48 protein-coding genes, 1 tRNA gene, 1 pseudogene and 1 riboswitch (1 of these 51 running past the window's edge) are annotated in these 57,671 nt (G+C 46.5%); of the genes and pseudogenes, 29 read left to right on the forward strand and 21 right to left on the reverse strand.

Going from position 1 to position 57,671, the window contains the following annotated elements:
• A pseudogene (locus H6G46_RS16925) lies at positions 1-271 on the forward strand (IS701 family transposase); the annotation flags it as partial.
• Between the two features lie 488 nt (positions 272-759).
• Here the strand turns inward: H6G46_RS16925 and H6G46_RS16930 are convergent.
• Positions 760-2,283, reverse strand: coding sequence for an ammonium transporter (locus tag H6G46_RS16930; protein WP_010873859.1), 1,524 nt, complete (start codon positions 2,281-2,283; stop codon positions 760-762).
• Positions 2,284-2,557: 274 nt separating this feature from the next.
• Entirely contained in the window at positions 2,558-3,250 is a 693-nt protein-coding gene (locus H6G46_RS16935) for a bifunctional 4-hydroxy-2-oxoglutarate aldolase/2-dehydro-3-deoxy-phosphogluconate aldolase (RefSeq protein ID WP_020862025.1), read from the reverse strand.
• 47 nt (positions 3,251-3,297) lie between these two features.
• On the opposite strand from H6G46_RS16935, the gene H6G46_RS16940 reads away from it, so the two are divergent.
• Together H6G46_RS16940 and H6G46_RS16945 are read left to right on the forward strand one after the other, a co-directional pair.
• Complete coding sequence (locus H6G46_RS16940; RefSeq protein WP_010873861.1) at positions 3,298-4,305, forward strand: hypothetical protein; 1,008 nt, start codon at positions 3,298-3,300, stop codon at positions 4,303-4,305.
• A 45-nt stretch (positions 4,306-4,350) separates the two neighbouring features.
• Entirely contained in the window at positions 4,351-6,786 is a 2,436-nt protein-coding gene (locus H6G46_RS16945; RefSeq protein WP_010873862.1) for an HD family phosphohydrolase, read from the forward strand.
• A gap of 37 nt (positions 6,787-6,823) precedes the next feature.
• Here H6G46_RS16945 and H6G46_RS16950 read toward each other — a convergent pair whose 3' ends face one another.
• Positions 6,824-8,086, reverse strand: coding sequence for a VWA domain-containing protein (locus tag H6G46_RS16950; protein WP_010873863.1), 1,263 nt, complete (start codon positions 8,084-8,086; stop codon positions 6,824-6,826).
• An 82-nt stretch (positions 8,087-8,168) separates the two neighbouring features.
• Positions 8,169-9,245 (reverse strand): RuBisCO accumulation factor 1, encoded by a 1,077-nt coding sequence (locus tag H6G46_RS16955; RefSeq protein WP_010873864.1) that lies wholly within the window; start codon positions 9,243-9,245, stop codon positions 8,169-8,171.
• 345 nt (positions 9,246-9,590) lie between these two features.
• On the opposite strand from H6G46_RS16955, the gene H6G46_RS16960 reads away from it, so the two are divergent.
• Both H6G46_RS16960 and H6G46_RS16965 read left to right on the forward strand, forming a co-directional pair.
• Entirely contained in the window at positions 9,591-10,979 is a 1,389-nt protein-coding gene (locus H6G46_RS16960; protein ID WP_010873865.1) for a ParA family protein, read from the forward strand.
• Positions 10,979-11,683, forward strand: a complete 705-nt coding sequence (locus H6G46_RS16965) for a Rho termination factor N-terminal domain-containing protein (protein ID WP_010873866.1) — start codon at positions 10,979-10,981, stop codon at positions 11,681-11,683. The genes H6G46_RS16960 and H6G46_RS16965 overlap by 1 nt, the downstream gene beginning before the upstream one ends.
• Before the next feature lie 58 nt (positions 11,684-11,741).
• On the opposite strand, the gene H6G46_RS16970 is transcribed toward H6G46_RS16965, so the two are convergent.
• The 4 genes from H6G46_RS16970 to rlmN all read right to left on the reverse strand — a co-directional run bounded on the left by H6G46_RS16970 (position 11,742) and on the right by rlmN (position 15,830).
• The gene (locus tag H6G46_RS16970; protein ID WP_010873867.1) at positions 11,742-12,050 is read right to left on the reverse strand and encodes a hypothetical protein; all 309 of its coding nucleotides are present in this window, start codon (positions 12,048-12,050) and stop codon (positions 11,742-11,744) included.
• Positions 12,051-12,091: 41 nt separating this feature from the next.
• Positions 12,092-13,273, reverse strand: coding sequence for a M20 family metallopeptidase (locus H6G46_RS16975; RefSeq protein ID WP_010873868.1), 1,182 nt, complete (start codon positions 13,271-13,273; stop codon positions 12,092-12,094).
• Positions 13,274-13,371: 98 nt separating this feature from the next.
• Positions 13,372-14,649 carry a bifunctional cobalt-precorrin-7 (C(5))-methyltransferase/cobalt-precorrin-6B (C(15))-methyltransferase gene (locus tag H6G46_RS16980; RefSeq protein ID WP_010873869.1) on the reverse strand — a complete coding sequence of 426 codons (1,278 nt, stop codon included), beginning with the start codon at positions 14,647-14,649 and terminating at the stop codon, positions 13,372-13,374.
• 128 nt (positions 14,650-14,777) lie between these two features.
• Positions 14,778-15,830 (reverse strand): 23S rRNA (adenine(2503)-C(2))-methyltransferase RlmN, encoded by a 1,053-nt coding sequence (rlmN, locus tag H6G46_RS16985; protein ID WP_010873870.1) that lies wholly within the window; start codon positions 15,828-15,830, stop codon positions 14,778-14,780.
• A 126-nt stretch (positions 15,831-15,956) separates the two neighbouring features.
• On the opposite strand from rlmN, the gene H6G46_RS16990 reads away from it, so the two are divergent.
• The 3 genes from H6G46_RS16990 (at position 15,957) to H6G46_RS17000 (ending at position 18,277) form a co-directional block, all read left to right on the forward strand.
• Positions 15,957-16,028: transfer RNA gene (locus H6G46_RS16990), tRNA-Gly, on the forward strand.
• Between the two features lie 45 nt (positions 16,029-16,073).
• Entirely contained in the window at positions 16,074-17,324 is a 1,251-nt protein-coding gene (locus tag H6G46_RS16995; RefSeq protein ID WP_223211298.1) for an AsnC family protein, read from the forward strand.
• Entirely contained in the window at positions 17,321-18,277 is a 957-nt protein-coding gene (locus H6G46_RS17000; RefSeq protein ID WP_010873872.1) for a mechanosensitive ion channel family protein, read from the forward strand. The genes H6G46_RS16995 and H6G46_RS17000 overlap by 4 nt, the downstream gene beginning before the upstream one ends.
• 68 nt (positions 18,278-18,345) lie before the next feature.
• Here the strand turns inward: H6G46_RS17000 and H6G46_RS18545 are convergent, their stop codons facing one another.
• The 3 genes from H6G46_RS18545 to H6G46_RS17015 all read right to left on the reverse strand — a co-directional run bounded on the left by H6G46_RS18545 (position 18,346) and on the right by H6G46_RS17015 (position 22,981).
• Positions 18,346-19,692, reverse strand: coding sequence for a CIA30 family protein (locus H6G46_RS18545; RefSeq protein WP_010873873.1), 1,347 nt, complete (start codon positions 19,690-19,692; stop codon positions 18,346-18,348).
• Positions 19,693-19,889: 197 nt separating this feature from the next.
• On the reverse strand, positions 19,890-21,593 hold the full coding sequence (locus H6G46_RS17010) for an AarF/ABC1/UbiB kinase family protein (protein ID WP_010873874.1): 1,704 nt from the start codon (positions 21,591-21,593) through the stop codon (positions 19,890-19,892).
• A gap of 14 nt (positions 21,594-21,607) precedes the next feature.
• Complete coding sequence (locus H6G46_RS17015) at positions 21,608-22,981, reverse strand: HAMP domain-containing sensor histidine kinase (protein ID WP_010873875.1); 1,374 nt, start codon at positions 22,979-22,981, stop codon at positions 21,608-21,610.
• Positions 22,982-23,137: 156 nt separating this feature from the next.
• On the opposite strand from H6G46_RS17015, the gene H6G46_RS17020 reads away from it, so the two are divergent.
• The 6 genes from H6G46_RS17020 (at position 23,138) to H6G46_RS17045 (ending at position 28,524) form a co-directional block, all read left to right on the forward strand.
• Positions 23,138-23,773 (forward strand): ParA family protein, encoded by a 636-nt coding sequence (locus tag H6G46_RS17020; RefSeq protein ID WP_010873876.1) that lies wholly within the window; start codon positions 23,138-23,140, stop codon positions 23,771-23,773.
• Between the two features lie 111 nt (positions 23,774-23,884).
• Positions 23,885-24,406, forward strand: coding sequence for a hypothetical protein (locus H6G46_RS17025; RefSeq protein WP_010873877.1), 522 nt, complete (start codon positions 23,885-23,887; stop codon positions 24,404-24,406).
• A gap of 187 nt (positions 24,407-24,593) precedes the next feature.
• Positions 24,594-25,145, forward strand: a complete 552-nt coding sequence (locus tag H6G46_RS17030) for a hypothetical protein (RefSeq protein WP_199303575.1) — start codon at positions 24,594-24,596, stop codon at positions 25,143-25,145.
• Between the two features lie 125 nt (positions 25,146-25,270).
• Positions 25,271-26,800 carry a PP2C family protein-serine/threonine phosphatase gene (locus tag H6G46_RS17035; protein ID WP_020862019.1) on the forward strand — a complete coding sequence of 510 codons (1,530 nt, stop codon included), beginning with the start codon at positions 25,271-25,273 and terminating at the stop codon, positions 26,798-26,800.
• Between the two features lie 190 nt (positions 26,801-26,990).
• A complete protein-coding gene (rpaA, locus tag H6G46_RS17040) occupies positions 26,991-27,716 on the forward strand; it encodes a two component system response regulator RpaA (RefSeq protein WP_010873880.1) in 726 nt (241 codons plus the stop codon).
• A gap of 61 nt (positions 27,717-27,777) precedes the next feature.
• Entirely contained in the window at positions 27,778-28,524 is a 747-nt protein-coding gene (locus tag H6G46_RS17045; RefSeq protein ID WP_010873881.1) for a phycocyanobilin:ferredoxin oxidoreductase, read from the forward strand.
• 369 nt (positions 28,525-28,893) lie between these two features.
• Here the strand turns inward: H6G46_RS17045 and H6G46_RS18555 are convergent, their stop codons facing one another.
• Positions 28,894-29,163, reverse strand: coding sequence for a transposase (locus tag H6G46_RS18555; RefSeq protein ID WP_010873882.1), 270 nt, complete (start codon positions 29,161-29,163; stop codon positions 28,894-28,896).
• Positions 29,164-29,321: 158 nt separating this feature from the next.
• Entirely contained in the window at positions 29,322-30,008 is a 687-nt protein-coding gene (locus H6G46_RS18560) for an IS701 family transposase (RefSeq protein ID WP_010873883.1), read from the reverse strand.
• A 152-nt stretch (positions 30,009-30,160) separates the two neighbouring features.
• A riboswitch (TPP riboswitch) is annotated at positions 30,161-30,256 on the forward strand.
• 7 nt (positions 30,257-30,263) lie between these two features.
• Between H6G46_RS18560 and thiC the strand changes: the two genes are divergently transcribed.
• From thiC to H6G46_RS17070, 4 genes are all read left to right on the forward strand, one after another.
• Positions 30,264-31,643: a phosphomethylpyrimidine synthase gene (gene thiC / locus H6G46_RS17055; RefSeq protein ID WP_010873884.1), complete on the forward strand. Its 1,380-nt coding sequence runs from the start codon at positions 30,264-30,266 to the stop codon at positions 31,641-31,643.
• Between the two features lie 225 nt (positions 31,644-31,868).
• Positions 31,869-32,825 carry a YihY/virulence factor BrkB family protein gene (locus H6G46_RS17060; RefSeq protein WP_010873885.1) on the forward strand — a complete coding sequence of 319 codons (957 nt, stop codon included), beginning with the start codon at positions 31,869-31,871 and terminating at the stop codon, positions 32,823-32,825.
• Between the two features lie 308 nt (positions 32,826-33,133).
• Positions 33,134-33,880, forward strand: coding sequence for a TrmJ/YjtD family RNA methyltransferase (locus H6G46_RS17065; protein ID WP_020862017.1), 747 nt, complete (start codon positions 33,134-33,136; stop codon positions 33,878-33,880).
• Between the two features lie 168 nt (positions 33,881-34,048).
• Positions 34,049-35,536, forward strand: a complete 1,488-nt coding sequence (locus H6G46_RS17070) for a class A beta-lactamase (RefSeq protein WP_010873887.1) — start codon at positions 34,049-34,051, stop codon at positions 35,534-35,536.
• On the opposite strand, the gene ppk1 is transcribed toward H6G46_RS17070, so the two are convergent.
• Positions 35,537-37,723, reverse strand: coding sequence for a polyphosphate kinase 1 (gene ppk1 / locus H6G46_RS17075; protein WP_010873888.1), 2,187 nt, complete (start codon positions 37,721-37,723; stop codon positions 35,537-35,539).
• 168 nt (positions 37,724-37,891) lie between these two features.
• Here ppk1 and H6G46_RS17080 point away from each other — a divergent pair, with 168 nt between their 5' ends.
• Complete coding sequence (locus H6G46_RS17080; protein ID WP_020862016.1) at positions 37,892-38,086, forward strand: hypothetical protein; 195 nt, start codon at positions 37,892-37,894, stop codon at positions 38,084-38,086.
• Positions 38,087-38,131: 45 nt separating this feature from the next.
• On the opposite strand, the gene H6G46_RS17085 is transcribed toward H6G46_RS17080, so the two are convergent.
• From H6G46_RS17085 to minC, 4 genes are all read right to left on the reverse strand, one after another.
• Positions 38,132-38,353 (reverse strand): hypothetical protein, encoded by a 222-nt coding sequence (locus H6G46_RS17085; RefSeq protein WP_020862015.1) that lies wholly within the window; start codon positions 38,351-38,353, stop codon positions 38,132-38,134.
• A 9-nt stretch (positions 38,354-38,362) separates the two neighbouring features.
• Positions 38,363-38,656 carry a cell division topological specificity factor MinE gene (gene minE / locus H6G46_RS17090; RefSeq protein ID WP_010873889.1) on the reverse strand — a complete coding sequence of 98 codons (294 nt, stop codon included), beginning with the start codon at positions 38,654-38,656 and terminating at the stop codon, positions 38,363-38,365.
• 57 nt (positions 38,657-38,713) lie between these two features.
• The gene (gene minD, locus H6G46_RS17095; protein WP_010873890.1) at positions 38,714-39,514 is read right to left on the reverse strand and encodes a septum site-determining protein MinD; all 801 of its coding nucleotides are present in this window, start codon (positions 39,512-39,514) and stop codon (positions 38,714-38,716) included.
• 76 nt (positions 39,515-39,590) lie between these two features.
• Positions 39,591-40,334: a septum site-determining protein MinC gene (gene minC / locus H6G46_RS17100; RefSeq protein WP_010873891.1), complete on the reverse strand. Its 744-nt coding sequence runs from the start codon at positions 40,332-40,334 to the stop codon at positions 39,591-39,593.
• 211 nt (positions 40,335-40,545) lie between these two features.
• Here minC and H6G46_RS17105 point away from each other — a divergent pair, with 211 nt between their 5' ends.
• From H6G46_RS17105 to H6G46_RS17145, 9 genes are all read left to right on the forward strand, one after another.
• Complete coding sequence (locus tag H6G46_RS17105; RefSeq protein ID WP_010873892.1) at positions 40,546-41,178, forward strand: FHA domain-containing protein; 633 nt, start codon at positions 40,546-40,548, stop codon at positions 41,176-41,178.
• Positions 41,179-41,239: 61 nt separating this feature from the next.
• On the forward strand, positions 41,240-41,947 hold the full coding sequence (locus tag H6G46_RS17110; RefSeq protein WP_010873893.1) for a CatA-like O-acetyltransferase: 708 nt from the start codon (positions 41,240-41,242) through the stop codon (positions 41,945-41,947).
• The gene (locus tag H6G46_RS17115; RefSeq protein WP_010873894.1) at positions 41,923-42,507 is read left to right on the forward strand and encodes a Uma2 family endonuclease; all 585 of its coding nucleotides are present in this window, start codon (positions 41,923-41,925) and stop codon (positions 42,505-42,507) included. The genes H6G46_RS17110 and H6G46_RS17115 overlap by 25 nt, the downstream gene beginning before the upstream one ends.
• 247 nt (positions 42,508-42,754) lie before the next feature.
• Entirely contained in the window at positions 42,755-45,211 is a 2,457-nt protein-coding gene (gene ppsA / locus H6G46_RS17120) for a pyruvate, water dikinase (RefSeq protein WP_010873895.1), read from the forward strand.
• A 261-nt stretch (positions 45,212-45,472) separates the two neighbouring features.
• Positions 45,473-47,779: a diguanylate cyclase gene (locus H6G46_RS17125; RefSeq protein WP_010873896.1), complete on the forward strand. Its 2,307-nt coding sequence runs from the start codon at positions 45,473-45,475 to the stop codon at positions 47,777-47,779.
• A gap of 486 nt (positions 47,780-48,265) precedes the next feature.
• Positions 48,266-49,234, forward strand: a complete 969-nt coding sequence (arsM, locus tag H6G46_RS17130; RefSeq protein WP_010873897.1) for an arsenosugar biosynthesis arsenite methyltransferase ArsM — start codon at positions 48,266-48,268, stop codon at positions 49,232-49,234.
• 52 nt (positions 49,235-49,286) lie between these two features.
• Entirely contained in the window at positions 49,287-50,297 is a 1,011-nt protein-coding gene (arsS, locus tag H6G46_RS17135) for an arsenosugar biosynthesis radical SAM (seleno)protein ArsS (protein WP_010873898.1), read from the forward strand.
• 46 nt (positions 50,298-50,343) lie between these two features.
• The gene (locus tag H6G46_RS17140) at positions 50,344-50,973 is read left to right on the forward strand and encodes a TVP38/TMEM64 family protein (protein WP_010873899.1); all 630 of its coding nucleotides are present in this window, start codon (positions 50,344-50,346) and stop codon (positions 50,971-50,973) included.
• Between the two features lie 410 nt (positions 50,974-51,383).
• Positions 51,384-52,904 (forward strand): bifunctional metallophosphatase/5'-nucleotidase, encoded by a 1,521-nt coding sequence (locus H6G46_RS17145; RefSeq protein WP_010873900.1) that lies wholly within the window; start codon positions 51,384-51,386, stop codon positions 52,902-52,904.
• Positions 52,905-52,975: 71 nt separating this feature from the next.
• On the opposite strand, the gene H6G46_RS17150 is transcribed toward H6G46_RS17145, so the two are convergent.
• The 3 genes from H6G46_RS17150 to H6G46_RS17160 all read right to left on the reverse strand — a co-directional run bounded on the left by H6G46_RS17150 (position 52,976) and on the right by H6G46_RS17160 (position 56,829).
• A complete protein-coding gene (locus H6G46_RS17150; RefSeq protein ID WP_010873901.1) occupies positions 52,976-53,491 on the reverse strand; it encodes a GNAT family N-acetyltransferase in 516 nt (171 codons plus the stop codon).
• Positions 53,492-53,614: 123 nt separating this feature from the next.
• Complete coding sequence (locus H6G46_RS17155; protein WP_010873902.1) at positions 53,615-55,354, reverse strand: ATP-binding protein; 1,740 nt, start codon at positions 55,352-55,354, stop codon at positions 53,615-53,617.
• A gap of 236 nt (positions 55,355-55,590) precedes the next feature.
• Complete coding sequence (locus H6G46_RS17160) at positions 55,591-56,829, reverse strand: hypothetical protein (protein WP_010873903.1); 1,239 nt, start codon at positions 56,827-56,829, stop codon at positions 55,591-55,593.
• 489 nt (positions 56,830-57,318) lie between these two features.
• Between H6G46_RS17160 and H6G46_RS17165 the strand changes: the two genes are divergently transcribed.
• Positions 57,319-57,671, forward strand: partial view of a radical SAM protein gene (locus tag H6G46_RS17165; protein ID WP_010873904.1) — the beginning only. It continues 1,069 nt past the right edge of the window; 353 of the gene's 1,422 nt are visible here — the first part of the coding sequence; the start codon lies at positions 57,319-57,321; the stop codon falls past the right edge of the window.

Consider the following 57,671-nt stretch of genomic DNA (forward strand, 5'->3'; position numbering starts at 1 on the left):
AACGTATTGTATTATGACAAAAGTATCAGAAATAAAATATAAAGAAGTGGGTAACTTATATGGAGCAAGGAACTGGATAGAGTATGGATTAAAGCAAATAAAGAATGAACTGGGGTGGGCAGATTTTAGAATAATGGACTATTCCAGAATAGAAAAATGGCGGGAAATAGTGATGAGCGTATATTTAATGGTAAGTCTTCAGATAGAAAATTTGCCTCCGCATGATAACTCCTTAAACAAATCAAAAAAATGGATGGAAAAACATACTTAACAACATGAAATTAATAATTCAGCCATTATGTTACTTTAATTTATTAAAGCCGTGGATGACGGTGATTTATACACCTCAGTTATTGAGAAACTTCCATTGCTTATTTGACAAATTGAAGAAGGCAGTAATGGCTTTAGGAGACCTTATTATTGCTCCAATTATTTTACCTTCCCACCTACACTGATAGAAGAGCGATAGGTTTTCGACAGGCTTATTTGGTGGCTTTTTTGAATTTGGGATTCTTCCCCAGGTGAGCCATGGGGATTCTAATTCGCCCTGGCTGTTTATGGTGATAGTAGAATCGGCCCTCGGCATTCCCTAACATGTAAACTTTTTCCACTAACCATCTGTTGCTCCTAACAAACAACAAAAGGGGAGCGGAAAAACCGACCCCCTTGAAGATAGTTACTATTTTTTGCCAGTTTGATGACAATTAATTTGCCTGCAGTCGGTGAAAGGATAAATTTTATCCTTCCAGCCCAGACGAATTATTCAGGGACAGTGGCACCGGAGACAGCACTACCAAAGGAATCAGTTTCCTTAACAAAGCCAGTGTAAGCTTCCATGCCATGCTCGCCGATGTCCAAACCGATCATTTCTTCTTCGCCGGACACCCGGATGCCCATAGTTTGCTTGAGGATAGCCCAAACAACGAAGCTGAAGATAGCGGTGAAAGCACCGATCGCCAGAATACCAACGATTTGAATGATTAACTGGTTGATGCCGCCGCCGTAAAACAAGCCCTTCTCCATGTTGAAGAAGCCCACTGCCAGGGTTCCCCAAACACCGTTGACCAAGTGAACAGAAATGGCACCCACGGGGTCATCAATTTTAATTTTGTCGAAGAAGGCAACGGAGTAGACCACCAAAATTCCAGCGATACCACCAATGATGACAGACCCCCAGTAGGATACTCCAGCACAACCAGCGGTAATACCCACCAGTCCAGCCAGTACACCGTTGATTACCATGGTCAAATCAGGCTTACCATCTTTGAGCCAGGAGGTAAAAGTAGCGGTGAGACCACCAGCAGAGGCAGCAAGGTTAGTGGTAACGGCAATGTAGGCACAGGCTTGATCGGCGGCTAATTGGGAACCGGGGTTAAAACCGAACCAGCCGATCCAGAGAATTAGACAACCAAGCATGGCAAAACCCATGTTGTGGCCGGGGATAGCGCCGGGTCGGCCATCAACAAATTTACCTAAGCGGGGACCGAGAAGGAAAGCTCCAGCCAAAGCAGCCCAACCACCAACGGAGTGAACCACAGTGGAACCGGCAAAGTCCATAAAGCCCATGGTGTAAAGCCAGCCGCCGGCATCCCAAACCCAGTGACCAGTGATGGGATAGGCAATACCAACCAACAGAACACTGAAGATCAAAAACTCATTAAACTTGATCCGCTCAGCTACAGCACCGGAAACAATGGTGGCGGCGGTAGCAGAGAACGCAACCTGGAACAAGAAGAATACTGCTACGGGCAATCCTTCTGGAAATGGGCTTAATCCATAGTTGGTGTGGTCGCCGCTCAGGAAAAATCCCCCGAAACCGACGAAGGGATTGCCACTGCTGCCGAACATCAAGGAAAAACCGATCGCCCAGTAAGCTATGGTGGCCAAGGCGAAAACGATCAGGTTTTTGGTCAGGATGTTAACGGCATTTTTTTGCCGGCAAAGGCCGGTTTCCAACATCCCGAAACCAGCGTTCATGAAGATAACCAGAATGGCGGCTATCAAAATCCAGATGGCATTAAGGGTTCCCTGGAGAGTGGCAACATTTTCGTTAACGGTTTCAACGGTGATGTTGACAATTTCTGTGTCTTGGGCGATCGCCGCGGCGTTCCAGATTGCCACAATCAGGGCTGTTAAGGGAACACAGGCCAACCAGGGAGAATTAATTTTACGGCGTACAAAGCGAAAAAGGGATGACTTTTCTGCCTCCGTACGCGAGGAATGTGTCCGATTAACAGGACTCCTCTCACCCACATTTAGTTTAGACAATATCGAATTAGACATTTTGTACTTTAATCTACATTGTTCTACGAAAGTCCGCCCCCACCCATTTCTCCCAAATTATTAAGCCAGCTCTGTGATAGTGCCCTGCCATAGATTTGGTCGAAGAATAGAAGAAACTAGACTTTTTCGGACATCAAACCATTAGAGTATTCAATTTTTACATGATTGTTTTCTGTATGATTTACTACTTTTCAAATGGAAAATTCGGTGTAAACCTGTGAACTTTAGTGGCTCCCCTGCTTTTACCCATGGGGTTAATCGTCTTTTTGTACTATCAGCCCCTTGGTGTCTGGATTTCTTTCAACAAAGTACGGATTAGATCGCCAATTTCTCTCCAGGCTTTGATTGCTACTAAATTGGGGGGGAATAGCTGTCCAGATAGGCCAACGGCGATCGCTCCGGCCGCTAGGAAAGCTTGGGCATTTGCCAAAGTTACCCCTCCGGTGGGAATAAGGGGAATTTGGCCGAGGGGACCTTGGAGAGCTTGAATGTAGTCCACTCCTCCCAAGGTTTTAATGGGAAAAACTTTGACGGCGGTGGCTCCCCTCTGCCAGGCTTGGACAATCTCCGTAGGGGAAAAGGCACCGGGAATAATGGGGATGCCATGGGCCACGGCGCTGGTAATTAATTCTGGCTCACTGTGGGGGGTAAAGCAAAATTGGGCTCCACTGGCAACGGCCTGGAGCAAATCCTCCTGAGAGAGGACTGTACCCGTACCAATGGCACAATGGGGAAATTGATGACGCAGGTGAGCAATGGTTTCCCCCGGCTGGTCACTGTTCCAGGTAATTTCCACTAGCCCCATGCCTGCTTCGATGGCCACCTTAGCCAATTGCAGACTTAGGTCGATGGAATCAGTGCGAATAACGGCGATCGCCCGGTGCTGTCGCAACATTTTTAACCATGGCGATCGGAGGGCGGAGATAGCTGACTCCTGGGGGCAACCAAAATCATCAATGATGGACAAATTCCAAACTTCCTACATTCAACACTGTTCCAGATTACCGCTCCACCATGGCCCTTTCTCCCCTCTCCCGCTTTCAAGCTTCCTTACTCCTGGCCTTGGGGGGAAAAGACTGGGATGAAAACCATCAGAATCAAGCTAATTGCCTCCGATGGGGCCAACCCTGGCAGTACATATTATCCGAGCCTTACCAAACTCCTTTGCCGGAAAGATTTTGGCAAAATGCTTTGTCCCAACAGCCAGCCTTAACTACGGCAGAGTTAGTTAATTGGTTAATTGTTTTAGCTCTTTACCATTACGAAAATCCCTTCGGCTTTAGGCAGGATCTATCCCACTGGTTCCATCTTTGTCAGAATCATTGCCCTGCATGGGTCGGTGGTGACCAGGCCGAGCCCGCCTTATTACTATGGCAAAGACTACTGACCCTTATCCTGTCGGAAAGATTTGCCATTCACCAGTTGCCAGCCCTACTGAGAGCACCAGCGCAATGGTGGCCAGTTACTCCGGCCCCGGCATTTTCCCCAGAGTTACGCCAGGGCCTAACGGCGATCGCCGCATGTTTAGAAAATTATGTTTCCCCCAGAACCACGGGCCAAACTGCCGATCCCTGGATCCATATGGTTAGCACCGCCATTTATCTCTGGGGTCAAAACCCCGCTCAACCCCGGTTAATTCTTCGCCAACTAGGAATGGCAGAACAATCTGCATCAAAGGCGATCGCCCTTTCACCCCCGAGGAAAAATCAAGTGAATCACCCTGGCCAGAATCCTTATCCGGGGATTTTGTCCCCCTTAACCCTCGCCCTCGTGGGAGCTTATAATGGTATGCAGATTAGCCAACAAGCTCTAATAACAGACCATCGCTCCACAGTGCGCGCCAACTTTTTGCCCTTAGGACAACAACTTTGGCGGAGATGGTCCGGTCGTCTTAGTGTTGGTTCCGGCCAGGAAAACCCCGCCTTGGCTGTAGCTCCCCCGTTGGGAATGCAACGTCGATCTAGTTTAAAATTGGTCTCTCAACAGGAATATGCACAGATCCTCCCCACCCATGGCAATTAACTGGACAGCCCAACATTTTCCAGCCGTTGCCCACCCATTGGTGCTATGAAAGCAATTTTTGCCCTCCGCCAAGCAGTGGCGTCCCAACTAAAAAAGTCCACTGCCTCTAGCCATCCTCTCCCCAGGACCACGGCCTCCACTTCCCAAGATGAAACCATTTGGCAAAAAATCCACCGCTCCAGGTTTGTACGCATTGCCCACCCACCAGTGATGTTGGGTATTACAGTGGTGTCCCTCACCGGGGTAGTGGGTTACCGTTTCTATAACCAGCCCCAGCTCAGCGTTGGCACCGAATCTCCCTACACCATTTACGCCCCGGAAGATGGCAGTTTTGTGGACGAAAGAACCACAGAGGAAAAGCGGAAGGAAGTGCGGGCCGGTACCATTCCCCGCCTACAAAGGGATAACGAGTTAACCGCCCAACTCAAACAAGAAAGAAGTCAATATCTGGATGCCATCAACCAGCTCCGCTACCTAGCCGGTACCTTTCCCTACATAGACACCAAGATTTTTACCCTGGAGCAGCAACATTTACTCCGTAGTCTGGGGCCAGGGGAATGGCAACAATTGGAAGATTATATTAGCTATGGCCAGCCACTGCCCATGGCTTCACCCCAGTTGGCCAAACTGCAACAGTTATTTGATCAACAAAAAGCCACCACTTCCCCTGAGACCATGGCGGGCTTACTCACCAGCATCAGGACCGCCCAGGATAGATATGGTCGGGTGACGGCTCGCTTGGCGGAGGTTAAGGCCGATCGCCAGATTACCAATAACCAGATCGGGGCATTGAAGTTAGACGGGCCCACCTGGCAAACTACCCAACAGACCATTATCCAAGTCCATGACCGCATTCTCACCCAGGGCCTACCGGCGGGCATCACTGCTCCTCTGTTGGGGGAAACGGTACAACTCCATTTGCGCAACATTTTGCCCCCCCAGGCCCACCAAGTGGCGGAGAATAGCTTAAATAATTTACTCAAGGATAAATATAATCTGACTGTTGACAAGGAAGCCACCAAAAACTTGGCGGAAAAAGCGGTACTGGCCATGGAAAACGTCAAAGTATCCGCCGAGAAAAACAGTGTGATTGTGCGGGCGGGGGAAGTCATTACCCAAGAGCAATTTGTTTTGTTGGACGGTTATGGCCTGAGTCAGCGCCAGGTGAACTGGCAAGGCCTGTTGCGGACAGCGGGGTTGGTGGGGGGCGCTTTAATTATTTTCTGTGGAGTAAGTCGGCGTATCCATCGGCCCCTACGGCGGCGGGACCATATTCTCCTCTGTTTGCTCAGCGTTAGCACTCCAGTCTTATTTTTGCTTGACCCGGTCTATAACAACCTGCCGGCCATCAGTTTGCTCACCAGTAGCTTTTATGGCCCCACCCTGGCCATCACCCAAGTGGTATTGGTGGGGGGATTGTCCGCCTTTGCCATGGAATCCATTGTTTGGGAATACTTATTGGGCAGTGCAGCGGCGGCCTTGCTAGCGGGTATGATTGCCAGTAAGCTCCGTTCTCGGGATGAGTTGGCCCTGTTGGGGGTAGGGGTAGGGGCCACCCAGGGCATAGTTTATTTATTCACATATTTAATTGTTAACGCCTCAGCGGTCACAATTATTTGGTACACTGCTCTGCCCAGTGCCATTGTCTATGGCCTACTCGGTTTGGCTTGGAGTGCCATGGCGATCGGGGTTTCCCCTTACCTAGAAAGATTGTTCGACGTGGTGACCCCCACCAGGTTGGTGGAATTGAGCAATCCCAACTGCCCCCTGCTACAAAGGTTGGCCAAAGAAGCCCCTGGTACTTTCCAGCACACCCTATTTGTGGCCTGTTTAGCTGAATCGGCGGCCAGGGAATTGCGCTGTAACGTTGAACTGGTGAGAACCGGAACTTTGTACCATGACATTGGCAAAATGCACGACCCCTTAGGATTCATTGAAAATCAGATGGGGGGCCCTAATAAACACGATGAAATCAATGATCCCTACGTCAGTGTGGACATTATCAAAAAACACGTTTCCGAAGGGTTGGTGATGGCCCGACGTTACGGTTTACCGCAGGTGGTGCGGGACTTTATTCCTGAACATCAGGGACAAATGTTGATTTCCTATTTTTATATCCAAGCCAAGGAAGCGGCGGAAAGGGCGGGGGAACCGCCAGTTAATGAAGAGGAATTCCGTTACACCGGTCCCATTCCCCAGTCTCGGGAAACCGGCATTGTGATGCTGGCGGACAGTTGTGAGGCGGCGTTGCGTTCCCTCAGAGAAGCCAATCCAGAAACCGCCATGGCCATGGTTAACCGTATTTTTAAGGCCCGCTGGCGAGATAACCAATTGCAGGATAGTGGCTTGAAATACGAAGAATTGCCCATTATTGCCGATGTTTTCGTACGGGTGTGGCAACAGTTCCATCACCAACGGATTGCCTACCCCAAGGCGGCCTTAGATGTGCAGGTAACTAGTCCTTCCACCACCAGATTTTAGGCGGAACTCAAGTTGGGAAAGCCCTAGGATATCTGTATTAATGCTCTGATGGCGCAGAGGGCGGTTGGAGAGTGGTTTTGCTGACCATGCGGGTCTTTTTGCGATCGCCTTCGGATAAATCTTCCCCGGATTGAAGTCTGGTGGCATTGGTTTGCAAAATAGTAGCGCCATTTTTATCGCCCATTTGTAGGGCGGTTTTGGCGGCGGTTTGCAGCATGGTGGCCGCCCCTTGGCGATCGCCGGCTTTGAGCTTAGTTTCAGCGATTTGGGTCTGACGATATTTAGCCAGGGTGAGAATGGATTCCTGCACTTGGACATCGGTGCTGGGTTGGTACTGGGTTTGCACCTGAATGGTCAAGGGTAACGGGTCGGACAGCAGATTGGTTTGCCCAGAAGCAGGGTCATCGTAACGAATTTGCACTTGGCCAATGACGTGTTGCCCCGGCAGTAATTGGTCTAGGTAAAGGTTGAGCAGTAAGACCCTTTCTTGGTCGGTCATCAAATCTCCTAGACGCACTTCCTCAATTGCTCCCTGGTTTTGCACGGTTAAATCCATGGTTTCCGGCGATACCTGGGCCACGGGCTTGACGATGGCAAGATGGGCTTGGGGCGCTAATTCCAGCAGGAGATGGGCGTTGGTTAACCCGACATTGCTCATGCGTTGGAACAGTTGGCGAAAGGTATGCAACGCTTCGCTGGGATTTTCGATATAACTCAAACTGCCCTGGGCCGAAGCGGCGATCGCCTCCAGCACATCCTGATTCCAATGGTCGCCAAAACCAAGGGTATGAACCGTGAGCTTATAGTCCGATGCCACCGTGCCAAGTTTCAGGCAACGGTCATTATCCCCATGCTCATTTTCCCCATCGGTGAGCAGAAAAATATGGGAAACCCGGTCTTCCTTACCTTTAGCCGCTTCCTGAATGCCCAGTTTCAACCCCTCATCAATGGCGGTGCCCCCTTCCGCTTTTAACCTTTCAATGGCTTTGGCGATCGCCGCCCCGTTCCGCACCTGTTGATTTTCAATGACAATTTTGGCCCGGTGGTCGAAGGCAATGACCGAAAGGCGATCATCTTCCTCCAGGCGATCGATCAACCCCAAGGCCGCACTTTTAACCGTTTCTAAAGGCTGACCATCCATAGAGCCACTGTGGTCCAATACTAAGCACAAATTCAAAGGCAACCGGCGATCATGGTCATCCGCTTTGGCCGCCACGGCTATCCGCAACTGCCGCTGACTGGTAGGGGCCCCAGCATCCAAATTTTGGTCACTTAAAAGCAAGGAAAGGTCGATACGCATGGGGAGCAACTCAAACTTTTTCCTTTAGCTTACTCCAAGATTTTTGCCCCTGGGATTTTCCACCGATGAGCAAACCGCCAATCTAATCATCCATTTGCCATGGTTCCCGCAGGTTGTTGGCATCGAAAATCTTCTTCGGTCGGAGCACCAACACCACCTGGGCTAAAATCTCCCTTTCTGGCTCTGTTTCGCACCATTGAATTGCTACTGTTTCTCCTTGGTTGAGCAGAAAATAACTGCCATCATTCCAAATTTTTTTGCTGCGATCCACCACCACCAAAACCTGTTCATCCTTACGGGCTAGGGATTCCGACACTTGCCCTGCCGGACAAAAAATCGCCACCGGATCTTCCGCGGTCAAAATTGCTTGCCACTGGGGCACCGGCACCACCGCCCCTTCCCCTTGGTAACTAACTAAACCAAAAGGTTCCACCTGTTCTAAAGACTGCACTGCCTGCACCGCCTGGGGCTGGAGGGGAAAAGTCCCCGCCACTGGAATGAGTCGGGCCGCTTCCTGGTCTTCTTCGAGGCGAAACACCGGCACTAAGGGAGCTTTCCGGCTAGGCTGGGCGGTTAAATCAGTCAGTAATTTTTCGATCGCCTGACGGGCGTTGGGGGAATGGGCGAATTTTAATCCTTTGACAATTAAACGGGTTCTTTCCGGCAAATTCTTTTTCTGCCGGGCTAATTTCCAACATTGATAGGCCAATGCGTCCCCAGGATGGTCGGTAAAACCTTCTGGCAGTTGGGACAGGTAACCAAATTCCTGAAATGCCTTAGCCAATTCCTTCGCTTCATCGGCAGCCAAATTCTTCTGCTGGGCCTCCACTGCGGCGATCGCCCGTTGTTGATGGTTGAGGATGCGTAGTTCGTACAGCACGTCACTTTTGGGACCCCGATAATAGGATAGTACCGTTTCATCGATGCCTTGCTTGACCAGACTTTCATACACTTGACTAGCCACAATCACCAAATTTTGTTGCACTTTTTGGAAGCCGGACTGCTCAAAAATTTCTTCAGCACCGTAACCTGCCTTCTGTAATTGCTGACATTTTTTACCCCAATCTACCCAAGTGCCCTCTTTATGCAACAGGGAACGGATCAGTTCAGCGGCTTCGGCGGCGCTCACAGTAGGGTTGGATTCAGGGGAATGGGTCATCGTTGGCTAAAAATCTAGGCAATTAAACTACTCTACTTTCATTATCCTGCGTACCAGTAACGTTAAATCTATACATAAAACTTAACATTCTGCTGGCATCGCTATGGAAACCCTGACCGTAGCCGAGGTGAAATCTCCCCAGCTCTAAAAATAAACTTATAATTTACAAGTTTTTATAGTCTTTTTGAGTTACTATGATTTCGAAACTTATGAATGATTATGCGAATTAGCCCGGGATGTGGATTTGGCAGGATTTTTCCTTCAGCTTCTCTGGTAAGTTACAAAGAACTATTTTTGATGCTAACAATAGCCTCAATCACCTAGCCCTGACACCCAATTAGTACAATGTCTGATTCGTCTCTGAAACAAGCCCTATTGAATCTTCCACCAATGGCCTATGAGGCTGACATAGTAGGGCGTCTGGTTATTCCCGAAATGATGGCTAAGTGGAACTTTTCCTATTCAGATGGCGAAATCGTACAACAATATAAAGTTGGAAATGGCTTACAATTCGTTGATGTTGCAGGTAGAAAAAATTACGGCGATGATATCTTTTCCCACACACTGAATGGGGCAGAAATAATTGTTGAAATTAAACGTAACACAATAGACTTAAGTTCAGATAGTAAGAACTATCTGGCGGCGGTTGCCCAATTGAAAAGATATTTGGACCCCAGCGCAGCTAATTGCGAAAAAGTAAAGTGGGGAGTAATCACGAACGGGAAGCATATTCAGCTTTTTCGTCGCCACGGTAGAACGGTTTATCCTTTCACAACTAACATTGAGTTAACCCCAGATAATATCGATGAAGCAGTTGGTCTAATTGGTAAATATATGGAAAGTGACCACCGAGCTTTAAAGATTGCTTTATACAATAATAAGGGCGGGGTCGGAAAAACTACAACAGCTATTAATTTAGCGGCAACTCTTTGCATTCCTAAGCCTGAAGGTTATGCAAAAAGGGTTTTATTAGTTGATTTTGATCCAAATCAAAAAGATTTGACTGATTTACTCAAAATAAAACCAAGCAGAATAAGATTGTCTCAATATCTTGAAGACGTTAAGAACAATAAATCCAACAAGCAAGGTATTATTTCCAAATATGAAATTAAACTAAAAAACTCGAAAGTTTATAACTGCTTTGATGTTATTCCCGCTGATGAAAGTTTTTTGGGTAAATCTTCCCATGAATTGATGAAAGTTAAAAAAGGTAGTTTACGGGAAACCCTTTCTCAATTTGCCGATGATTACGATTATATTCTGATTGATGCTCCACCGGGGGATAATTACTTTACCCAAGAGGCAATTACTGCCGCTGATGTCATTTTAATGCCTTCAAAACATAACAGTATTAGCTCTTTTAAAAATGCCGCAATGGCCATGAAACAAATTTTGCCCCAACTAGGTAGTGAAAGAAGGGCATTTAATCCGGAATTAGCAGATCCAACACCATTACCAATCTTTTTCAATGGTGAAAATATAACGGATGCATCAAGGAAACAAGCTGAACAGGCAATTCAGGAAATAATTGAAACAGTTAAATTGGAAGACCAAATTGATTTAACCAGTTTTTTCTTCCCTAAGTTAACAGATGCCCAAGAAGATAAAGCAATTTTTACAATTCCTAATTATGCCTATATTTCATCTATAGCATTTTCCTATCGTCCGGCTGTGTTTACCAGCAAAGTTGCTCGTGGTCATTACAAACTATTAATCGAGGAATACTTTATCTAATGAAACAAGAAATTGGCGCTCTACTGCATCTTCACGTTGACGAAATTGAACCACTCTTTGCAACAAAATCACATCAGTTTTTAGTCGCCAAAGCAGCTGAATCAATTAATCTTTGTGGTGGAAGAAATTGGATTCCTTTAGTTGTTAAACAAACGGGAGAAAGTAGTTTTGTCGCTGTTGCTAATATCTTCACTTTGGCGGCAGTAAGACAAGCAGGGCTTACAAAAATTTGGTGTATCGTTGCCGATGATGATCAGTTTGTACAACAATCTTCCCAACTTTTAAGCAAGGAAATTGTGCCCAAAGTAAACTTAACAACGGCAACTAGAGATGAAATTAAACTTGCCCTTGACTATTTAATTAATCGTTCGGTTAATCCTTTATCTGGAGTAAAAGTTGCTACTTCACTGGATAAAATATCTAATGCTGAACGTAAATATTGGCAAGAAAGTCTCAAGGATGTTGTTGCTCTTAAATGTGGTATAACCAATGGCAAAAAATTAGATATATTCAAGGAAATTTTCTATGTTACTCCTGAACCTCGTCTAATTTCTGATGATGATTTGGGGAAATCAGGGAATGACTTGAAAAAATTAAGTGTGACTGGACTCAGAAAAATTGCTAAAGAGAGAGGACACTCCGGTTATTCCAAGATGAAAAAAGCTGAACTGCTAATTTTATTAGCTGATACTGAGGAATCATAGCTGACTAATAGATTATAAGGCAATTTTACTATCCATATTCTTGGGAGTAACTCTCAGCTTATTCTAGTACTTGGAGTTGTGATTGATCACGGTGCATCAACTCCACTAAACCCGACCAAACCATAAAGTCTGCTTCATCGTTCAAAATTCCGCGGAAAAATTGCTCATAGAATAACTCCGACGACATTTGATATTTTTTTTCAAACTCATCTAGTTCAATTCTCAAATTCAAAATCCCCCGTTGCAGTTCTTGAATCTGGTAATTAATAACACTTTGGGCGAATCTTTCATTATCAATGCCACTGCTGAGAATAGTCTTAAGTTTTTGTTCCGTATCTGGTTGTAACGAGAGTTTTATGTCTAGCATATTTCTTTAATTGTTAGAGGTTAATTTGATATTTTAAGTCGTTAAATTGCGATATTTTGCCAATATTGCCAGGCAGCATAGCTGAGGGTGACAACCCCCGTTAAAATTGCTGCTTCATCGGCTTCAAAGCGAGGATGGTGCAAAGGATGATTCATCTGGCGATCGCCAAAACCAGTACCTAAACGAAACATAGCTCCAGGGGCGTGTTCTAGGTATAGAGCAAAATCTTCTGCCCCTAGGGATGGTTCAGGAATAATTTGCAGGGCTGATTCTCCCCAGGCTTCCCGCACTGCATTTTCTAACAACTTATTTAACTGGGCATCGTTCTGTACCGAAGGTACTCCCCGACGGTAATTGACTTCATATTTCGCCCCATAGGTTTGGCAAACGTTGGCCACAATCCCCTCAATCCATTGGGGCAGTTGGGCATGGGTTTCGGGATGGAGAGATCGCACTGTGCCGGCCATGCGGACTTGGTCGGCAATCACGTTGGGAGCCCGGCCACCGCTAATTTGCCCCAGGGAAAGCACCATGGGCCGGAGGGGATTTTGGGTGCGACTGATGGCTTGTTGCAAAGCAGTAATTACTTGGGCCGCAATCCAAATGGCGTCGATCGCTTCGTGGGGCCTAGCACCATGCCCCGATTCCCCTTGGATAAAAATTTCCAGATCATCCGCCGCCGCTGTCAACGCACCGTAACGAATGCCCACCTGCTGGGCCGGAATAGAAGGAAAAACATGAACGCCTAAAATATGGCTGACCCCCTTCATGGCCCCATCTTGGATCATCCAACTGGCCCCCTGGGCAATTTCCTCCGCTGGTTGAAATAAAAAGCGCACATCCCCCGGTAACCTATGCCCCATTTGGGACAACACCATGGCCGTACCCAAACCCAAAGTGGTGTGGATATCGTGGCCACAGGCGTGCATCACCCCCGGATGGCGGGAAGCAAAGGGCAAACTCACCATTTCTTCGATGGGTAACGCATCCATATCGGTACGGATGGCCAACAGCCGCGGATCGTCTCCTTTGCCGGACAACTGCCCCACCACCCCCGTTTTCCCGATCGCCTCTTCGACATGGAGGCCACAGGAGGACAACACCCCCGCCACATAGGCCGCCGTTTGATATTCTTGGCCGCTCAACTCGGGATGGGCATGGAGATGGCGACGGATTTCCACCAGCCGGGGCAATAGGGTTTGGGCTAAATTTTTTAGCTCCACCAGGGCAGCATCGGTGTGTTGGGAAGCAGAGGATAGCAAAGTGGCAAAGGGAAAATGTTAGTGGTGCTTTTTAGTGTAGAACACGGCATTGGGGGAAGTTAACCAAGGTCGTCGTTTCCCATGGAGTTCCTCCCCGCAGTGAGTAAATAAATCGGATTGAGGGGATCAAAGCGGGTCAGTTCGGCAAATTTAACGCTCTGGCTAATTTGCACCTGTTGCACTTTCACCTGCCATTGTTGTTGTTTAAACCAGCCCAGGGCTAAGCTCAAATGCTCCAAACTGGCGATCGCCATCACCACCAAACCATTTATCGCTAAACGTTCCCCGCAAGTCTGCAAAATAGAGGTTAATTGCCCACCGTTACCACCAATGAAAACTCGGTTAGGAGTAGGTAAATTGGCTAAAACTTCCGGGGCAGAGCCGGCCACTACCTCGACGTTTTGCAGTTGAAATCGTTGGCAATTTTGTTCGATTAACCGTTGACCAGCGCTAGTTTTTTCAATGGCAAAAACTTTTCCCTGGGGACACAACCGGGCACCCTCGATCGCCACTGACCCGGTACCGGCCCCAATGTCCCAAATAATTTGTCGGGGTTGCAAGGATAAAGCGGCTAAAATTTGCACCCGGATAGGCTGTTTGGTAATCATGCCAGGGCGATCGTCAAAGCTAGCAAAGTGATGATCGGCGATGCCCAAAATGGGTAACTGATCCAGATCAATTAGGGGATTTTCTGGCTTTTGTTTAACTAGCACCACTACATTGAGGGGGGAAAAATCCGTTGCGGTTAGGGATGCTAAAGATGGCAAATCAAAGGCTTGAATCTGTTCATTTGTTGCCGCTAAGTTTTCACAAACCCAAGCTTGGTAAGTGGTGGTCAACCCCAAAGATAAACATAAATTGGCGATCGCCCCTGGATGATTTTGCCCATCGGTGAGAATGGCTAATTTTTTTGCTCCTTTTTGCAGGGCTTGTATGAGCAACTCGTTGGATCTTCCGTGGGCACTGATGATGGTGGCATCCTGCCAGGGCATTTTTAAACGATTAAAGGCTAGCTGAATGGAACTCAAATGGGGATGAAATTTTAATTGTTCCGGGGAAAATTTTTCCAGTAATAACCGTCCCAAGCCAAAGTACAGGGGATCACCGGAAGCTAAAACAACAATAGTTTCGTGTGACTTTAAAGTCTGATGAAACTGCTTGATTTTCTTTAAATCTGCTGAAAAATCCTTGATGACTAAACTTTTTTTGCCGTACTGCGGGAAGTAACTCAAATGGCGATCGCCGCCGGCCAATATTTTTGCTTGGGCAATTAATTCTAGTGTTGAACTAGTTAACCCTTCGGCACCATTCAGGCCAATGCCCACCACATGGATCATTTAATTAAATTTCCTCACTAAAAATCGGCCAAGCTTAAATTTTAGAAGGCATTGTAAGTAAATCTCTTCCAAACAAAATAACAATTATTTCCCCCCTTTCAAAGGGGGATGAGGGGGGATAAAACTAATCACGCCATAGGGGTTAATTCCGCTAATTCTTCCTTGCGGGAAGCCCGTAACTGACCACAGGCCGCATCCGCTTGCACTCCCCGGGAATAGCGCACACTGACCGCAATGCGATGGTCACTCAAAACCTGGGCAAACTGATTGATTTGGGCTTCCGTAGGACGCTGATAATCCACCTCGGAAATGGGATTGTAGGGAATTAAATTGACATGGGTTTGGAAACCCCGCAACTTTTGGGCCAATTCTTCCGCATGGACTGGTTGGTCATTGACTCCCGCCAGCAGCACATACTCAAACGTCACCCGTCGCCCCGTAGTTTCCACATAGGCTCGACAGTCCGCCAACAATTGCTCCAGGGGATAGTGCCGGGCACTGGGAATTAACGATTGTCGCAAAGTTTGATTGGGAGCATGGAGACTAACCGCAAAAGTAACCTGCAAATGGCGATCGGCTAGTTGGCGAATTTTCCCCGGCAACCCCACTGTGGAAATGGTCAACGCCCGCTGGCCAATGCCCACCACTTGATTAAGACATTCCACCGCCTTCACCACCTGGGGCAAATTTAACAGCGGTTCCCCCATGCCCATGAAAACCACATTGCTCACCCGTTCATGGAATTCCTCCTGTACGGTCAGCACTTGGTCAACAATTTCATGACTTTCTAAATTGCGGATGAACCCTCCTTTGCCCGTGGCGCAGAAATTGCAATCCATGGCACAGCCAACCTGGGAGGAAACGCACACCGTTAAACGCTTACTGCTGGGAATGCCCACCGTTTCAATAATCAACCCATCTGCCAAACGAAGCAGGTATTTCCTTGTGTGATCCGGGGCCACCGCACAGTGGTCAATGACCGATCGCCCGATGGGGTAATGGACATTTTTTTCCCGCCATACCTTCGGCAAATCTGTCATGGCAGTCAGGGAACGGGCCCCTTTTTGATACAACCATTGGTGAATTTGCTTACCCCGATAGGCCGGTTGGCCAGTGGTTTGCACCCAGTCAGTTAATTCCGGCAGGGAAAGGGATAGTAGAGGAGCGGGGGAAGGGGCCATGGCGATAAGCAAAAAGAAGCATCCATGGCCAGTGTAAGTCAGATTTCCCGGCCACTACAAAAAAATCCTGGCCAAATTGTTGACATAAAAATCTTTCTTTGGCATATTGATAAAAGTCTGAAATTTGCGGGTATAGCTCAGTGGTAGAGCGCAACCTTGCCAAGGTTGATGTCGCGCGTTCGAATCGCGTTACCCGCTTATTAAAAATTTTCCCCAATCTGCGGAGCAAAGTGAATCATGGCAATGGTTAGTTTTGCCTGGCAGTTTCTCAAGCAGAAAGTGTTTTTTTGGTTGCACAAAAGTCAGGAGAGTGACCATTCTCCCGAGACCTTGGCGCCATTGCCAGACACCTTGGAAGCAAAACTTCTCCAATCCATTAACTCCCTCGTTACCCCCACCGCCTACATCAAGGCCATTCATTCCGCCCTAGAAGATAGCCTCCAGGCCTGGCAAAAAAACCTAGAAGCCCCCAATAGCCTGGTGATTCTGGCCAATCCCGTCGAGCCGATCGCCAAAATTTTGCAGGATAGCTTAAACAGTTGGGATAATGACCTGGAGGTAAAGGTGGTGACCCCCCTGGGGGATTTTCGTCGCCCTTCTGATCCTTTGACCATAACAGCCCAATTGCGCCATGCCCTAGAAGCCCAGGGAGGCATTGAGTTTGACGGCCAGGGAGTGGACTTAATCCAGGATGTGGAATGTTTGGAACAGCGCACCACAGTGGTGGTGATTCCTTCCTTAGAACAATGCTTTCTGCGTTGTATCAGCGGTTGGGACGGCATTGGTTTTTTGCGGGAAATTACTGTGCAGAATCCTCAATACTTCTGGTTGATTGGTTGTAATTCCTGGGCCTGGGACTTTTTGGATTTTGTCAGCCAAATTAGCGCTTATTTTGATGACGTGCGTCCTCTGCCAACCTTAACGGGGGAAATGCTCCGCAGTTGGTTAATCCCCCTCACAGGGCAATGGGGCACTATTAAGCCAGAAGGCGATCTTGCCAACTTAATTAGTGTTAATTCATCTAATTCATCTTCATCAGATGCCCAGGCAGAGGTCGAACTTTATTGGCAAAACCTTGCGAACTGCTCCCAGGGGATCGGTTCCATTGCGGCTAAGCTTTGGTTACGGAGTCTGCGGATCAAAAAGCAAGTGATGGAAAGGGAAAACCCAGCTCAATCGGTGCTCAATACCAAAGAAAATGAGGACCAAATCTGCCCCTTGTTCCAGGTCAATCCCGCCCAGCCGAGCTTACCGTCCTTCACCAACCTAGATTTGTATTTGCTCCACTCCTTGATGATCCACGGCCGCATTAGTCCAGCGCACTTGGCCCTGAGCTTAGGGGAACCGGAAAGTCAAATCCAAGCTAGGGTACAGCGGCTCCTACGGGAAGATATTTTGGTACGTCGTTGGGGGGATTTAATTATTTGCCCCACCTACTATCAACAACTGCAAAGTGAATTGGCCAATAATAATTTCTTTGTGGGGGGAAGATGATGTTAGATACCACATTTTTGTCAGATTTTTTTACTCTGAATAGAAATACTTTTGCCCATTATTTGCCGGTAATCCATTTAACTAATGCGGGGGAATTTGGGCTTCAGCATTTGTCCTCCCTGCCCTTGGCTCAGTTGACCCCCCCGGATCAAATTCCCAAAAGTTTGCTGACGGATTTGACTATCCGAAAAATTATTCGGGCCGTAATTGCTGTGGCGATCGCCTATGGGTTGATGGCGGTAATTCAAAAGGTCACTAACTGGATTTCGGAGCGGGTACCCCGGCGGTTTCGGCTGTTGGTCAAACAATCTTTACCGTTTTGCAAAGCATTAATTTTACTATTTACCATTTCCTATTTATTAAACCTATTTTTTAATTTATCGGAAGGTAATTTATTGGCTTTGACTGGTACCATTGCGGTGGCCCTAGGTTTTGCGTTTAAAGATTACATTAGCTCCATTATTGCCGGGGTGGTGGCCCTGTTTGAAGCGCCCTATCGGGTAGGAGATCGGATTCAAATTGGAGATCATTACGGTGAAGTGACGGGCTATGGACTGCGGGGTATTTGCCTCCAAACTCCGGACGATAATAATGTCACCATTCCCCATAACAAAACCTGGACAGAACCGATTTCCAATGCCAATGGCGGTAATTTAGAAGCCCAGGTGGCCACCAGCTTTTACTTCGATCACAGCGTTGATGTGGAACAGGTTATCCGTATTTTGTACCAGGCCGCCTACAGCAGTCGCTACACCCAACTCAGCATTCCCATTGTGGTGGTGATGAAGGAACACATCTGGGGCACCGAATTTAAGCTCCGTTCCTATCCCATGGACGCCCGAGATGAATTTGCCTACCAAACGGATTTAATCCGTCGGGCTAAACGAGCCTTTGGCCAACAGGGTTTGCCCTATCCCAGACTAAAACTGGGGCGGGATGAGTCAGACACCTGAGTGGGTGGGCTTTTTCAGATCGGATTGTAAGCTTTAGTGACACTAAGCAAAAATACTCGGTTGTAAAATTAGCGTTGGTCGAAATTTAGTTGCTTGAGCAGAAATGGCCAAGCGGCCTGGTTACGGCCCGGTTCCCTGGCACTGACCTCAAAGGTTTTGCCCCCAGCTTCCGCCCATTGCAAACTGTCCACACATAACTTGGCGATCGCCCAGCGACTAACTTGGCCCCGCAGATTATCCCCCTGGGCAAATTGCATCATTTCTGGATTTTCTGACTCCGTTAAAGCACAGGGCCGAACGATGGTGTAGGTCAAACCACTGCCCCGGATGGCATCTTCCCCCCGTAATTTCCAAGTCAAAATGCCTCCCAATTGGTCATTGAGACGCACCGCCGGTGGTTCTTCGTCCAAATTCAACCCTGGGCGATCGGGACGGGTTACTCCAGCCGAACTGACGTGGATGAACTGGGGCGTGAGGGGATTGGCATAGGTTTTGATGGACTCAATTTCCAGACCAAATATACCCGGGGAAAAGCTGGGATTTAGCCCACCGTCGTACTCAAATTTGCTATGCATCAACTGGAAGGCGGACACCTGGGCAGAATTGAATGGGCCCTTTTCTGGCACGGTTTTCGCCCGAAAGACGGGAATTAATTGTTGGAAGGGAATACAAACTGTTTGGGGACGATTGTTGAAAGTATCGAAGGAGTAACAGTAGCTCAGCCCATCCCAGTCGTTTTGGCTACGGATAATGAATTTGTAGCGCTTGCCGTCCCCTTGGATGCGGAGTTGAATGCCCTCAGCGTAGGAAAGATCCAACGCCGGTTCAAAATTTGGCGATCGCACCGAGGCAAAGCCCCCATTATTAGCGGTGGAAACTTCTCCGGTGAATAAAGCCCGATCGCCGGTCAGTTGCCATTGGCTAGCGCTGACACCCCCCATCACCCCATCGTCAACGGAATACCAAGCTAAACGGGGAGAATCAGTCTGACGAAAGTCGATCAGGGTGTTTTCCTTGGGCTGAATATGTTCTTTGACCACCGCCAGCAGGTTTTTGATGCCTTCATACTCCACTTGCTCCGGTACGTCCACCACTTCCGGCAGGTAAAACTTGAGCCCTTGGTAATACTTTTCCCGTTGGGGCGTATCCCCTTCCACTGGTTGAACTTTGGTGCCACTACAACAAATCACCGCCGTTACCCTGGCCATCAATGCTGGAGTTAAACTTTCTCGAATAGTTAAATCACCGCCAAAAAATTCCAGGCGATCGGGTAGCCTACCCCCAAACCAAGCTTGAAAAAGTTTTTTGGCCCTGGGCACATCCCGCACCAACACCCGCACCTCTTGGCCTCCGTCAATGAGCAATTTAACTACCCTTTTGCCCACGCCGCCGGTGGCGCCCACAACTAAAATCACAGTATTTTTCCCTTGGTTGACAGCACTGTTTCTAATCTAATCTTCCTAGGGTCTTTGCGCTAGGCAACCCAGTTTAGCTAGCAGTACGGTGGGAATTTCCTCAGGCCGTGGCCAAAGATTTTCAGAAAGAGCATTTAAGTATTGAAGTTTATTAGGACTATTTGTTAAGCCTAATGGCGCCTAAAATTTTTAGTTAACTACCTTTTTTGCACCAGTCGGTCTAACTTTTCTTGCACGGCCAACTTGATCAAAGACCGCAGTAAAAAGAGGCCAAATAGTCCCGCTAAGCCGAAACCCACCACAGCAAAACGAGCATAGACCGTGGATAGCAAGACCGTTGCTGATAGTAAAGTAAAGCCCGTTAAACAGGCAAAAATGAGACTTTTTAGGGCCAAGTGGATTTTCCGCAACAGGCGATCGCCTTCCGGGGAGCGGGTGGCAAACTGGAGCTCGCCCCGTTCTAATTTGGCGGCCAATTCCTGGAGAAATTGTTGGTTACGGGATGGTCTGTTCAATTGGTCGAGGGCAAATTGTTTAACCTGTTGCAGCAGCGCCATGGCTAGGGAACGTTTAGGTTGGGCAACGGTGATGCTTTGGATGAAGGGCTGACTGGCGGCGATTAAATTATAGCGGGGGTCCAAGGCCCGGGCGATGCCATCCAGAGTAGAAATGGATTTTAAAATAAAGGTCATTTGGGGCGGTAGGCGGAAGGGTTGTTGTTGGAACATGGCATAGACCTCTTCCCCCACTTGGTCAAAGGCTTTAATATCAATCGGTTTATCGCGAAAGTTATCCAGCAAAAAATTAATAATTCTTTTGATGGGACTTAGATCTCCTTTCGGTTCCACTAGGCCCATATAAATTAAAGCCTCTAACACCTGGTTGGTGTCCTTTCTCAGTACAGCAAAAAAAGTTTGTACCATTTGATCTTTGGCAATGATTTTCACCTCCGCCATGGTGCCAAAATCATAAAAAATCAAGTCCCCCTGGCTATCCACCGCCATATTGCCTGGATGGGGATCGGACTGGAAAAAACCATCAACTAGTAACTGTTTTAAATAGGCGCAAATACCGGTTTGAATCACCAAATCTAAATTAATGCCAGCGGTTTCCAAGGCTTGGCGATCGTCCACTTTAATGCCCGGTAAATATTCCAGTGTTAAAACCATGCGGGTGGTGTATTGCCAATAAATTTCTGGCACCCTAACCCTGGGATAATCAGCAAAGTTTTGACGGAATCTTTCTGCATTTTTGCCTTCGTGAATGTAATCAATTTCCAAAAAAAGCAGGGAGAAAAATTCTTGATAAATGGCTTCAATTTCATATTTTTGGGCCAGTCGACGGAATCCGGGTAACCATCGTTTGGCTAACCGCAATGTTTGATGTAAAAGCTCAAAATCTAGATTTAATAAACTATCCAATCCTGGTCTTTGTACTTTCACCACCACCGCTTCCCCCGTGGGCAACACCGCCCGATGCACCTGGCCTAAACTGGCCGATGCCAGGGGAGTAACTTCAAATTGTTGAAAAATCTCATCGATCGCCCCGTGCAATTCCTGTTCGATAACGGCGATCGCCTGACGGGAATCAAAGGGAGGGACCCGGTCCTGGAGTTGGGTAAAAGCTTCGATATATTCCGCCGGAATGATATCTGCCCTGGTGGAAAGGGACTGACCGATCTTGATAAAAGTAGGGCCCAAATAGAGTAACTGTTGCACCAACCATTGGGCTCGACGATAGCGCCGTTGGGCAGAGCGGGGGGCCGTGAGCCGGTCCCACGACAAAAAGAACACAAATAACAGAAAAACCCTAGTGACCGCCAGTTGTCTGCGCCACGGCCTACGGGACAAACCCGACCAACTGAGGGGTCGATCCGCCATCGGTTGCGAAATGAGCATCATCAACGGAGGAAAAATTATTCAGTCGCCCCAGACTCCGGAATCATTAAGGTAAAAGTTATTACGGTCTGGCCTGGCTGGCAGGAGGGCTTTCCCACAACGCTGATTTTACCATTGAGTTGCTCAATTAAAGTGCGGACAATGGTTAGCCCCAACCCCACCCCGGCGATCGCCGAGTCAATCACCCATTGCTCCCGATAAAAAGGATCAAATAAATGTTGGAGATTGTTGTCATCCACGGCCACAGTCTGATTACTAAAAGTGCATTTAATATTTTTTTTAACTTGCATTGAGATTTGCTCACATTGTTCTAAGGTGACCACAATGGAACTATCGGCCACGGCAAACTTTTGTGCATTAGTTAACAGTTCTTGGAAAATTTGCCGCAAGTATTTATCATCAGCGGCCACCGAATTAATCCCATGGTCGTAATGAAATTGTATTCTGTGATTGTCTTCCTGCAAGGGAAAGCAGTGGTCAATCACTTCCTTTAGCAAAATAGTTATATTTAAGTCATAGATTTGTAGTTGATTAACCTCTTGTTTTAGTTGCTTTAATTGTAAAATTTTGCTGTTAATATCATTGAGTTTATCCCACGCTTGATCAATAATTACCAATCTTTGTTCTAGCTTTTCTGGGGTGGGGGGAGTGGCGCGCAAAGTTGCAACTACCATGCGGATGGTGGCCAGGGGGTTGCGGGTCTGATCACTCATGATGGTGATAATATTGTTAATTAATTTCTCATTCCATTGTTTTTGTTGTTCTAATTGTCGACGACTAGCTTCATACCAGATTTTTAAAATTGGGCTGTCTTCAAAAAAATTGCGGGAAGAATGAAGGGAGCTGATGGGATCAAGTTCAGTAAGATTTACGGAATGTAATTCTTCTAATAATCCATCATTAGGGAGATTAGTTCCTAATAGTAGTTGATTGATAATTCCCAAATCATTTTGGAGTTTTTGTAGAGGGAATTGTTGTTGTTTGGACATTGTTTTATCCGTGGCTGGGCAACTATACACCGTTAGAATTAGCCCATTTTCTTTGCCTTGGAAAAACGTTTTGATCCCCTCCACCCTAGGGCAAGATAAATGAAAAAATTCTTGCCACAATGGCCATTCCGTTGCGGTCAACGTTAATCCTTCCCCATTGGCGATCGCCTCCATAATCTGGGGAGAGCAATGCTGCCAAAAGTCTTCGCTGGGCCAACGGCCATGCTTGCCGGCCAAGGACCAAAACCACGGCTGGGCCTGGCCCACCACCCACACCACCACCTCCGACTGTAGGGCCAGGGCTAATTTCTGAGCTAGCAAAACAGGCACCGGTTCGTTCCCTGGAGGAAGACAAACGAGATCAATGAGGGATTTGCCAAGGGACGCATAGTGGATTGCCATTCGTATCAATCAACAATTGGATAACTTTCACGCACCAGCTAACTCCCCAGGATATGGGTAAAAATTGGCTTCTGACCCCAGTATAATTCCCTAAATAGAAGGAACAATTGTGGTATGTTGAGGGGCAACGGTAATAGGTCAAGGTAGGGGAAACGGGTGTCCACACCAAAGATTTTGGCAGTAGTTAACGGCAAGGGCGGCGTTGGCAAAACCACAACCGCAGTTAACCTGGCCGCAATTTTAGCGGAAAAGCGATCGGTACTTTTGGTGGATGCGGACCCCCAGGGCTCTGCCAGTTGGTGGGTGGAACGCAGTGGAGACAAAATGGGTTTCCATCTCAGCCAAGAAAATAATCCCCAGGCATTGAAGGACTTGCCCCAGGTGGATGACTACCAAATTATTGTCGTGGACACACCTCCGGCCCTCCGTTCCGAGGCATTAAGGACGGTCATTGGTCTAGCTGATTATCTAGTATTGCCGACGCCCCCGGCCCCCATGGATTTGACGGCGTTGATCGACACAGTAAAAACCGCTGTTAATCCCCTAAGGGTGGCCCATCGGGTGCTGTTGACCAAGGTGGACTCCCGCAGTCTGAATGAAACCCTCGAAGCTCAAAATACCCTCCTGGAACTGGGGATTCCTGCCTACCATGCCTTTGTGCGGAGCTATAAAGCCCATGAGCGGTCTGTGTTGGATGGTATGGCCATTACCCAATGGAAAGGCAAAAACGCGAAGGAGGCCCAATCGGATTATCGACGGGTGGCGGATGAACTTTTGCGAGAATTACTCTAGGTTCTGGGCTGTGTTGGTCGAAATTTACCGAGTCTATTTTCCCAACCTAAACCCAGAGTTTGATCATTGACTCTTAACACCTATAAATATTTATAGATTTTCCCTTTAACTATGGCCAGAAAAAGCTTATCGGATCTGCTCAAACAAGAAGTTAAAGCCCAGTCCCAACCAGAGTTAGATGCTGGTATTTCCCCTGATCTCGAGCCAACTCCAGAGGCTTCTGTGCCTGAACCTACAGCAGATTTGGCCGAGCTTCAAGCCCAGTTGAACAGCATTAAAGCGGCGCTGCAAGCGGAAAAAAATCAAGGGGAAAAGCTAAAAGAGCAGTTACAACAGGAAAAGAAGGCTCAGGAAAAGGTTAAACAACTAGAACAAAGTTTAAAACAAGAACAGGCCAGGGTGAAAGAGCTCCAGAACGAAGTTCAATTGGTGGAGAAACTACAAACGGAACTGAAGGAAGAAAAAAATTTGGTGGGCAAACTGTATAGCAAAATTCAAGATTTGGAAGAGGATTTAGCTCCCCAAGTCAGCGCGGCCCTTACCACCCTCCCCAGGGCCATGCCTGTCCGTTACGTCGCTCCCAAACAACCTCCCACCAATTTGAGCGATGAAGACATTGGTTGGTTCGATTAATTTGACCAAGAGGTGAAATCCTATCTTTTCCATTACCCTACTACGGGCGATCGCCAAAATGGCCCTGGACAATGAAAATTTCCCTTGCCATGGGCTAGGATCGATTGCCATGGGGTCGCCGTGGTTCAGTTAACCACCTGACATCAATGGCAAAGACAACACACCGATTCAAGTTCCGTCAGTGGTCATGAGAAACGCTTTAACTATTTTTGCTTTACTCCTTTCGAGCACCGGCATTTTTGTCTCCTTGGCTAGGGAGGAGTTACGCTGTCGAGTGGGACTAAGCAGTACCGAATGTCCCCCGGCGATCGCCCAGCCGGAGAATAACGCTCCCCAGGATAGTGGTGCCCAACTGGTCAATTCTGAGTTGCGTCCCATCATCCCCAGCGAGGCGAAGTCCGATAAGAACCCTAATCCCGCCGCTGAAACGGCTAAAGTGCTAGAAACGGAAGCCACCGAAATAATTGAAGAAAATCTAGTTCCCGTCGGAGAAAATGCTGGGATTCCATCCCCCGATGCCAGTGCTCAGCCTTCTTCACCCCCTCTCCATAGTCCCCTGGGCAACCCCATGGAGCAAAAAATTGTAGACACTGCCATTATCAGTAACCCAGCTCCGAAAAAAGCTTTACCCACCGAAGCCCCCATTGCGCCCCCCGCCAGTAAAAATCCAGCAGAAGATAATCTTATTCCAGTTATTCCAGCGGAAGGGGTAGCTATTCCCGTGGCTCCACCACAGTAGTGGTAAATTTGGACGATTAAATGCTAGGTTAAAATTTTCACTTTCCTTGCGCCTAGCCGGATAACCCAGGAACGATAATTTGCAGCAAACCGTCACCGTGGCCTCTACCATGGGAGGGTTTTGTGATGTTCCGCCCCTTGTCCCGGGCCATTCAGGTGGCAATGTATTATCCTATTCGCATTGTTGCGGCGGCGATTATTTTAACAGCGTTACTGTTTATTCCCCTGGGGTGGAGTTCCTGGCAAACCTATCTAATTTTTCAAAATACGGTGGCTGTGGATTTTCAACTCCAGGCTCAGGCTGGCAAAATTGTCCACTTAGACGAAGTCTTAACCATGTCTTCTCAAATGGCTGCCGCCACAGGGGATTCGGAGTGGGAAGCACGGTATCTCAAATTTGAACCGGAATTAGGAGCGGCGATCAAGCAAGCCATTGCCATTGCACCAGAAGCCTATGAAGGGGAAGGAGCCCAGGAAACTGAAATCGCCAACAACCGTTTGGTGGTAATGGAAACAAAAGCTTTTGAGTTGGTGCGGCAGGGAAATTTGTCCCAGGCCCAGGCCATGCTCAACAGCCGGGAATATCTGGGTAATAAACGAATTTACATTGACGGCATTGCAAGGAGTGAACTGGCGATCGCCAATCGTATCCAGGCCAACCTAGCTAATTTTCGGCAGACATTATTTTTTGCTAGCACCCTGGCCGTAGTTAGTTTAATTACCTTAATTCCCCTCTGGGCTGTGGTGCTAAAGGTTTTGCAAATGTATATTAAGGACCGGGAAATAGCCAGACAGGAAGTGCTTAAAGCGAACAGTCAACTGGAAATAAAAGTAGCAGAAAGAACAGCAGACTTAGCCAAAGCAAACGAAGCAATTACTGGCCTCAATGCTCAGTTAAAACAGGAAAATATGCGATTGGGAACGGAGTTAGATGTAGCGAGAAAATTACAAATGATGGTTTTACCCAAACATGAAGAATTATCAGAAATTACCGATTTAGATATTGCTTGCTACATGGCTTCGGCCACTGAAGTGGGGGGAGATTATTATGATGTGGTTAAAATCGGTAACCGCATTTTTATTAGCATTGGCGATGTCACTGGCCATGGGTTAGAAAGTGGAGTAATGGCCATAATGGCCCAAACTGCGATCCAAACTCTGCTAACGGCAGAAATTACGGAAGCAGTGCAATTCCACAATTTACTCAATCAGGTTCTCTACAAAAATACCCAACGGATGGAACTGAGTAAAAATATGACCCTGGTGATGTTAGATTATCAATCGGGGGAATTAATCCTTAGTGGCCAACATGAATCCATTTTTGTGGTTCGTGCTGATGGCGCCATAGAAGAAATAGATACCATTGATTTAGGCTTTCCCCTTGCTTTGGAGAAAGATATTACGACCTTTATTGCCCGCACCCAAATTAATTTACATTCAGGGGATGTGGTGGTGCTATACACCGATGGTATTCCCGAAGCAGAAAACGGGGAAAAACAATTTTATGGTTTGGCAAGATTTCAAGAGGTGCTCATTGCCAACCACCAGTCAACAGCCTTGGAAATTAGTCAAGCAGTGGTGGAGGATTTAATGGCTTATATTGGTGACAGCCGGGTTTTTGATGACATTACTTTAGTCATTTTTAAAAAAATATAGTTAGCTTCAGCACAAGATTACCCATGTTTTAGATGGAGTTTTTCTTGGTCATGATGCTCGCAAGTCTATAATTACTATAAAAATGCCGCGGGAAACAGGGCGCTAATTTTCAGGCCCTGGGACTGTGAAAGCCTTTATAATAGGTTGCCCCTTTAAAATCGTTTTTTTCCTTTAGTTTTAGCCCCTGAGCATGCCTCGAATACTGATCATTGACGATGACCCGGCAATTTCCGATTTAGTCTCCATTAATTTAGAAATGGCAGGCTACGATGTCCAACAGGCAGTGGATGGCATCAAGGGGCAAGCGTTGGCGGTGCAACTACAACCGGATCTGATCATGTTGGACTTGATGTTGCCCAAAGTGGATGGATTTACGGTTTGTCAACGTTTGCGCCGGGACGAACGCACAGCAGATATTCCGGTTTTGATGCTAACGGCGTTGGGTCAGATCCAGGATAAAATTCAAGGCTTTGACTCTGGGGCGGACGATTACCTCACTAAGCCTTTCGACGTGGAGGAAATGTTAGCCCGGGTGAGGGCCCTACTGCGACGCACCGATCGCATCCCCCAGGCGGCAAAACATTCAGAAATTCTTAACCAGGGACCCCTAACCCTAGTGCCCGAAAGGTTTGAAGCTATTTGGTTTGGTAAAAGTATCAAGCTGACCCATTTGGAGTTTGAGTTGCTTCACTGTCTGTTGCAGCGCCATGGGCAAACGGTTTCCCCCAGTGATATTTTGCGGGAAGTATGGGGCTACGAACCAGATGATGACATTGAAACCATCCGGGTGCACATTCGTCACCTCCGCACTAAGTTGGAACCGAATCCCCGTCGACCTCGCTTTATTAAAACGGTGTATGGGGCAGGCTATTGTTTGGAACTGTCAACGGAAGAAGGAGGCGGTAGTCCAACGTAGGTTTTAGCTTAATTTCCAGCCCATTATTCCCATTGCTTTGCCCTAGATTTGAGTATTTACCATGGCCGTCACTGATTTAAGTTTGACCAATTCTTCCCTGATGCCTACGTTGAACCCGATGATTCAACAGTTGGCCCTGGCGATCGCCGCTAGTTGGCAAAGTTTACCCCTCAAGCCCTATCAATTGCCGGAGGATTTGGGCTACGTAGAAGGCCGCCTGGAAGGGGAAAAGTTAGTGATTGAAAATCGGTGCTACCAAACGCCCCAGTTTCGCAAAATGCATTTGGAGTTGGCCAAGGTGGGCAAAGGGTTGGATATTCTCCACTGTGTAATGTTTCCTGAGCCTTTATACGGTCTACCTTTGTTTGGCTGTGACATTGTGGCCGGCCCCGGTGGAGTAAGTGCGGCTATTGCGGATCTATCCCCCACCCAAAGCGATCGCCAATTGCCCGCAGCGTACCAAAAATCATTGGCAGAGCTAGGCCAGCCAGAATTTGAGCAACAACGGGAATTGCCCCCCTGGGGAGAAATATTTTCTGAATATTGTTTATTCATCCGTCCCAGCAATGTCACTGAAGAAGAAAGATTTGTACAAAGGGTAGTGGACTTTTTGCAAATTCATTGTCACCAATCCATCGTTGCCGAACCCTTGTCTGAAGCTCAAACTTTGGAGCACCGTCAGGGGCAAATTCATTACTGCCAACAACAACAGAAAAATGATAAAACCCGTCGGGTACTGGAAAAAGCTTTTGGGGAAGCTTGGGCGGAACGGTATATGAGCCAAGTCTTATTTGATGTTATCCAATAAAAGCACTTCCAGCTTTTAGCGAACATTGCTTTTTTTAAGAAAATTTAAGCTTCTTATTTTACTATTTGTATGGATTTAAATTAATCTAAACTGGATGTAGGACAAAATTGATTTTTACTAGCCAGAATAATTCTTTTATTTAATCCTAATTGGTCTTATCCCTCTTTCATCAATCTAGGCAGAAGAAGAATAGAATGTATTCCATGAATTTAGCAAATACTTTAATCGATCTAGCTTATCAACCTTGTTGTAAAGTTTAGTTAACTCATCCAAAACATGGGCAAATGGAAATACTTTTAACCACTTTTTAATAAGATTTATTGCATTAAATACAGAGATCACTAATCGTAGGTTGTTTAGCCATTTTTTCTACCCTTCTTCTTTATCCCATTTTTCATGCTTTTGATAATACTTTGACGTTGAATTTAGAGTCGGATTAAAATTCTCATCATAAAAACAAATCATACAATATGCACACATCACTAATTCCCACCATTTTTGAATTTCCTCACAATGAGTTACCCTAAAATCTGCCCATCCTAATTCACTTTTGCATTGCTCAAATCCATATTCTATCCATGACCTTACTCCATATATTCTGCCAACTTCTTTATATTTAATATCTGGTATTCGAGTCATTACAAACCATCCTGCTTTTTCGTCCTCTTTTTCTGTTTCTGTTTTAATTTCCCAATATCTTATTGCGCTTTTTTTACCATAAACTATTTCTCTGATATACCTATCTTCCTGTTTTCCATCCCATCTTATGTGTTCAAACCTCCTCCACTTATTTGCCCTTACTTTAGCTTCCTTTGGAAGCCAGACCCCATGATTGCTCCGGATCCCACTGCATATTCTATTTTTAATTCCTCTACAGCACTGATAAAATTGCTATGGCTTTCTCCATATAAGCTATCTGACACTATTCTTTTTATTTTAAAACTACTTTCTTCTAGTTCTTTTATTATCTCTACTGCTAATTCTGGCTTTGTTTTATACTTATCTCCCTCTTTTAATCTTTCTTTTGGTTTAAATACTTTTGATTCTAGAGGAAACGTTACCCCATCGCAGTAAACATAGGCATTTACTGACACTATACCGCTTTCTATTTTTCCTAAATTTCCAATATATTGTCTTTTTACATAATCTGTTATTTTCCCTTTTTTGGGGTCTCCTGTTTCATCTATTATTACTATTATTTCTCTTCCTTCTAAAACTTCTAAGATAATATTTAATCTTCTTTTTTCTAATTCTTTTAGTTCCCAAGGAGAATCTGTCATGAAATGCAGTAGTCCCTGTTCATTTTTCAATTCTAGTGATGATGCTATTGCAGGTAAACTCTTTCTTTTTATATCACTTAATATTCCCACAATGATATATCTAAATGACTCATAAGACCTCACTTCTGGAAATATATCTTTATACAGTTCACTATATGTGTCTACACACTGTACTGTCTTTTTCGCCTCTCTTGTCTTTGTCATTCTCCCTCCGGGCTTTTCAGCCTTTTATCTCCATTTTAATTCCCTCAGTCTGACGGAAGAGGGATAATGATTATCGATCAAGCAAAACTGTGATTCACGGGATTGGCGATCGCCTAAGGAAGAGATGGGGATAGAGAAATGATGCTAGAATTTGCCATAGCTAGGGGTGTCTAGAAAGCTAGGCTGAGAAAAACCCTTAGAACCTGAGACTGGGTAATACCAGCGGAGGGAAGCTCACCATTCGAGGAAATTTGTATGAGAACTGCTTGGGTTGCTAAGCGCCAGGGACAAACCAATGTTTCCCAGATGCATTATGCCCGCAAAGGGGTGATCACGGAGGAAATGGATTATGTGGCGAAGCGAGAGAATCTGCCCGTTGAGTTGATCAAAGATGAAGTGGCCCGGGGTCGCATGATTATCCCCGCCAACATCAACCACACTAATCTGGAACCGATGGCGATCGGCATTGCTTCCAAATGTAAAGTTAACGCCAACATTGGTGCTTCCCCTAACTCTTCCAATATTGACGAGGAAGTGGAAAAGTTGCTTTTGTCTGTTAAATACGGCGCAGACACGGTAATGGATTTATCCACCGGCGGTGGTGACTTAGACGTGATTCGTACCGCCATCATAAATGCTTCCCCCGTTCCCATTGGGACCGTACCCATTTACCAAGCCCTGGAGAGCGTCCACGGTAGCATCGAAAACCTGACCCCGGATGATTTCCTCCACATCATTGAAAAGCATGCCCAGCAGGGGGTGGACTATATGACCATCCATGCCGGGTTGTTAATTGAGTATTTACCCTTAGTGAAATCTCGCATCACTGGCATCGTTTCCCGGGGGGGCGGCATTATTGCTAAATGGATGTTGCATCACCACAAGCAAAATCCGCTCTACACCCACTTTGACGAGATTATTGAAATCTTCAAAAAGTACGACGTTTCTTTCAGTTTGGGGGATTCCCTCCGTCCCGGCTGTACCCACGATGCTTCCGACGATGCTCAATTGTCTGAACTTAAAACCCTCGGTCAGTTAACCCGCCGGGCTTGGGAGCATGATGTCCAGGTGATGGTAGAAGGCCCCGGCCACGTCCCCATTGACCAAATTGAGTTCAACGTTAAAAAGCAAATGGAAGAGTGCAGTGAAGCTCCCTTCTACGTGCTGGGCCCCCTAGTAACGGACATTGCCCCTGGTTACGACCACATTACCTCCGCCATCGGAGCGGCGATCGCCGGTTGGCACGGCACTGCCATGTTGTGTTATGTCACCCCCAAAGAACATTTAGGTTTACCCAATGCGGAAGATGTACGCAATGGTTTAATCGCCTATAAAATTGCCGCCCACGCCGCCGACATTGCCCGCCACCGCCCAGGGGCCCGCGACCGGGATGACGAACTTTCCAAAGCCCGCTATAACTTCGACTGGAACCGTCAGTTTGAATTGTCCCTTGATCCGGAACGGGCCAAAGAATACCACGACGAAACTTTACCGGCGGATATTTATAAAACCGCTGAATTTTGTTCTATGTGTGGGCCCAAATTCTGCCCCATGCAAACTAAAGTCGATGCAGAAATGCTGGAAGAACTAGAGGTCTTTTTGGCTAAGGATAAAGAAATGGTATCCCAGCGTTAACAGTTAGCTTGCCCTCCCAATTTAATTAGCTCTGGCTATGGCAACTTTAGGAAGTAGATTAAGTTGTTACTGATTAATTCCGAGAAAAAATATTTGCGGAATTTTCGTTTGTTCTCTAAATCTATCCATTGGAGCAACCAGAAGGCTGAGAAATAAGGGAGGCAGAGTCTGACCATAGAGGTGGGTTCAGGCCCACCTTTCTAGTTTTTAATTTTGATCTGATTGATGGGGAACAATTTTGCCCAACTGAAGCGGTTGATTAACTTTTTTCGGACTGTGATTTTACCAGCCCGCATCAGTCAGTTGATATTACAGACCTTTCTGAAATGGCAAAAAGATAACTGCATGGATATGGGGGCCGCCCTAGCGTACTATGCCCTCTTTTCCCTGTTTCCCATCTGTTTAGTAATGCTTAGCATTGCTGGTAGATTATTAGGGGCAGATTCAAATTATTATCTACAGCTCATTAGCTTTGCCCAAAATATTTTACCGGAACAACCCTTTAAGGTTTTTCAGCAAGCTTTGACTAATCTTAACCAAAGTAGCTTTAGTGCTGGACTCATTGGTTTTGGTATTTTGGTTCTCACTGCTAGTCGTATTTTTGATGCTTTGAATCAAAGTGTAAAGAAAATCTGGTCGGTGGTTCATCAGCCCAAGGAAAATATTGGAGTTAAGCACCACGCCTTCAATTTTATCAGGAATAAAATCCTCGCTTTTTTGCTGGTTTTAAGTACAGTGATGGTATTTTTGCTATCCATATTTGCCAATTTAGCCGCTAAAATTTTCCTCACCGTACTGGCGGAATTTGGACAGTCCATTCCTTGGGTTACCTTTGACAGTTTAGGATTAATTACCACTCTACAAACTAGTATTTCTTACTTTCTCATTACCGTAGTTATTATCACTCTATTCAAAGTTTTGCCTCCCGTCCGTCTGCAATGGTGGGATATTTTTCCCGGCGCAATTTTAACTGCGGCCACCATGATGGCCTTACAAAATGCAGTTGGCAGTGGCATTATTCGCATTGGTGAAAACTTACAAGCTTACGGTGTGGTGGGCAATGTAATGGTATTGTTATTGTGGATTTATTTGATTTTTCAGGTGTTTTTTATTGGTTGCGAGTTTACCTTTGTATTTACCTATATTTTTGGTAGTCGTCACCAGAAAGAAAAACCATTTTAGGGTTGTGTTTTAAAAGCCCCCTATCCCCCCAAAGTTGGGGGGGATTTAGGTAAAAGCCCTCCAGCATTGCCGAAGCTTTAGTGAGGAAATTTAGGGGGATAAATATCTAGAGTTGCACTTTCTAAACAGATTCTTAGAGTTGTGTGAAGAGAACTTTCTATTCATGCTCCGATAATATCGCCGCCAAGGATTAAGCTAGGGGATGCTTCGGACACAATTTTATGGATAGTTGTAGAGTGTGCTGAAAATTTCCGCCATTATCGCTCGCAAATTTAAAACTTAATTTAAAACTTTTGGAGGACACTGATTTGGAAAATATTGCCATTGTTGTTGTGGAGCCCCAGGGGGAAAGAAATGTAGGGGCGATCGCCAGAGCGATGAAGAATATGGGGTTGGAAGAATTAATTTTGGTCAATCCCCGTTGTGATTATCGGAGCGTTGAGGCCCAAACCATGGCAGTCCATGCCAAAGACGTCCTCGCCCAAGCGAAGGTAGTGGATGATTTGGCCACAGCCCTTGGCGATCGCCAGCGCATCATTGCCACCAGTGCTAGGGAGCGAATATTGCAATCCCCCATGGAAACCCCCCGCCAAGCATTGCCTTGGTTGTTGGCTCCAAACCTCAAAAGCGCCCTAGTATTTGGTCGGGAAGACAGTGGCCTAACCAATGAGGAACTCAACCAAGCCCACCGTTTTGTGCGGATCCCAGTCCATCCCCAATATCCCTCGTTGAACCTTTCCCAAGCAGTGATGGTCTGTACTTATGAATTGTACCAAGCTAGCCTAGCCATGGAGACAAATAACCAAGTCCCTGGCGATCGCCTGGAGGATGGGTCAACCATGCCCTTGGCCACCAATGCTCAATTGGATAGTTACTGTCAGCACCTGGAGAAAACTTTGCTCAATATCGAAGTTTTATATCCCCATACTGCCCGTAGTAAAATGGCGAAATTTCGCAGAATTTATCAGCGAGCCGCCCTAAACAGCGAAGAAGTGGCCCTATTGCGGGGAATTTTGGGCCAAATTGATTGGTTAGCGCAACAAATTAAGCCTTAAATTAGTCATTCCGAGCAACCAAGGGGGGGATTGTGATGGCCTGGCCAATAAACTTTTGCCAAGTTCTTGTCCTGTATGGGTGCTTCGTTTTAGAGTGTTGAACTAATGGAAAGGCCGCCCTCCCTAACGACCGATCCTCCTCTGGGTTAATGCCCCTCCAGCCTCACCATGATTACTTCCATGCCCCGCCGTCCTAAGTCTCGTCGCACCCAACGCCGTAATCTCCGGGTTATCTCCGGTACATCTACCCCCCCCACCGGCGTCACCATTGCTGAGGTTGGGGAACAGGCCGGTGCTTCCACAGAAATAAACCAAGAGCAGTCAAACCAAAAGCCAGGGGAAACCAAGGTCAACCCCCTGAAGGTTGTTAGCGCCACCGGGGTTAAATCCGTAGCCAAGGGTAAAAATGTCGGCCTACGGCCCCGCAAACCCAGTAAACCCCTCAGTTGGTGGCAAAAGAGTGTGTTGACCTCTGTTCGCCTTGGCATTGTGGGTATTGGCATCGGGGCGATCGCCGGTACGGCCATTACCACCTTCAGTCCCACTAAATTTATCCGGGGAGACCAGAATGGTGCCCCCTTGGCCACTGCGAAAGAACCCCATCAAACCCAGCCGGACCAGCCAGCTATTTACCCCCAAAAGGTGTTAGCTTCCATTGCGGGTTGGGTCACCACTGAAACCGATAAATTGCGGGGAACACCGGCAACGGCCACACCAGAAGCGACAGAAAGTCAGGAAACGACCGTGGCCACTGCCCCCAGTGCTGTCTCTGACCAGGTTCAGCCTACCCAAGAGGATCAGGCCCTAACCCAAAAATTAACTACCCTGGGCACTTCCAAAGCTCCGGCCATTAATTCCTACTCCTATTTCATTGATGTGGATAACGGCCAGTTCGCCAATGCCAAGGGAGAAACCCAACTCCCCGCCGCCAGCACCATTAAAATTCCCGTGGCGATCGCCTTTTTTGAAGCAGTGGACCAGGGCAAAATTCAACTCCACGAAGAACTGCCCCTAACGCAAGATGTGATTGTGGGGGAAGCGGGAACTATGCAATATGACGTGGGCAAACGCTCCAGCTATCCAGCCTTGGAGGTGGTGACCAAAATGATTGTGATCAGCGATAACACCGCCACCAATATGTTAATCAAACGGCTGGGGGGTAAGGAATTTCTCAACCAACGCTTCCAGGCTTGGCAGATGCCCCAAACGAAAATTAATAATTACCTGCCGGATTTAGAAGGTACCAACACCACCAGTCCCCAGGATCTAGCTTTATTGCTGGTCAAACTCCAGGGAGGGGAATTGTTATCCCTTAAATCCCGTGATCGCCTGTTGGGGATCATGCAACAGACCAAAACCCGCACCCTTTTACCCCAGGGGTTGGAACCGGATGCCCAAATTGCCCATAAAACCGGCGACATTGGTACCGTCTTGGGGGATGCGGGCATAGTGGATATGCCCAATGGCAAACGCTATGTGGGGGCCGTCTTGGCCACCAGACCCCATAACGATGTGGCGGGCCGTTTGCTAATTCAAGATATTTCTCGCACTGCTTACCAACACTACAAAGGTATTACCCCTCCAGCTAGCAGTCCCGCCCAACCCCCGGCTAAGCAGGAAAGCCCTGCTACTGCTCCAGTGGAGCCGAGTAATTAATCAAACTGAACGTAGTTCCGGGTCTTCCGTAGTTTCGGCGATCGCCTGGGCAGTGAAAATTGCCTGGGAACTCTGGCTTTGTTCCGGGGAAGCGGGACGGCGTTGCACATAGGTGCCATCGGGCTGTAGCTCCCAAGCTTGACGATTATCGGCCAAAAGAATGCCCAAGATGGACTGTAATTCCTGTTTGAGATCCGGCTGTTCCACCGGCACCACCGCCTCCACCCGTCGGGTTAGATTACGACTCATCCAATCGGCACTGCCAATGTAAATTTCCTCTTCACCGCCATTGTGGAAATAGAAAATGCGGGAGTGCTCCAACAGACGACCAATTACACTGATTACCCGAATGTTTTCACTGACATTTTCCACCCCCGGTCGGAGGCAACAAATACCCCGCACAATCAGATCAATCTGCACCCCCGCCTGGGAAGCTGCGTAGAGGGCACGAATGATCTGGGTATCTACCAGGGAATTCATCTTGGCCACAATGCGGCCGGTGCCCCCATTTAAACAATGGTCCGCTTCCCGCTCAATCATGGCCACCATTCTTTCCCGCATATTAACCGGAGCCACCAGCAATTTTTGGTAATCCTTTTGGCGGGAATAGCCGGTGAGAAAGTTAAATAAATTGGTCAGGTCATTGCCCAATTCCGGACGACAGGTAATCAACCCCAAATCGGTGTAGAGCTTAGCGGTTTTGGGATTGTAATTACCAGTACCAATGTGAACGTAACGACGGATATCAGGGCCTTCCTGGCGCACCACGAGGACGGTTTTAGTGTGGGTTTTTAGCCCCACCAGTCCATAGACCACATGGACGCCGTACTGTTCTAGCTTTCTAGCCCAGTTAATGTTATTTTCTTCATCAAAACGGGCCTTGAGTTCCACCAACACCGCCACCTGTTTGCCATTTTCCGCCGCCGCAATCAGAGCGTTAACAATGGGGGAATCCCCCGAAGTGCGGTACAGGGTCATTTTAATGGTCAATACATGGGGATCGTAGGCCGCCTGGGTAATAAATTGTTGCACCGAAGCGGTGAAGGATTGGTAGGGATGGTGAACTAAAATATCTCCCTGGCGAATCAGAGTAAAAATATCTATCCCCTCCTGCTGGACCCGGCCGTCTTCGTCCCCATCGACAAATTCATAGACATGCTTCAGGCGGGGAGGAATAACCGAAGCCCAGGGTTCGTCCTTGAGGTGGGGAGCAGGTAAAGAAAGGAAAAAGAACAGATCCTTCAGCCCCAACAGGCCGTCAATGTCATAAACGTCAATTTCTTCTAGCCCTAGATCCGTCATCAGGCGATCGCGAATATTTTTCGGAGTTGAAGCATTGATCTCCAAGCGCACAGCGGATTTCCCCACCCTACGTTTACGCAATTCCTCTTCGATCGCCAGGAGTAGATCATCAGCCTCGTCTTCTTCCACTGCAATGTCTGCGTTACGGGTCACCCGAAATAAATGACATTCCTGGATGATCATGCCGGGAAAAAGGGAAGCTAAATTGTGGGCGATGACCTGCTCCAGGGGCACACCGGTCCAGAGCCATGGTTTGTTGGGGTCTGGCTGACACACGTCCTCCGGCAAAGCCACAAAGCGGGGCAGAGTGGGGGGCACTTTTACCCTGGCAAATAATTCTTCATCCGTATCCGGGTCTCGCACCACCACCCCCAAATTAAGACTAAGGTTGGAAATGTAGGGAAAAGGATGGCTGGGGTCCACCGCCAGGGGAGTTAAAACCGGGAAAATATGGTCATCATAGAATTGATGCAAATACTGTCTTTCTTCTTGGCTTAGATCTACATAATCGTTGAGGAAAATGCCCTCATCCGCTAATTTTTCCTTGAGCACATACTCAAACACCTGGTTTTGTTGATATACCAAAGGCCGCAGACTTTTGCTAATTTCTTTAAGCTGTTGGGATGGAGTACGACCATCCGCAGTCAACTTGGTGACATTCGCTTCTACCTGTTGCTTGAGCCCCGCCACCCTGACCATAAAAAATTCATCTAGGTTGGAGCAAAAAATCGCCAAAAACTTTAACCGTTCCAACAAGGGGGTACGGTCGTCTAAACCTTCATGGAGCACCCGCTGATTAAAGGCTAACCAACTCAATTCTCGATTGAAATAGTAAGCAGGATCTTTAAAGTCAACGGTGGGAGCAGAGGGCATAGCTTGGATCATGGGGGCAGGACACCAATGGCATAGGGATAGGCGATCAGGTTGATCTTACCCCAGCTTAACCTGACGAAAATTATGGCCAGTTTAAGGACGGTAAAAAACGAAATTAGCTGGAAAAAGTAGCAGATGGGGAGCAAGGGACATTGAAGTGATCCTTCGCATATATTTCCCATGGAAAATATAAACTATGAGCGGCTTTTGGATATAGATGGCTACTACAAAGAAAATCTGGAATTGATTGAGTCCCTAAAAAACAATAGACAGAACATAGGCGAGATTGAATTGCAGGGAGTTTTTAATCAAACGTTCAAATACAGAAAACAGCCAGATAAAGTTGGTACTGGTGCAACCGTCAATCACAGTTAGCAGAGCAAAAGACTGGTGCAGTCCATATTTCCCAGCAAAAAAACACTAATTGCCCAAATTTTTCTGGGATTTGAGCACAATGGCTGCCACCAAAGCTGGAGTGCCACCGATTAAACCGATCGCCAACCAACGACGGAAATTACGACCCTTCCCATAGGCGATCGCCGTGGCGGTGAGTCCCAGTAAACAATGGGCCGTACCGAGGATAATAACCTGGGTGACAATGGGTAAATTGGTTAACTTTGTTAGGGCATCAGTATTTGTCAAGACCAACCCCTAACTTTCTTGTGCTTCTGATTTAGCTTTGGTTCGACGTACCCGACGCACCGGCAAATTGGCAATTAAAGCTGTCATCCGTTGGTCACTTTCCAAGGAAAACTCCATCTCTCCGGGGTCAATTTCCACATAGCGACTTACCACCTCCACGATTTCCCGTCGCATTTCCTCCATCATTTCCGGGCTTAGCCCTGATCGATCATTGGCGATGACCAGTTTGAGCCTCCGACGGGCATCTTCGCCGCTATTTTTGCCACTCCGGCTAAAGAGCCTTTCAATCAATTCCAAAATCATGCTGGTTTTCGCTCACTGGCTGTTAGGTCATAACGGAAAAAGGGCAAATCCATGGGATTAACCCCCCAAGAGACGACGGCGGATACGGTTGAGTAGGGTATTGTGGGCCGCCATGAAATCCAGAAAAGGAATGTCTTGACCTTCTAGGCGACGGGCAATGTTTTGGAACGCTAACCCCGGTACAGAAAGCTTTTCTTCCATCACTAAAGGTTCCCCTTTGTTGGTGGAAATAATAATTTTTTGATCGTCTGGCAAAATGCCAATGAGCGGCACCGCTAAAAGGTCTAAAATGTCCTCCACACTAATCATTTGATTGAGTTGTACCATCTCTGGTCGCAGGCGGTTAACAATCAAGCTAATTTTGCCGATGTCTTCCGCTTCCAAAAGACCAATTACCCGGTCTGCATCCCGCACCGCCGACATCTCTGGAGTGGTGACAATGATTGCTTCCTGGGCCGGAGCCACGGCATTGCGAAAACCAGCTTCAATACCAGCGGGACAGTCGATGATAATGTAGTCAAACTTATCTTTGAGTTGTTCCACCAAAGACTGCATTTGTTCAGCATTGATGGCATCCTTTGACCGGTTTTGGGCGGCAGGGAGCAGGACTAAATTGGGCAGACGCTTATCTTTTACTAGGGCTTTGTCGATGGTACATTCATCAGCTAAAACGTCGATAGCGGTGTAAACAATACGTTGTTCCAAACCCAGCAATAAATCCAGATTTCGCAGGCCAAAGTCCGCATCAATCAGGACAACCTTTTTTCCCAATCGAGCTAGGGCCGCTCCTAAATTGGCGGTGGTGGTGGTTTTTCCGACTCCACCTTTGCCCGAAGTGACAACAATAATCCGATTCATAGTTGGCTGATAACGTGCGGTAATAACTTGGACTCGAAACTGTTAGCGGGCAGTTAGTGAGTAAGGGGTAAGGATTTTATAGCAGAGCAGAACGCTGAAACTGACGCACCGGGGTCAGACGGATACCTTCTGAAGTAATATAAGCGATTTCGGGCTCACGGCGATCAACGGCATCGGCCCCTACCCTAGCTAGGCGATCGCCAATGCGGATCTGACAGGCGGCCAACCGCAGAATCATAATAACAGCCTGGTCATTGCCTTTGGCACCGGCATGGGCCATACCCCGCAAACATCCCCAAATAAGGATGTCACCGTCGGCCACAATGCTACTGCCCGGATTGACATCGCCAATGATGACTACATCTCCTCCATGGCGAATTTCCCCCCCAGAACGGAGGGTATGGCGTACCACTAACGGTTTGGGGAGAGAAGGGGTCTCGGAAGGATCCACCAGGGGCTTGTCGGCCATGGTTTGATCCACGGAAAGGCCGGCACTGGCGGCGGCCACAGCGGTTTGACGACGGTTGGTTTCCACCCACTGCAAGGTCAGGTTCTGTTCCTTCAGGCCAGCGGCGATCGCCTGGAGTTGTCTAGCATCCAACAGTTGATTATTCACCGCTAACCGCACTAGGGTCTGGTCTTGCCATCGCCCCGCCATAATACGCAGATAATTACCCAAGCTTTGTTCCAGTTGTTGATGGGAAAACACCAGGCTAGGGGAGTCGGGAGCCGTCGTTACCGTCGGGAGAGTTAGGGATAATCGGACAAAGTTTCCCTGGGGGACTAATTGCCACTCAGGATGGGGTGTGTCGTCACTCATCAAAAAAATTTAGAATTTTGCCGTAGGATCGCCCTTTACCTTAGCACTTCACTTTCCCCGACCGTCCTCCTCCCAGGGGGTCAATTCGAGCTGGGGTGGAGATTTTTTGCCCTGGGGCCGGGAGGGTTAGGAAAGACAAATTTTTCGCTACGATTGAAGAGAATCCTGCCATACTCCGCTGTGGTATTTAACATTAATCCCTACATTATTTATGGCTGTCTGTCCCACCTGTAATCACACCAATCCAGAAGGGGCCATCCAGTGTGAGGCCTGCTTTACCCCCCTGCCCACTCTGATGCCTTGTCCCCACTGTGGCAGCTCCGTGCAAAGTGATGCTACTTTTTGCGGCAACTGTGGACAGACCATTGATCCCCAACAATTAGTAGTAAGTGCTCCGGAGGAAGAAGAGGTCCCCATCCCGATCGCCGTAGCTCCAGAAAGTGCTGAACCCATTCCGGCCATTCCCGAAGTTTCCTCCACACCGGCCCCATTTCCCGTGGGCACCCAACTCCAATCCCAGGGAGCTTCCCTTGTCCATGTGCAGACCCAAACCACGTTGGAAATTCCTGCCGGCCTAACGGTAATCCACCTAGGAAAACCCAACGATAAGGTACCACCAGACATCGATGTATCGGGTTTTGCCAATTCCGATGTGGTGTCTAGGGTCCATGCCGATATCCGTCTGGAAGGCAATGAGTATTTCTTGGAAGATGTGGGCAGTGCCAATGGCACCTACGTTAACCACACGGCCCTCCTCCCAGGCAACCGTCATTTACTGCGTCCCGGCGATCGCCTTGCTTTGGGCAAAGGGGATTTGGTCACATTTATATTTCAGTTGCATTAGGTTGCCCCCAACTTTGCTCAGGAATTAAATCCACCATTGAATATTGAGATCCCCTAGGCGCATGGAAATTCCCGTCCGCTATCAACCCCGCCTTTTAACTCCGGAGGAAAGGGCAGGTTATCTAGATTGGTCTTTGGATTTTTTTACCGACGATCGCCTATTGCAAATTCCCTACATTGATTTGACGTTGCAATTGGATGTGACCAATGCCTATGGAGTTTACCAACAACAAAAGGACAGCCCAGGCAGTTTTTTTGCTTTTTTGCTCTGGCATTGGATGCAATGTTTGCAAAACCATTGGGAATTTCGGCTCCGCTATTACAATCAACAATGGTATGTGTTGGATAATCCGCCGGCCATGGTCAGCGTGGCGATCGGGGGCAAAGAACGTTTTTCCGAAATGCTATTGGAGAATGTCTCCCAACTTAGCTATGGGGATTTTGCTCAACTTTACAGTGAGAAATTAGCCCAAATTCGGGCAGGAAACTACGAGAGAGCTGAATATAACACCTTCTGTTTAGCTTGTATTTTTGGTAATTTACCCAACTTAAAATTTACGACTTTGAGTGTACACTATCGCAGAGAAAAAATCCAAGGACAACCCTGGTTTTACTTCGGGCAACGCTACTGGCAGGATGGCAAATTATTAATTCCCCTTTGTTTTAAAATTCACCATGCGAATGCAGACCCCTTTGTGCTTGATCAACTAATCAGCCAATTCCAAACTCTTTTTTCTCCTATGCCATGTATTCCACCATCCTCAAGCTAAGGCCAATTATTTCGCTAACAGATCAGCAATTTGTCGCTCTCTGTCAACAAAATCCTGATTTAAAATTTGAACGTAGCTCCAACGGAGACCTAATTATTATGCCCCCCACGGGTGGAGAAACAGGCCGTCGCAACTCAGAATTAAACACGGATTTTAATCTTTGGAATCGTCGGACTCAATTGGGTGTAGTCTTTGATTCTTCTACTTGCTTTCGTTTGCCTAACGGTGCTTTGCGCTCCCCCGATGTGGCGTGGGTAAAAAGGTCGACATGGGAAGCATTAACTCCCGCAGAAAGGGAAAAGTTTCCCCCGCTCTGTCCAGATTTTGTGTTGGAACTACTTTCCCCCAGTGATGCCCTAGCTGCAACTCAAGCAAAAATGCGTGAATATTTAAGCTGTGGAACGGAGTTAGGCTGGTTAATTAATCCGATTGATCAACAAGTGGAAATATATCGCCCTGATTCCCCGATAGAAATATTAAACAAACCCCAAACACTCAATGGCGATCGCCTGTTGCCGGACTTGGAACTCAATGTGGCTTGGTTATGGGGGGCAAACTAATTCAGAATCTCCATGACACTTCAAAGACTTGCCTATTACCTTCATAAGAAAATAGGGATATTAATAATTGCCGAGTAACAAGGCACATATGGGTATGATAGCGCGAATTTCCACCCTAGGACAATTTTTTAATAATTAATTAACACTAGATTTAAGAAACCTATCAATTTATAAATAATTACCAACAAAATAAAGTTTACTATATCAACCTCGATAAACTGAAGGTATCGATTAGGGGTAAATAGATATGGTAAGTTCAGTCGTCGAAAAAACCTCTGTAGCCCATAAAGAAACGGCTTTAATCCTCTGGTTTGAAGAGGTGGGCACCCATGATGTTGGTTTGGTAGGGGGTAAAAATTCTTCCCTGGGGGAAATGATTCAGCAGTTGACCAACAAAGGGGTGAATGTACCTTCTGGTTTTGCCACCACTGCCTATGCTTACCGCTATTTTATCCAAGAGGCGGGTCTGGAACAAAAACTGCGAGATCTCTTTACAGATCTCGATGTGAATGACATGGCCAATCTCCAGGAGCGGGGTCATTTAGCTCGGCAATTAATCTTAGACACCCCCTTCCCCCAAAATTTACAAACGGCGATCGCCGAAGCCTATGGTGCCATGTGTGAACGCTATGGCCAAAAAATGGGTCGTACCGGGGTGGACGTGGCGGTGCGCTCCAGTGCTACAGCGGAGGATTTGCCAGAGGCTAGTTTTGCAGGACAACAGGAAACCTACCTTAATGTCCACAGCCTTTCCTGTGTGTTGGAATCTTGCCATAAATGCTTTGCTTCGTTATTCACTGACCGGGCTATTTCCTATCGCCATCACAATGGTTTTGACCATTTTGCGGTGGCCCTATCGGTGGGCGTACAAAAGATGGTGCGTTCTGATCTGGCCACCTCCGGGGTGATGTTTTCCATTGATACGGAAACGGGTTTCAAAAATGCCGCTCTGATTACTGCCGCCTATGGCCTAGGGGAAAATGTGGTGCAAGGGGCGGTTAACCCCGATGAATATTTTGTGTTTAAACCTACTTTGAAAGAGGGTTTTAAACCAATTCTGGAAAAACGTTTGGGTAGTAAAGCTATCAAAATGGTCTATGACGTGGGCGGTTCCAAACTGACCAAAAATGTGGAAGTAGCGGAGCCGGAACGGGAAAAATATTGCATTAATGATGAAGAAATTCTCCAATTAGCCCGCTGGGCCTGCATCATTGAAGACCATTATTCTGGGGTGCGGGGAGTTTATACCCCCATGGATATTGAATGGGCTAAGGATGGGCAAACGGGGGAATTGTTCATTGTCCAAGCCCGCCCAGAAACGGTGCAGTCGCAAAAATCCGCCAATGTGATTAAAACCTATGAGTTAAAAGATCACAGCCAAGTGTTAGCCACGGGCCGCAGTGTGGGGGCGGCGATCGGCCAGGGTAAAGCCCAGGTAATTCGCAATGTGTCCCAAATCAATCAGTTTCGTCCCGGCGAGGTGTTAATCACCAACCGCACTGACCCGGATTGGGAACCGATTATGAAACAGGCTTCGGCGATCGTCACTAACCAGGGGGGGAAAACCTGCCACGCCGCAATTATTGCCCGGGAAATGGGTATTCCGGCGATTGTGGGTTGTGGAGATGCCACCGACACAATCAAAACCGGGGAAGATGTCACCATCTGTTGCTCCGAAGGGGATGAAGGTTCGGTTTACAGCGGCATTTTGAACTATGAAGTTCACGAAACGGAACTGTCCAATTTGCCCCGCACCAAGACTCAAATTTTGATGAATGTGGGTAACCCAGAACAGGCCTTTGGATTTGCTAGTTATCCCGCCGATGGCGTGGGTCTAGCCCGGTTGGAATTTATCATTGCTAACCACATTAAGGCTCACCCCCTCGCCCTGATGAAATTTGATGAGTTGGAAGATCCCTTGGCCAAGGCAGAAATTGCCGAACTAACCAAACTCTATGCTGGCGATCGCCCCCGGTTCTTTGTGGACAAATTGGCCCATGGTATTGCCATGATTGCGGCGGCGTTCTATCCCAAACCTGTGGTGGTGCGGATGTCGGATTTTAAATCCAATGAATACGCTAACCTCCTGGGTGGTCGTCAGTTTGAGCCGAAGGAAGAAAACCCCATGATCGGTTGGCGGGGCGCTTCCCGTTACTACGATCCCAATTACCGAGAAGCCTACGCTTTGGAATGCCAAGCTCTGAAACGAGTGCGGGACGAAATGGGTTTAACCAACGTCATTCCCATGATTCCCTTCTGTCGTACCCCCGATGAAGGTCGCAAAGTTATTGCGGAAATGGCTAAACATGGCTTGAAACAAGGGAAAAACGGCTTGGAAATCTACGTTATGTGTGAATTGCCCAGTAACGTCATTCTGGCCGATGAATTTAGCGAGGTATTTGACGGCTTCTCCATTGGCTCCAATGATTTAACCCAATTAACTTTAGGTTTAGACCGGGATTCTTCCCTCGTTGCCCATCTGTTTGATGAACGCAATCTAGGGGTCAAACGGATGGTCAAAATGGCCATTGAAACGGCGAAAGCTAACGGTCGCAAAATCGGTATCTGTGGCCAAGCCCCCTCGGATTATCCTGAGTTTGCTGAATTTTTAGTGGAATTGGGCATTGATTCCATTAGCTTAAACCCTGATTCTGTGCTGAAAACTGTTCTACGCATTGCAGAGGTGGAAAAAGCCCTAGGCTAGGAAATGGTGTTTATTTTGCCGACTAAGGCTAAACCATAAATACAGCCCCTTCTTTCCCGCTGGTTCAATTCCAAGGGTAAGGAGGGGTTAAAATGCAGTCAATATTAAGAGTGGATGGTTCATTTTGGGCAAGGGTTAAAAACCTTTAAATTTTGGATGATTGCCAGGGCAAGTCTTTGACATCCCGCAGAGAAAATTATGGGAAGTAATGGCTACATCAGTTGATTCAAATCAGTTAAAGGGGCTTCGCCCGGCAAAACCATGAGCGATCGCCACAAAACCAAAGCTCAATTACTCCAGGAAATGGAGAGGTTGAGGGCGGATTTAGCAGATATTCAACGCATTGCTAAATTAGGCTTCTGGCGGTTTGACATTGCTTCCGGTGAGATCACCTGGTCAGCAGAAACTTACCAACTATTTGGTCTAGAGCCCCATCAATTTTCCCCTAGTTATGACTGGTTAGTCCAGACCATTCAGCCCGAATTTAGAGAACTGCACCAGAGTATTGCTGATAAGGTTATTGCCACCGGAAAAACCCAAACCATAGAGTATGCAATAACTCGGGCCGATGCTTCTATGGGGTGGATTTGGGCCAGGATTGAAGCGATTATCGATGACCGGGGCCAAGTCAATGGATTGCAAGGGGTGGCCATGGACATCAGTGATCGCAAGATGGCCGAAATAGCCTTAAGGGAAAGCGAAGCCCGCTTTAGGAATTTGTTTGAGTCGAATATTGTCGGGATGTTTTTTGCTTCCAATCAAGGGGAAATTTTCGATGCCAACGACCGTTTCCTACAAATGATTGGTTTCACTAAAGAAGAATTGGACCTCGGGCTGGTGCACTGGGATAGGTTAACCCCCCCCGAATATGATCAAAAGGATCAAGAAATTATTGCCCGTTTGCGGAATCATGAAACCCCAGAGCCTTGGCAAAAGGAATATTACCGCAAGGATGGTAGTCGCATTCCTGTGTTGGTCGGTGTTGCCAGCATAGATGTGGAGCTTGAATATACGGTCTGCATAGTGGTGGATATGACCGAACAGCAGAAAACCTTAGATCAGTGCCGATTAACGGAAGCAAAGCTGGCGGAACTCAATGCTCAGTTGGAGCAGCGTGTTTTAGAGCGGACCAAATCCCTCCAGGAAAATGAAGATCGTTTGAAGTTAGCGTTTAATGCGGCCAATATGGGCTATTGGGATTTGGATCTTCTAACTAATGGCATTGTGTGGTCAGAAAGCCTGGAGCAAATGATGGGACTTAAGCCGGGAAGCTTTGATGGCGACCTAGAAAAAGTTGCACAAATGATGCATCCCGATGATCGAGGCATTGTCTTGAAAGCTCTGGAACAAAGTATCCATAATGATGAACCCTATGATTTGGAGTTCCGGTTTATCAAACCCGATGGAACCCTGCGCTGGGCGGCAAGTCAAGCTACTGTGATTCGAGATCAGAACAATGTGCCCCTCCGTGTTATCGGTGTAGATGTGGACATTACCCGCCGTAAACAATTTGAGGAGGAACTACAAAAAGTCAATCAAGTCCTAGAGGAGCGCCTCGGTGAATTGAAACAGCGTAATGCTGAGATGTTAATTCTTTCGGGTATTACTGACTATCTCCAGTCTTGTTTTACGGTCAAAGATGCCTGCGGAGTGATTGCGGCCCTGGCTCAACCCCTATTTCCCGATTGCTGCGGGGGAATTTTTATTCTGTCTGCCCAGAATAATTGTCTAGAACGGGTCACTTTTTGGGGCAATCCGTTTTGCTCCGATGATGTGTTTACCCCCCTAGATTGTTGGGCTTTGCGACGGGGACGGTCCCATGGGGTGAAGCAGGGACAACATGCTTTGTTTTGCAATCATGTCAATGACCAACACTTACCACTGGCAAGTTTGTGTATTCCCCTCATTGCCCAGGGGGAAACTCTTGGCTTGCTGTTTCTTTGCACTTTCAAAGGGGAAATTTTGCCCGACATACGGCAACAATTGGCAAAAACAGTGGCGGAACAGCTTGCCCTGGCGATCGCCAATTTGAAGTTACGGGAACAACTGGAAGAACAAAGTCTGCGGGACCCACTGACCAAACTTTTCAACCGTCGTTATCTGGAACAACGCTTAAGCCAGGAACTGGCCAGGGCCAAACGTCATCACTATTCAGTCGGTGTTTTGATGATTGACGTCGATCACTTTAAGCGCTTTAACGATTCCCTTGGTCATGACGCTGGCGATCGTATCTTGGCTTCCATTGGTACTCTGCTGAAAAATAATATCCGGACTTCCGATGTGGCCTGTCGTTATGGAGGTGAAGAGATAACTATAATTTTGCCTGATGCTACTCTGGAAGAGGCTTCCCAAAAAGCGGAATTTTTACGCCAGGCGATCGCCGAAATGAAAATAGAATACAGTGGAAAAATTGTGAATAGTGTCACCGCCTCTTTTGGGGTTGCTTGTTATCCCGATCACGGCGAAACGGGACAAGAAATTATACAAATAGCGGATAAAGCTTTGTATGATGCCAAACAAGCAGGCAGAAATCGGGTCATCGTCGCCCCCAAAGAGGTTTCCACTTAAGTATTTATTCATTTGTGGCAGGATTTGACTATCATTCAAAAACACTGTAGGAAAGTGTTTGAAAAGTGCAAGGCTAGGTATTTATCTCCCTAAATCCCCACTTAACAAGGGAGACTTTTCTGACAGTTCCTCCCTTGGGCAGGGGAGTTAGGAGGGATTAAACAGCCAGAATTCAACTTTCCAAACAGGCTCTAAGGGATAAATTTAGAGTAAATAAAGTCAGAAAAAATATTTTTGATTTGGTGGATAATTAGTCAAAATTTATACAGTTATTGATGTAATAATTGGAACTATTATTGTTTTTCTTGTTGACTCACATTTCTCCACAACGCTATAATCTGGGGGCAACTTTATTTTCTACTATCCATTTTAAAGAATGGTTAGGAAAATTTTTTATTAAAATCTATTCAATCTAGAATAAAAAGGGTAATTTACCAATTCCAGCTCAATTATTGAATTATTAAATTTCTAAACATTAACTTCACTATGACCTATCTGCAAACCACCGCCGACTTTTACGCTGAAGTTGCCCAGACCCCAGAAGTGGGACTCTGTTGTGTTCAGAGTAGCCCTCTCCAACTGCCGGGGTTAGTGATTCCCGCTGTCATGCAGGAAATGAATTATGGCTGTGGTAGCACCGTCCATCCCAACGAGTTGGGTAATAAGTCTAAGGTGCTTTATGTCGGTGTTGGTGGTGGTCTGGAGGCATTGCAATTTGCCTATTTTTGCCGTCAGCCAGGGGCCGTGATCGCAGTGGATCCCGTGGAAGCCATGCGCCAGGCCGCCCAGCGAAATTTGCAGTTAGCCGCCGAAAAAAATGATTGGTTTAGTGTCGATTTTGTCGATATTCGTGCAGGGGATGCTTTTACTTTGCCGGTGCCGGACAACTCGGTAGATGTGGTGGCACAAAATTGCCTATTTAATATTTTTGAGCCGGAAGATTTATCCCGAGCTTTGAAGGAAGCTTATCGGGTTCTAAAACCCCATGGTCGGTTAATCATGAGTGATCCCATTGCTGCCCGGCCTATTCCCCAACATTTGCGTCAGGACGAACGGTTACGGGCCATGTGTTTATCCGGAGCATTAACCTATGCAGAATACATTCAACATTTAATTGATACTGGTTTTGGGCAAATAGAAATTCGCGCCCGCCGTCCCTATCGTTTGCTCGATTCTGTCACCTATAAACTGGATGAAAATTTATTATTAGAAAGTTTAGATTCCGTTTCTTTCAAAGTGCCTATTCCTAGTGATGGAGCCTGTGTTTTTACTGGCAAAACCGCTATTTATGCTGGTTCAGACCCCCTATTCGATGACCAAGCTGGCCATATTCTTCAGCAGGGAGTTCCTAGTGCGGTATGCGATAAAACAGCGTTGAACTTAGGTTCTACCTATCCAAACAAAATACTCATCACTGATTCAACTTGGTACTATGACGGTGGCGGCTGTTGTTGATTTTAGTTTTGACCGGATATCAAATTATTCCTGCAGTTAATTTTTAAACAAAATGGTTCAACAATTAGAACGTAGTCAGCAAAAATTAAAAATTACGCCCTTTGCAAAAAAGTTGGGTAGTCCCCTTGGTAAACAAACTATTTCTACCCTGCAAATCAATTTGGGTAAACGCTGTAATCTAGCCTGTAGCCATTGCCATGTGGAAGCTAGTCCCAAACGCACTGAAGAAATATCACCGGAGGTTTGTGAACAACTAATTGCCATTATTCAAAAATTTCCCCAAATTAAAGTGGTAGATCTCACCGGGGGAGCACCGGAAATGCTCTACGGCTTTAAGCCCCTGGTGGAAGCATCTAGGAAGATGAGAAAAGAAGTCATTGTCCGCTCTAATTTAACCATTTACTTTGAAATGGGATTTGGAGACATTCCCGCATATTGTGCCCAGCATCAGTTGAGAGTTGTGGCGTCATTGCCCTGTTACCTTGAAGATAATGTGGATAAAATGCGTGGCAACGGGGTTTATGAAAAATCAATTAAAGCTCTTCAATGGTTGAATAATCTCGGCTATGGGAAGGATGCTAATCTAGTTCTAGATTTAGTTTATAACCCTCCTTTACTAACCTCAGATAAATTTTCCCTCCCCCCTGCCCAGGAACCCCTTGAACAGGATTACAAAAAGTTCCTCAAAGAACATTTTGATATCAATTTTAATCACTTGCTAACTATCACAAACTTACCCATTGGCCGGAGTAAATTTCATCTTGACAAGCATCAACTGCACCAAAAATATTTGACTTTCCTAGAAAGCAATTTTAATCCAGATACGGTTAATAATCTAATGTGTCGTAATGAACTTTCCATTGACTATTTAGGTAACGTTTATGATTGTGATTTTAATCAAATGGAAAATATTCCTGCGGAAGATAAATCCAGCCATAAGTTAACCGTTGCTGATCTACTAAGAGCTGACAATTTAGACTTAATTCAGCAGGTTAAAACCGCCGATTATTGTTATGGTTGTACCGCTGGTTCCGGCTCTAGTTGCGGAGGGGCATTAATTTGATTTTGACTGATATTATTCCTGCTTTCCTCATACATTTACACTGCAAATGGCCGATTATCTACTAAATGCTCTGCAATGGATTGATGGCTTGGGAACTTGGGCGGCGATCGCCTTTATGTTGCTTTACACAGTGGCCACGGTAGTATTTTTGCCGGGTTCCATTTTGACCCTAGGCGCTGGGGTAGTGTTCGGGGTAATACTCGGTTCAATCTATGTTTTCATTGGGGCTACACTTGGGGCCACGGCCGCTTTTTTGGTGGGACGATATCTGGCCCGGGGCTGGGTTGCCAAGAAAATTGCCGGCAATCAGAAATTTAAAGCCATTGATGAAGCCGTGGGGAAAGAAGGCTTAAAAATTGTTATTTTAACCAGACTTTCTCCGGTTTTTCCTTTTAATTTATTGAATTATGCCTATGGCATCACCAATGTTTCCTTAAAGGATTATGTGATTGGTTCCCTGGGTATGATTCCCGGTACTATTATGTATGTTTACATTGGCTCTTTAGCTGGTAGTTTGGCCACCCTTGGAACGGCAACTAACCAAGCTAATCCGACTTTACAATGGACAATCCGAATTGTTGGCTTTATCGCCACGGTTGCGGTGACTATCTACGTCACTAAAATTGCTAGGAAGGCTTTAAATGAAGCGATTTTAACATCGGAAGTAGATGAATAAAGACTTGGTTTTTAGAGAAAAATGTAGGGGAAGTGATTTTATTGCTTAGTTACGGTTTCCATAATAGGCTTTAGAGCCTGTTTTAGCAGCCCCCCTTCCCCCAAAATTTGGGGGGAAGCTAAGTGAAAGTCCCCAGTATTTCCGGAGCTTTAATGAAGAGATTTAGAGGGCGGAATAAAACTTTCCAAACACGTTCTTATTGATCATAAAAACCTCGAATCATTAATTCCCTTTAACTTGCTACTATCAACTAATTGGTATATTACCAAGAATTTCAGGGATGTTATTAATGGAGTAAAGGAGTTAAGGTTAATTTTATTTTCGTCCCACCACATAAACAACGCTATCGAAGACTTTCTACCGCACAATGGAAGGGTTAGGAATGTGTTGATAAGATTCTTTTCACAATCATGGTTAAAAATCAAGGGGCTTGGCTATCTCGGGGACTGTGGAGCGTACTGATTTGGGGCGCTATGGCAACGGTCTGCCGAGCAGAAACTATTCCCTTTACCCTGCTCCAGCTTAACGATGTGTATGAAATTGCCCCCATTGATAACGGCCGTTGGGGCGGTTTGGCCCGGGTGGCTAATTTACGCCAACAGCTAGAACAAGCTGATCCCCACACCTACACCGTGTTAGCAGGGGATTTCCTCAGTCCTTCTGCCTTGGGCACAGCCCTTTACAATGGCGATCGCCTGGCGGGGAAACAAATGGTGGCGGTGTTGAATGCCATGGGGTTAGACTATGCAGCGGTGGGAAACCATGAATTCGATGTTAATGCCCAACAATTTCAGCAACGGATTACGGAGTCAGATTTTCAGTGGTTATCGGCCAATATTGCTGATGGTACCGGCAATCAGTTTGAGGGCATCAAACCCTACGAAATTTTAACTATTCCTGGAACGGAAGGGGGAGAATTAAAAGTGGGCATTTTGGCCCTGACCATTGACAGCAATGCGGTGGACTATGTCACCTACAGCGATCCCATCGCCACGGCCCGCCGCTACATAGACAATCCCCAAGGGGAAGTGGATGTTTGGGTGGCCCTGACCCACCTGTCCCTGGCCCAGGATTTGGCCTTGGCCCAAGCTATTCCCGAATTAGATCTGATTTTGGGGGGCCATGAACACGAAAATATCCAGCGCAACCATTTAATTATCAAGCCCGACAGTTCTGCAAGTTGTCCCCAGGCCAAAACGCCAATTTTTAAGGCCGATGCCAATGCCCGCACGGTTTACATTCACCAATTAACCTACGACACGAACCGGCAATGTTTACAAATTAATTCCCAACTGCAACCCATCACTGCGGCGATCGCCAGTGATCCGGCCACCGAAAAAGTGGTTCAGCAATGGCAGGAAATTGGCTTTAATGCGTTTCGTCAACAGGGATTTGAACCAATGGCCGTTGTGGTCAACTCTCCCATCGCCTTAGATGCCCTCGATGCCCATGTACGCAGTGGCTCCACCAATCTCACCCGGTTAATTACCAGGGCCATGGAGCAGGAAAACCCCGATGTGGCCATGGTGATGTTTAACGGTGGCATGGTGCGCCTTGATGATCTCCTCAGTGCCGGAGCCATCACTCAATACGATATTATTCGCCTCCTACCTTTTGGGGGTCGGGTAGTGACAGTGGAGATACAAGGGGATTTGTTACAAAAAGTTCTGGCCCAGGGAGAAAAAAATAGTGGTACCGGTGGTTATCTCCAGCTAGGGGGCATGGCTCCCAACAGTATTGAGCCAAGCAAAACTTACCGGGTGGCGTTAATGGAATATTTGTTAAGCGGTCAGGAGGTGGGCTTGGATTACCTGACGACAAATACCCCTGGGTTGAAGGTGATTAACTATGGCCGGGATATTCGCTCGATTTTGGTGGATTATCTACAAAACAATGCCCAGCAAGCTTTTACCGATTTGGGGGAGTTGTGAACAAATAAACTTTTGGTTACGCAGATTCCATCCCAATTGAAATAACTATGTTGAAACAACTATCAAAGTAGTTAGTCCGGGTACCAAAACATGCCCTTAATGCCTTCTGGGTCGAGCACAAAGCCCAAACGCCGGTAAAAATCCACCACCTGGGGATCGGCGAACAGGGTGATATTGCTAATGTCGTAATGGCGTAATTTACGGATGATGTATTGCATCAGGGCCTTACCCAAGCCCTTGCTCTGAAGACTAGGATGGATCACCACGTCCCACACGGTGGCATTGAAAGCATGGTCGGAAGTAGCCCTGGCAAACCCCACCAATCGACGCCGATTGCCCTGCATTTCCCACATGGTAACCACCAAAAAACTACACTCTACGGCCTTTTTGACTTTGCGAATTGGCCGCCGGGCCCAGCCCACCGCATCACATAATTCCTCCAGCTCGTAAAGGTCAATGTCCCGCTCAGTGGTGAAAAATATCCGGGCTTTATCGCCGTTATCGGTGGGAAATTCTTCTGCCCCCGTTGGGCCCAGGGATGGTGAACTAGTTGAATCGGGATTAAAAAAGCGTTTCCAAAAAACCATGCCGTTGGGCGTTCAAGAACAAGCTGGGGTGGACAAACGGAAAAACGGTGGGGGCAATGAAAATGGTGATAATTACCTTCAAACCTTAAGTATAAGCTTTGATCGCTTCCCCCTGGTGAATCTCTAAAAGCCCAAATCCTCCCTGGCGATCGCCGCTTCGGCCAATACTTCAGCATCGGTCTTGTTTGGCCAATCTTGGCAACCAATTTCACTGTAAAACTGCTGGTCGTAGGGCCGGGTCCGCACCACCACCGGCATGGGTACTGCATGGCCTAACACTAAAGCCTGTTGTTTGGAATCTAGTTTGGCCAGCACAGAGCGTAAATTTTGCCCCCCCGCCACCCCGGTAAAAATGGCTTCAATGTCCTTTTCGTCGTTGAGTAGACAGGTAATACGGGTGCCAATTTGGGACATAACTTCATTGTCAATGCCCGATGGCCGCTGGTCCACCACCAACAAAGTAACAAAGTATTTCCGCATTTCCCTGGCAATGGTGCCAAAAATAGTCTGGTGGACAATGGCAGAATCCAAAAAGCGGTGGGCTTCTTCAATGGTAATTACCAATTGCCTGGGGCGATCGCCAACGTGTTTAGTTTGGAGAAATTTTTCTGCTTTTTTAACGTAAATGCTATGGATACGCCTGGTGATCATATTGGTGGCCAGCATATAGGAAAGCAAATTAGACTGGGAGCCAAATTCAATTACCACATGTTTGCCTGCTTCTAAACATTGCAACAGTTGGTCGATGTAATTATGGGTGCTGACTTGTTTGAGATATTTTAAATTTTCTAGTCGTTTTAACTTGCGTTGCAAAGACATGATGGAGCCGGGGTGCCCTTGTTTTTCTTCACAAAAAACCTTAATTTCTTCATTGCTCATCACCAGTAAACGGGAAATCCAACTAGAGCCAAACTCAGAAAATAAAATATTGGCATTGTCCAACGCCGCCTCTGACAAACCTAACTCAAAACCAACTAAACGAATATCTTCAATTTCAATTTGATCAAAACTTAAATAGAGTTCCTGGGCTCCCCTCACTCCCCGTCGCTTGGTGGACTCCGCATCGAGGGTAAAAATTTCCACTTCCCCCGGAAACAATTGCCGCAGACCCTTAACAGTGGAAACGGTTTTGCCTTCCCTCATCGCCTCCCAACCATACTCCGAGTGCATGTCAAACATCAAATTGACCGCCGCCTGTTTGTGGATAATGCCAGAAATTAATAATCTGGTTAAAAAAGATTTCCCTGTACCCGATTTGCCAAAAACTCCATTGCTCCGTTCCACAAAACGGTCTAAATCTAAACACACTGGCACCGCCATATCCAACGGTTCCCCAATGGCAAAATTGCGTCGAAACGGATCATCTTCCCAACCAAATACCAAACGAAAATCCCTTTCACTGGCTTCAAAAACCTGGCTGAAATGGGCCGGAATAGTTTTCACCGGCAGTAATTCCACGTCTGCATTACTATTAGCTTGATAGGAAGCCAAACCATTGCCATTACTCTGGCGATCGCCTTGACCGTTCATCTGTTCAACTGAACTTTCCCCATAACTCGAGTCCTTTTCTGACTCCGTTAACATTAACATGGGTGCTAATTCTAACGTGCCGTAGGTGCCACTGCCGGCCAATACATCAATTAAAAAATCATCGTTAATGTTAGGGGGATTAGCCAAAATCCTTGGATTTGCCGTTCCTAAAGAAACATCGGTGAGCAAACAAAAAAAGCGCGATCGCCTACCCTGAATAACTAAAAATTTCCCCACCCGCATTTCTTCCACGGAAACATCCGCATGGAGACGCACTTCCAAGCCTTTACTGAGGGAACCTTGGGTAACGGAGCCGAGGGCATGGTCTGACATAAATTCTGGGGCGGGTCAAAAATGGGGACAACGGTGGCGATCGGTTAATATTCAAACCTTGTGGTTAGTACTATTTTGTCATCCTACCACCTTAACCTCATCTATCTTGCGTAAGTCCTGACGAACTGATTATTGATTTACAGAGCTTTCGTCTCTTCATTGCTATGTAAATTTTTGCTAATCTTGAGATGCCATTGCTTCTATCATAGTCATTTTTCATAAACTAGACCTGAGAATTATTCATTCGGCTCTTGAGTTGCACCACATTCTTTACAATGGGGCAAATGTTGATAAGTAAGGGCATGACAGCTCACGCATTCAACATATTGATAATAACCACAGTGGGGACAATAGGAATCCTGGGGACGAATTCGCTTTGCACACTTTACACAACTGGATTTTTGAAATCGTTTAGCTGCTTGACTTTTAGAATTAAAAACAACCCTTTGGAAAAATTTGATAACTCCAAATCCCACTAAAGGAATAAGTAGAATATATAGGTAACTAATAGCAAAAATTAATCCACCAAAGACAGCTTGAACAAAATTTAAAATGAGGTCAAAAATAAGACCAAATTGTAGAAATTCAAAGACCTTTAAAATTAGCGGTATAAGAAAAATAACTAGCAGGTGCCAACTAATCAAAGCTACTAATCCATAGCCTTTTTTCACTGCAACGCTATGAACCCAAAGAGCAGTTAAAATTAGGGGGGTTAAAAAGAGAGCCTGGAAAAAAAAACGAATAGTGGGATACCAAAATACTGCATTGATATAACTCTGATTTAATTCCTCCCAGATATCTTTTTGATTAATAAATTTAAGGAAATTAATGCTTTCTGGCTTTGCCAAAATTTGCTGTTCTAAGCTAGCAATTTCTTGTTCAAGGCTAGCGATTTTAGCAATATTTTGATTTAATTGTTGCTTGGCTTTTTCTGGGGGAGTTTGATTAATTGAATTTTCTTTGCCTTGACCAGCAATTTTTTCTAATAGTGTCGAGTCATATTGGGAACGAATGGTATTATTAGATTCTTCAAGCTCATTAATTTGAGCTACGGTCTGGTTAATTTTGATAATAAAATTTTGATTGTCAGTGGTTTGAATTTTATCGTGATATTGGGCGTAGGTTAAACAAACTTGGCTAACTTGACCAAGATGGCCTCTTTCTGATTCTCTGAAACTCTTCTCTAAACTGTATTGATCAATAGGGTCAGTGGCAATAGCTTCGCGAATAATTTGAAGGTTTTTGTCAGAAATGGTTTGGCTTTGATAATTTTGCCAAGAAGCATGGCAAGGATAAGCTAAATTAGGGGCAAGATACCATTGGCCAATATCTTCTATTCCATTAAAAACATTGATAAGGATAAAAATATCAATAAGAATGATTACGATTAAGCTAACCTTGTTGAGAGGTTCATTCTTAACTGTTCTGGATTTATTCCAGAATTGATCAAATAGCCGACGAATGGAATTAAACATGGGGGTAATTAATTGTTACGTTAAGTTTTTAAATTAAACGTGGGAAGCCATGACCCAGTATCATGAATAAAAATCAGAATTGCCCCAGGGTTATTGCTAGGCAAAGTAAGGATAGGGATCTTCGCTTTTGCCCGGTTTCAATTGCCAAAACTAATTAGTTTATTAATTGTGCCATCTAATTTGTTATCCCCTACCATTCTGGCAAATAGCTTAACAATTTTTTTCAAATACTTGCTTTTTTTTAACTAGCTCCGAGAATTACTCCGGCGATCGCCATAATCTCATTAGCTAGAAAACTAGGAGTGCCTAACAACAGACTTACCCGGATGGAGTTACAGTTTTGTTAAGATTAGTTACAGGTTAATCCGGCAGGGAAAAGTTAATATTCTTGACGACATTGCAAGAACGGTCGAGTTAATGCCACATAACAAATTAAATGTAGTAGACAAAGAACAGAGTTAGGATACAAACCTTGAAATACCATCTACCATGGAGCACAAGCCAAACGAGTTTGTGAAACGAGCCATGAAAATCGATATCATTATTGTCTACATTCAGCGATATCGAAAGGGACATGAGGTTCATTTTGTCCCGCCGCTGACTGGTATCCATCTTGCTGCCCTGACCCCGGCAAAACATACTGTTCGAGTTATTCACCAACAGGTTGAAACCGTAAATCTAGACAGCGAAGCTGATGTAATTGTCCTCTCCTTCTTCAGTGGTTTTGCCCCGGAAGCATATCGCTTAGCAACGGAATATCGAAAACGGGGCAAGATAACAATCGCGGGTGGTCCTCATGTAACTTTTGCCCCAGAGGAAGCTCTGAGATTTGTGGATAGTAT

Source organism: Synechocystis sp. FACHB-908 (assembly GCF_014698595.1).
Taxonomy (GTDB): Bacteria; Cyanobacteriota; Cyanobacteriia; order Cyanobacteriales; family Microcystaceae; genus Synechocystis.

What these genes read in the sequence shown, in the direction of transcription:
- H6G46_RS16930 (WP_010873859.1), bottom strand. Translation starts at nt 2,283, where the DNA reads ATGTCTAATTCGATATTGTCTAAACTAAATGTGGGTGAGAGGAGTCCT.
- H6G46_RS16940 (WP_010873861.1), top strand. Translation starts at nt 3,298, where the DNA reads ATGGCCCTTTCTCCCCTCTCCCGCTTTCAAGCTTCCTTACTCCTGGCC.
- H6G46_RS16945 (WP_010873862.1), top strand. Translation starts at nt 4,351, where the DNA reads ATGAAAGCAATTTTTGCCCTCCGCCAAGCAGTGGCGTCCCAACTAAAA.
- H6G46_RS16950 (WP_010873863.1), bottom strand. Translation starts at nt 8,086, where the DNA reads ATGCGTATCGACCTTTCCTTGCTTTTAAGTGACCAAAATTTGGATGCT.
- H6G46_RS16955 (WP_010873864.1), bottom strand. Translation starts at nt 9,245, where the DNA reads ATGACCCATTCCCCTGAATCCAACCCTACTGTGAGCGCCGCCGAAGCC.
- H6G46_RS16960 (WP_010873865.1), top strand. Translation starts at nt 9,591, where the DNA reads ATGTCTGATTCGTCTCTGAAACAAGCCCTATTGAATCTTCCACCAATG.
- H6G46_RS16965 (WP_010873866.1), top strand. Translation starts at nt 10,979, where the DNA reads ATGAAACAAGAAATTGGCGCTCTACTGCATCTTCACGTTGACGAAATT.
- H6G46_RS16970 (WP_010873867.1), bottom strand. Translation starts at nt 12,050, where the DNA reads ATGCTAGACATAAAACTCTCGTTACAACCAGATACGGAACAAAAACTT.
- H6G46_RS16980 (WP_010873869.1), bottom strand. Translation starts at nt 14,649, where the DNA reads ATGATCCATGTGGTGGGCATTGGCCTGAATGGTGCCGAAGGGTTAACT.
- rlmN (WP_010873870.1), bottom strand. Translation starts at nt 15,830, where the DNA reads ATGGCCCCTTCCCCCGCTCCTCTACTATCCCTTTCCCTGCCGGAATTA.
- H6G46_RS16995 (WP_223211298.1), top strand. Translation starts at nt 16,074, where the DNA reads ATGGTTAGTTTTGCCTGGCAGTTTCTCAAGCAGAAAGTGTTTTTTTGG.
- H6G46_RS17000 (WP_010873872.1), top strand. Translation starts at nt 17,321, where the DNA reads ATGATGTTAGATACCACATTTTTGTCAGATTTTTTTACTCTGAATAGA.
- H6G46_RS17010 (WP_010873874.1), bottom strand. Translation starts at nt 21,593, where the DNA reads ATGATGCTCATTTCGCAACCGATGGCGGATCGACCCCTCAGTTGGTCG.
- H6G46_RS17015 (WP_010873875.1), bottom strand. Translation starts at nt 22,981, where the DNA reads ATGGCAATCCACTATGCGTCCCTTGGCAAATCCCTCATTGATCTCGTT.
- H6G46_RS17025 (WP_010873877.1), top strand. Translation starts at nt 23,885, where the DNA reads ATGGCCAGAAAAAGCTTATCGGATCTGCTCAAACAAGAAGTTAAAGCC.
- H6G46_RS17030 (WP_199303575.1), top strand. Translation starts at nt 24,594, where the DNA reads ATGAGAAACGCTTTAACTATTTTTGCTTTACTCCTTTCGAGCACCGGC.
- H6G46_RS17035 (WP_020862019.1), top strand. Translation starts at nt 25,271, where the DNA reads ATGTTCCGCCCCTTGTCCCGGGCCATTCAGGTGGCAATGTATTATCCT.
- rpaA (WP_010873880.1), top strand. Translation starts at nt 26,991, where the DNA reads ATGCCTCGAATACTGATCATTGACGATGACCCGGCAATTTCCGATTTA.
- H6G46_RS17045 (WP_010873881.1), top strand. Translation starts at nt 27,778, where the DNA reads ATGGCCGTCACTGATTTAAGTTTGACCAATTCTTCCCTGATGCCTACG.
- H6G46_RS18555 (WP_010873882.1), bottom strand. Translation starts at nt 29,163, where the DNA reads ATGACTCGAATACCAGATATTAAATATAAAGAAGTTGGCAGAATATAT.
- H6G46_RS18560 (WP_010873883.1), bottom strand. Translation starts at nt 30,008, where the DNA reads ATGACAAAGACAAGAGAGGCGAAAAAGACAGTACAGTGTGTAGACACA.
- thiC (WP_010873884.1), top strand. Translation starts at nt 30,264, where the DNA reads ATGAGAACTGCTTGGGTTGCTAAGCGCCAGGGACAAACCAATGTTTCC.
- H6G46_RS17060 (WP_010873885.1), top strand. Translation starts at nt 31,869, where the DNA reads ATGGGGAACAATTTTGCCCAACTGAAGCGGTTGATTAACTTTTTTCGG.
- H6G46_RS17070 (WP_010873887.1), top strand. Translation starts at nt 34,049, where the DNA reads ATGATTACTTCCATGCCCCGCCGTCCTAAGTCTCGTCGCACCCAACGC.
- ppk1 (WP_010873888.1), bottom strand. Translation starts at nt 37,723, where the DNA reads ATGATCCAAGCTATGCCCTCTGCTCCCACCGTTGACTTTAAAGATCCT.
- H6G46_RS17080 (WP_020862016.1), top strand. Translation starts at nt 37,892, where the DNA reads ATGGAAAATATAAACTATGAGCGGCTTTTGGATATAGATGGCTACTAC.
- minE (WP_010873889.1), bottom strand. Translation starts at nt 38,656, where the DNA reads ATGATTTTGGAATTGATTGAAAGGCTCTTTAGCCGGAGTGGCAAAAAT.
- minD (WP_010873890.1), bottom strand. Translation starts at nt 39,514, where the DNA reads ATGAATCGGATTATTGTTGTCACTTCGGGCAAAGGTGGAGTCGGAAAA.
- minC (WP_010873891.1), bottom strand. Translation starts at nt 40,334, where the DNA reads ATGAGTGACGACACACCCCATCCTGAGTGGCAATTAGTCCCCCAGGGA.
- H6G46_RS17105 (WP_010873892.1), top strand. Translation starts at nt 40,546, where the DNA reads ATGGCTGTCTGTCCCACCTGTAATCACACCAATCCAGAAGGGGCCATC.
- H6G46_RS17110 (WP_010873893.1), top strand. Translation starts at nt 41,240, where the DNA reads ATGGAAATTCCCGTCCGCTATCAACCCCGCCTTTTAACTCCGGAGGAA.
- H6G46_RS17115 (WP_010873894.1), top strand. Translation starts at nt 41,923, where the DNA reads ATGTATTCCACCATCCTCAAGCTAAGGCCAATTATTTCGCTAACAGAT.
- ppsA (WP_010873895.1), top strand. Translation starts at nt 42,755, where the DNA reads ATGGTAAGTTCAGTCGTCGAAAAAACCTCTGTAGCCCATAAAGAAACG.
- H6G46_RS17125 (WP_010873896.1), top strand. Translation starts at nt 45,473, where the DNA reads ATGAGCGATCGCCACAAAACCAAAGCTCAATTACTCCAGGAAATGGAG.
- arsM (WP_010873897.1), top strand. Translation starts at nt 48,266, where the DNA reads ATGACCTATCTGCAAACCACCGCCGACTTTTACGCTGAAGTTGCCCAG.
- arsS (WP_010873898.1), top strand. Translation starts at nt 49,287, where the DNA reads ATGGTTCAACAATTAGAACGTAGTCAGCAAAAATTAAAAATTACGCCC.
- H6G46_RS17140 (WP_010873899.1), top strand. Translation starts at nt 50,344, where the DNA reads ATGGCCGATTATCTACTAAATGCTCTGCAATGGATTGATGGCTTGGGA.
- H6G46_RS17145 (WP_010873900.1), top strand. Translation starts at nt 51,384, where the DNA reads ATGGTTAAAAATCAAGGGGCTTGGCTATCTCGGGGACTGTGGAGCGTA.
- H6G46_RS17150 (WP_010873901.1), bottom strand. Translation starts at nt 53,491, where the DNA reads ATGGTTTTTTGGAAACGCTTTTTTAATCCCGATTCAACTAGTTCACCA.
- H6G46_RS17155 (WP_010873902.1), bottom strand. Translation starts at nt 55,354, where the DNA reads ATGTCAGACCATGCCCTCGGCTCCGTTACCCAAGGTTCCCTCAGTAAA.
- H6G46_RS17160 (WP_010873903.1), bottom strand. Translation starts at nt 56,829, where the DNA reads ATGTTTAATTCCATTCGTCGGCTATTTGATCAATTCTGGAATAAATCC.